The sequence below is a fragment of the Isoptericola sp. Y541 genome (genome assembly GCF_059445465.1).
On record NZ_JCAIUJ010000006.1, the window covers coordinates 113143 to 168610 of the forward strand.

The 55468-nt window shown below is 73.8% G+C and carries 54 protein-coding genes and 1 pseudogene (1 of these 55 cut by a window edge); 45 read left to right on the plus strand and 10 right to left on the minus strand.

Going from position 1 to position 55468, the window contains the following annotated elements:
• Positions 1–42 precede the first annotated feature (42 nt).
• The 14 genes from ffh (at position 43) to AC1C2V_RS14210 (ending at position 12315) form a co-directional block, all read left to right on the plus strand.
• The gene (gene ffh / locus AC1C2V_RS14145; protein ID WP_495390262.1) at positions 43–1665 is read left to right on the plus strand and encodes a signal recognition particle protein; all 1623 of its coding nucleotides are present in this window, start codon (positions 43–45) and stop codon (positions 1663–1665) included.
• A 28-nt stretch (positions 1666–1693) separates the two neighbouring features.
• A complete protein-coding gene (locus AC1C2V_RS14150; protein WP_495390263.1) occupies positions 1694–2806 on the plus strand; it encodes an amidohydrolase family protein in 1113 nt (370 codons plus the stop codon).
• 251 nt (positions 2807–3057) lie between these two features.
• Positions 3058–3465: a 30S ribosomal protein S16 gene (gene rpsP / locus AC1C2V_RS14155; RefSeq protein WP_495390264.1), complete on the plus strand. Its 408-nt coding sequence runs from the start codon at positions 3058–3060 to the stop codon at positions 3463–3465.
• Positions 3465–3704: an RNA-binding protein gene (locus AC1C2V_RS14160; RefSeq protein ID WP_495390265.1), complete on the plus strand. Its 240-nt coding sequence runs from the start codon at positions 3465–3467 to the stop codon at positions 3702–3704. The genes rpsP and AC1C2V_RS14160 overlap by 1 nt, the downstream gene beginning before the upstream one ends.
• A gap of 163 nt (positions 3705–3867) precedes the next feature.
• A complete protein-coding gene (rimM, locus tag AC1C2V_RS14165; RefSeq protein WP_495390266.1) occupies positions 3868–4413 on the plus strand; it encodes a ribosome maturation factor RimM in 546 nt (181 codons plus the stop codon).
• 1 nt (position 4414) lies between these two features.
• The gene (gene trmD / locus AC1C2V_RS14170; protein ID WP_495390267.1) at positions 4415–5239 is read left to right on the plus strand and encodes a tRNA (guanosine(37)-N1)-methyltransferase TrmD; all 825 of its coding nucleotides are present in this window, start codon (positions 4415–4417) and stop codon (positions 5237–5239) included.
• 167 nt (positions 5240–5406) lie between these two features.
• Complete coding sequence (gene rplS / locus AC1C2V_RS14175; protein WP_495390268.1) at positions 5407–5766, plus strand: 50S ribosomal protein L19; 360 nt, start codon at positions 5407–5409, stop codon at positions 5764–5766.
• Positions 5767–5931: 165 nt separating this feature from the next.
• Complete coding sequence (lepB, locus tag AC1C2V_RS14180) at positions 5932–6777, plus strand: signal peptidase I (RefSeq protein ID WP_495390269.1); 846 nt, start codon at positions 5932–5934, stop codon at positions 6775–6777.
• Positions 6778–6890: 113 nt separating this feature from the next.
• Positions 6891–7637 (plus strand): ribonuclease HII, encoded by a 747-nt coding sequence (gene rnhB / locus AC1C2V_RS14185; protein WP_495390436.1) that lies wholly within the window; start codon positions 6891–6893, stop codon positions 7635–7637.
• On the plus strand, positions 7634–7933 hold the full coding sequence (locus AC1C2V_RS14190; protein WP_380324050.1) for a DUF2469 domain-containing protein: 300 nt from the start codon (positions 7634–7636) through the stop codon (positions 7931–7933). The genes rnhB and AC1C2V_RS14190 overlap by 4 nt, the downstream gene beginning before the upstream one ends.
• 132 nt (positions 7934–8065) lie before the next feature.
• Entirely contained in the window at positions 8066–8425 is a 360-nt protein-coding gene (locus AC1C2V_RS14195) for a YraN family protein (RefSeq protein ID WP_495390270.1), read from the plus strand.
• Positions 8425–9963, plus strand: coding sequence for a YifB family Mg chelatase-like AAA ATPase (locus tag AC1C2V_RS14200; protein ID WP_495390271.1), 1539 nt, complete (start codon positions 8425–8427; stop codon positions 9961–9963). The genes AC1C2V_RS14195 and AC1C2V_RS14200 overlap by 1 nt, the downstream gene beginning before the upstream one ends.
• Positions 9956–11260, plus strand: a complete 1305-nt coding sequence (gene dprA, locus AC1C2V_RS14205) for a DNA-processing protein DprA (protein WP_495390272.1) — start codon at positions 9956–9958, stop codon at positions 11258–11260. Before AC1C2V_RS14200 ends, dprA begins: the two co-directional genes overlap by 8 nt.
• A gap of 107 nt (positions 11261–11367) precedes the next feature.
• Positions 11368–12315 carry a tyrosine-type recombinase/integrase gene (locus tag AC1C2V_RS14210; RefSeq protein ID WP_495390273.1) on the plus strand — a complete coding sequence of 316 codons (948 nt, stop codon included), beginning with the start codon at positions 11368–11370 and terminating at the stop codon, positions 12313–12315.
• Between the two features lie 29 nt (positions 12316–12344).
• Here the strand turns inward: AC1C2V_RS14210 and AC1C2V_RS14215 are convergent, their stop codons facing one another.
• The gene (locus AC1C2V_RS14215) at positions 12345–12938 is read right to left on the minus strand and encodes a murein hydrolase activator EnvC family protein (protein ID WP_495390274.1); all 594 of its coding nucleotides are present in this window, start codon (positions 12936–12938) and stop codon (positions 12345–12347) included.
• Between the two features lie 552 nt (positions 12939–13490).
• Between AC1C2V_RS14215 and rpsB the strand changes: the two genes are divergently transcribed.
• The 7 genes from rpsB to AC1C2V_RS14250 all read left to right on the plus strand — a co-directional run bounded on the left by rpsB (position 13491) and on the right by AC1C2V_RS14250 (position 19720).
• A complete protein-coding gene (gene rpsB / locus AC1C2V_RS14220) occupies positions 13491–14528 on the plus strand; it encodes a 30S ribosomal protein S2 (protein WP_495390275.1) in 1038 nt (345 codons plus the stop codon).
• A 111-nt stretch (positions 14529–14639) separates the two neighbouring features.
• Positions 14640–15479: a translation elongation factor Ts gene (gene tsf / locus AC1C2V_RS14225; RefSeq protein ID WP_495390276.1), complete on the plus strand. Its 840-nt coding sequence runs from the start codon at positions 14640–14642 to the stop codon at positions 15477–15479.
• A gap of 234 nt (positions 15480–15713) precedes the next feature.
• A complete protein-coding gene (gene pyrH / locus AC1C2V_RS14230; RefSeq protein WP_495390277.1) occupies positions 15714–16472 on the plus strand; it encodes a UMP kinase in 759 nt (252 codons plus the stop codon).
• Between the two features lie 46 nt (positions 16473–16518).
• Positions 16519–17076: a ribosome recycling factor gene (gene frr, locus AC1C2V_RS14235; RefSeq protein ID WP_495390278.1), complete on the plus strand. Its 558-nt coding sequence runs from the start codon at positions 16519–16521 to the stop codon at positions 17074–17076.
• Positions 17076–17972, plus strand: a complete 897-nt coding sequence (locus tag AC1C2V_RS14240) for a phosphatidate cytidylyltransferase (RefSeq protein WP_495390279.1) — start codon at positions 17076–17078, stop codon at positions 17970–17972. The genes frr and AC1C2V_RS14240 overlap by 1 nt, the downstream gene beginning before the upstream one ends.
• Before the next feature lie 9 nt (positions 17973–17981).
• On the plus strand, positions 17982–19172 hold the full coding sequence (gene rlmN / locus AC1C2V_RS14245) for a 23S rRNA (adenine(2503)-C(2))-methyltransferase RlmN (RefSeq protein ID WP_495390280.1): 1191 nt from the start codon (positions 17982–17984) through the stop codon (positions 19170–19172).
• Positions 19169–19720: a DivIVA domain-containing protein gene (locus AC1C2V_RS14250; protein WP_495390281.1), complete on the plus strand. Its 552-nt coding sequence runs from the start codon at positions 19169–19171 to the stop codon at positions 19718–19720. The genes rlmN and AC1C2V_RS14250 overlap by 4 nt, the downstream gene beginning before the upstream one ends.
• A 6-nt stretch (positions 19721–19726) precedes the next feature.
• Here AC1C2V_RS14250 and AC1C2V_RS14255 read toward each other — a convergent pair whose 3' ends face one another.
• Complete coding sequence (locus AC1C2V_RS14255; RefSeq protein ID WP_495390282.1) at positions 19727–20161, minus strand: MerR family transcriptional regulator; 435 nt, start codon at positions 20159–20161, stop codon at positions 19727–19729.
• A gap of 32 nt (positions 20162–20193) precedes the next feature.
• Between AC1C2V_RS14255 and AC1C2V_RS14260 the strand changes: the two genes are divergently transcribed.
• Entirely contained in the window at positions 20194–21516 is a 1323-nt protein-coding gene (locus tag AC1C2V_RS14260; protein WP_495390283.1) for an MFS transporter, read from the plus strand.
• On the opposite strand, the pseudogene AC1C2V_RS14265 reads toward AC1C2V_RS14260, so the two are convergent.
• Both AC1C2V_RS14265 and AC1C2V_RS14270 read right to left on the minus strand, forming a co-directional pair.
• Positions 21450–22370 (minus strand): annotated as a pseudogene (locus AC1C2V_RS14265) (formylglycine-generating enzyme family protein); the annotation flags it as partial. The gene AC1C2V_RS14260 and the pseudogene AC1C2V_RS14265 sit on opposite strands and share 67 nt — an antisense overlap.
• Before the next feature lie 40 nt (positions 22371–22410).
• Entirely contained in the window at positions 22411–22611 is a 201-nt protein-coding gene (locus AC1C2V_RS14270) for a hypothetical protein (RefSeq protein WP_495390284.1), read from the minus strand.
• Here AC1C2V_RS14270 and dxr point away from each other — a divergent pair.
• From dxr to AC1C2V_RS14300, 6 genes are all read left to right on the plus strand, one after another.
• Positions 22610–23785, plus strand: a complete 1176-nt coding sequence (dxr, locus tag AC1C2V_RS14275) for a 1-deoxy-D-xylulose-5-phosphate reductoisomerase (RefSeq protein WP_495390285.1) — start codon at positions 22610–22612, stop codon at positions 23783–23785. The genes AC1C2V_RS14270 and dxr overlap by 2 nt on opposite strands.
• Before the next feature lie 67 nt (positions 23786–23852).
• Positions 23853–25172: a M50 family metallopeptidase gene (locus tag AC1C2V_RS14280; protein ID WP_495390286.1), complete on the plus strand. Its 1320-nt coding sequence runs from the start codon at positions 23853–23855 to the stop codon at positions 25170–25172.
• Positions 25173–25307: 135 nt separating this feature from the next.
• Positions 25308–26450 (plus strand): flavodoxin-dependent (E)-4-hydroxy-3-methylbut-2-enyl-diphosphate synthase, encoded by a 1143-nt coding sequence (ispG, locus tag AC1C2V_RS14285; protein WP_495390437.1) that lies wholly within the window; start codon positions 25308–25310, stop codon positions 26448–26450.
• Positions 26451–26518: 68 nt separating this feature from the next.
• Positions 26519–27475 (plus strand): GNAT family N-acetyltransferase, encoded by a 957-nt coding sequence (locus AC1C2V_RS14290; RefSeq protein ID WP_495390287.1) that lies wholly within the window; start codon positions 26519–26521, stop codon positions 27473–27475.
• Between the two features lie 123 nt (positions 27476–27598).
• Entirely contained in the window at positions 27599–28681 is a 1083-nt protein-coding gene (gene tdh / locus AC1C2V_RS14295) for an L-threonine 3-dehydrogenase (RefSeq protein ID WP_495390288.1), read from the plus strand.
• Positions 28681–29871 carry a glycine C-acetyltransferase gene (locus AC1C2V_RS14300; RefSeq protein WP_495390289.1) on the plus strand — a complete coding sequence of 397 codons (1191 nt, stop codon included), beginning with the start codon at positions 28681–28683 and terminating at the stop codon, positions 29869–29871. Before tdh ends, AC1C2V_RS14300 begins: the two co-directional genes overlap by 1 nt.
• Positions 29872–29881: 10 nt before the next feature.
• Here the strand turns inward: AC1C2V_RS14300 and AC1C2V_RS14305 are convergent, their stop codons facing one another.
• Complete coding sequence (locus tag AC1C2V_RS14305) at positions 29882–30793, minus strand: DNA-formamidopyrimidine glycosylase family protein (RefSeq protein WP_495390290.1); 912 nt, start codon at positions 30791–30793, stop codon at positions 29882–29884.
• Between the two features lie 68 nt (positions 30794–30861).
• Here AC1C2V_RS14305 and AC1C2V_RS14310 point away from each other — a divergent pair, with 68 nt between their 5' ends.
• Positions 30862–32667 carry a proline--tRNA ligase gene (locus AC1C2V_RS14310; RefSeq protein ID WP_495390291.1) on the plus strand — a complete coding sequence of 602 codons (1806 nt, stop codon included), beginning with the start codon at positions 30862–30864 and terminating at the stop codon, positions 32665–32667.
• On the opposite strand, the gene AC1C2V_RS14315 is transcribed toward AC1C2V_RS14310, so the two are convergent.
• The gene (locus AC1C2V_RS14315; RefSeq protein WP_495390292.1) at positions 32664–33815 is read right to left on the minus strand and encodes a DUF4439 domain-containing protein; all 1152 of its coding nucleotides are present in this window, start codon (positions 33813–33815) and stop codon (positions 32664–32666) included. The two genes, AC1C2V_RS14310 and AC1C2V_RS14315, sit on opposite strands and share 4 nt — an antisense overlap.
• Positions 33816–34004: 189 nt before the next feature.
• Between AC1C2V_RS14315 and rimP the strand changes: the two genes are divergently transcribed.
• The 14 genes from rimP to AC1C2V_RS14385 all read left to right on the plus strand — a co-directional run bounded on the left by rimP (position 34005) and on the right by AC1C2V_RS14385 (position 49659).
• Positions 34005–34625: a ribosome maturation factor RimP gene (gene rimP, locus AC1C2V_RS14320; protein WP_495390293.1), complete on the plus strand. Its 621-nt coding sequence runs from the start codon at positions 34005–34007 to the stop codon at positions 34623–34625.
• Positions 34626–34627: 2 nt separating this feature from the next.
• Positions 34628–35704: a transcription termination factor NusA gene (gene nusA / locus AC1C2V_RS14325; RefSeq protein ID WP_495390294.1), complete on the plus strand. Its 1077-nt coding sequence runs from the start codon at positions 34628–34630 to the stop codon at positions 35702–35704.
• 150 nt (positions 35705–35854) lie between these two features.
• Positions 35855–36055, plus strand: a complete 201-nt coding sequence (locus tag AC1C2V_RS14330; RefSeq protein WP_495390295.1) for a YlxR family protein — start codon at positions 35855–35857, stop codon at positions 36053–36055.
• A 185-nt stretch (positions 36056–36240) separates the two neighbouring features.
• On the plus strand, positions 36241–39063 hold the full coding sequence (gene infB / locus AC1C2V_RS14335) for a translation initiation factor IF-2 (protein ID WP_495390296.1): 2823 nt from the start codon (positions 36241–36243) through the stop codon (positions 39061–39063).
• Positions 39064–39141: 78 nt separating this feature from the next.
• On the plus strand, positions 39142–39603 hold the full coding sequence (gene rbfA, locus AC1C2V_RS14340) for a 30S ribosome-binding factor RbfA (protein WP_495390297.1): 462 nt from the start codon (positions 39142–39144) through the stop codon (positions 39601–39603).
• A 13-nt stretch (positions 39604–39616) separates the two neighbouring features.
• The gene (gene truB, locus AC1C2V_RS14345; protein ID WP_495390298.1) at positions 39617–40588 is read left to right on the plus strand and encodes a tRNA pseudouridine(55) synthase TruB; all 972 of its coding nucleotides are present in this window, start codon (positions 39617–39619) and stop codon (positions 40586–40588) included.
• Positions 40589–40720: 132 nt separating this feature from the next.
• Entirely contained in the window at positions 40721–41701 is a 981-nt protein-coding gene (locus tag AC1C2V_RS14350; RefSeq protein ID WP_495390299.1) for a bifunctional riboflavin kinase/FAD synthetase, read from the plus strand.
• A 272-nt stretch (positions 41702–41973) separates the two neighbouring features.
• Positions 41974–43848, plus strand: a complete 1875-nt coding sequence (locus tag AC1C2V_RS14355; protein WP_495390300.1) for a peroxidase family protein — start codon at positions 41974–41976, stop codon at positions 43846–43848.
• 160 nt (positions 43849–44008) lie between these two features.
• Positions 44009–44278: a 30S ribosomal protein S15 gene (gene rpsO, locus AC1C2V_RS14360; RefSeq protein ID WP_495390301.1), complete on the plus strand. Its 270-nt coding sequence runs from the start codon at positions 44009–44011 to the stop codon at positions 44276–44278.
• Positions 44279–44532: 254 nt separating this feature from the next.
• Entirely contained in the window at positions 44533–46794 is a 2262-nt protein-coding gene (locus AC1C2V_RS14365; protein ID WP_495390302.1) for a polyribonucleotide nucleotidyltransferase, read from the plus strand.
• 7 nt (positions 46795–46801) lie between these two features.
• A complete protein-coding gene (locus AC1C2V_RS14370; RefSeq protein WP_495390303.1) occupies positions 46802–48130 on the plus strand; it encodes a M16 family metallopeptidase in 1329 nt (442 codons plus the stop codon).
• Positions 48131–48167: 37 nt separating this feature from the next.
• The gene (gene dapB, locus AC1C2V_RS14375) at positions 48168–48959 is read left to right on the plus strand and encodes a 4-hydroxy-tetrahydrodipicolinate reductase (RefSeq protein WP_495390304.1); all 792 of its coding nucleotides are present in this window, start codon (positions 48168–48170) and stop codon (positions 48957–48959) included.
• Positions 48956–49450: a hypothetical protein gene (locus tag AC1C2V_RS14380; RefSeq protein WP_495390305.1), complete on the plus strand. Its 495-nt coding sequence runs from the start codon at positions 48956–48958 to the stop codon at positions 49448–49450. Before dapB ends, AC1C2V_RS14380 begins: the two co-directional genes overlap by 4 nt.
• 5 nt (positions 49451–49455) lie before the next feature.
• Positions 49456–49659 carry a hypothetical protein gene (locus tag AC1C2V_RS14385; protein WP_495390306.1) on the plus strand — a complete coding sequence of 68 codons (204 nt, stop codon included), beginning with the start codon at positions 49456–49458 and terminating at the stop codon, positions 49657–49659.
• 144 nt (positions 49660–49803) lie between these two features.
• Here AC1C2V_RS14385 and AC1C2V_RS14390 read toward each other — a convergent pair whose 3' ends face one another.
• Complete coding sequence (locus tag AC1C2V_RS14390; RefSeq protein ID WP_495390307.1) at positions 49804–50973, minus strand: MFS transporter; 1170 nt, start codon at positions 50971–50973, stop codon at positions 49804–49806.
• Positions 50974–51088: 115 nt separating this feature from the next.
• On the opposite strand from AC1C2V_RS14390, the gene AC1C2V_RS14395 reads away from it, so the two are divergent.
• A complete protein-coding gene (locus AC1C2V_RS14395; protein WP_495390308.1) occupies positions 51089–51736 on the plus strand; it encodes a TetR/AcrR family transcriptional regulator in 648 nt (215 codons plus the stop codon).
• A 126-nt stretch (positions 51737–51862) separates the two neighbouring features.
• On the opposite strand, the gene AC1C2V_RS14400 is transcribed toward AC1C2V_RS14395, so the two are convergent.
• Both AC1C2V_RS14400 and AC1C2V_RS14405 read right to left on the minus strand, forming a co-directional pair.
• Positions 51863–54208: a glycoside hydrolase family 3 C-terminal domain-containing protein gene (locus tag AC1C2V_RS14400; protein WP_495390309.1), complete on the minus strand. Its 2346-nt coding sequence runs from the start codon at positions 54206–54208 to the stop codon at positions 51863–51865.
• Positions 54209–54307: 99 nt separating this feature from the next.
• Positions 54308–54817 carry a GNAT family N-acetyltransferase gene (locus AC1C2V_RS14405; RefSeq protein ID WP_495390310.1) on the minus strand — a complete coding sequence of 170 codons (510 nt, stop codon included), beginning with the start codon at positions 54815–54817 and terminating at the stop codon, positions 54308–54310.
• Between the two features lie 41 nt (positions 54818–54858).
• Between AC1C2V_RS14405 and AC1C2V_RS14410 the strand changes: the two genes are divergently transcribed.
• A complete protein-coding gene (locus AC1C2V_RS14410) occupies positions 54859–55275 on the plus strand; it encodes a nuclear transport factor 2 family protein (RefSeq protein ID WP_495390311.1) in 417 nt (138 codons plus the stop codon).
• Here AC1C2V_RS14410 and AC1C2V_RS14415 read toward each other — a convergent pair.
• A protein-coding gene (locus AC1C2V_RS14415; RefSeq protein ID WP_495390312.1) for an AzlD domain-containing protein crosses the window boundary here: on the minus strand, positions 55272–55468 show its 3' portion. 124 nt of this gene lie beyond the right edge of the window; 197 of the gene's 321 nt are visible here — the last part of the coding sequence; its start codon lies beyond the right edge, outside the window; it ends in the stop codon at positions 55272–55274. The two genes, AC1C2V_RS14410 and AC1C2V_RS14415, sit on opposite strands and share 4 nt — an antisense overlap.

Genomic DNA, 55468 nt, shown 5'->3' on the forward strand with positions numbered 1-55468 from the left:
GGTGGCTGCACCCATCGAAGAAACTCTGTGAGGACCTGCCTGGTGTTCAACTCCCTGTCGGACCGGCTCACCTCGACGTTCAAGAACCTGCGCGGCCGGGGCCGGCTCTCCGAGGCGGACATCGACGCGACCGTGCGCGAGATCCGCCGGGCCCTCCTCGACGCCGACGTGGCCGTGCCCGTGGTGCGCGAGTTCACCGCCGCGGTGCGCGAGCGTGCCATGTCGGCCGAGGTCTCCGGCGCGCTCAACCCGGCGCAGCAGGTCGTCCAGATCGTCAACGACGAGCTCGTGGCGATCCTCGGCGGCCAGACGCGCGCGATGCAGCTCGCCAAGACCCCGCCGACCGTCATCATGCTCGCGGGCCTGCAGGGCGCCGGCAAGACGACGCTCGCGGGCAAGCTGGGCCTGGCCCTCAAGGAGCAGGGGCACACGCCGCTGCTCGTCGCGGCCGACCTGCAGCGCCCCAACGCGGTCACCCAGCTGTCCGTGGTGGCCGAGCGCGCGGGCGTGCCCGTCTTCGCGCCGCACCCCGGCAACCAGGGCGCCGAGACGGACACCGTCGTCGGCGACCCCGTGGGCGTGGCCCGCGACGGCGTGGCCGAGGCGAAGGCCAAGCAGCACGACGTCGTCATCGTCGACACCGCGGGCCGCCTCGGCGTCGACCAGCTCCTCATGCAGCAGGCCGCGGACATCCGCGACGCCGTCCAGCCGGACGAGGTCCTGTTCGTCATCGACGCGATGATCGGTCAGGACGCCGTCGCCACGGCGCAGGCGTTCCTCGATGGCGTCGACTTCACGGGCGTCGTGCTGTCCAAGCTCGACGGTGACGCGCGCGGTGGCGCCGCGCTGTCGGTGGCCACGGTCACGGGCCGGCCGATCATGTTCGCCTCCACCGGCGAGAAGCTCACCGACTTCGAGGTCTTCCACCCCGACCGGATGGCGTCGCGCATCCTCGACATGGGTGACGTGCTCACCCTCATCGAGCAGGCGGAGAAGGCGTTCGACGCCGACGAGGCCGCCAAGATGGCGGCCAAGGTGGAGAAGGGCGAGGACTTCACCCTCTCCGACTTCCTGGTGCAGATGCAGCAGATGAAGAAGCTCGGCTCGATGAAGAAGATGCTCGGGATGATGCCGGGCATGGGGCAGATGCGCGAGCAGCTCGAGAACTTCGACGAGCGCGAGGTCGACCGCGTGCAGGCCCTCATCCAGTCGATGACGCCGGCCGAGCGCGACAACCCCAAGCTCATCAACGGGTCTCGCAGGGCGCGCATCGCCCGCGGCTCGGGCCAGACGACGACGGCGGTCAACCAGCTCCTCGAGCGGTTCGCGCAGGCGCAGAAGATGATGCGCCAGATGAGCAAGGGGGGCGGCATGCCGGGGATCCCCGGCGGCGCGCCGGGCATGCCGGGCCTGCCCGGGGGCGGCGGCAAGAAGTCGCGCGGCAAGCAGGCGCCGGTCCAGAAGAAGAAGGGCAAGTCGGGCAACCCCGCCAAGCGTGCCCAGCAGGAGCGCGAGGCGATGCAGCGCGCCCTGGGGGGCCCCGCGGACGAGCCGGCGGCCCCCGGCTCGGCGTTCGGCATCGGCGGTGGCGCCCAGCCGGCCGAGCAGGACCCGTCGAAGCTGCAGCTCCCCGACGGCCTCGACAAGCTGCTCGGCGGCCGCTGAGCGACCGCTCGGTCTGTAGCCTCTGACCATGTCAGCACCGCACGTCCCGCTGCACGTCACCGGCCATGTCCTCCTCGGTGGCGACCGTGACGTGGGGGAGATGTGGGTGCGCGACGGCCGCGTCAGCCTGACCCGGCCGTCCCCCCAGGGCAGCGCCACCCGCGAGCTCGAGGGGTGGGCGCTGCCCGGCCTCGTCGACGTGCACTGTCACGTGGGGCTGGGGGCGGACGGCCCCGTCGACCCGGAGACGGCCGTCGCGCAGGCGCTCGCCGACCGGGACTCCGGCGTCCTGCTGGTCCGCGACGCGGGCACGCCGCTGGACACGTCGTGGGTGCACGAGCGACCCGACCTGCCCCGGCTGGTGCGCTCGGGACGGCACCTGGCTCGGCCCCGGAGGTACCTGCGGAACTTCGGCCTGGAGCTCGACGACGTCGCCGACCTGCCGGGGGCCGTCCGGACGCAGGCCCGGGCCTCGGACGGCTGGGTCAAGCTGGTGGGCGACTGGATCGACCGCGGCCTGGGGGCGGACGCGGACCTGCGGCCCCTGTGGCCGCGGGACGTGCTCACGGACGCCGTCGCCGCGGCGCACGCCGAGGCGGCGCGGGTCACGGTGCACGCCTTCTCCGAGGAGGTCCTCGGCGACCTGCTCGCGGCGGGCGTGGACGGCATCGAGCACGGCACCGGCCTCACCGCCCAGCTCATGGACGAGGTCGCCGTGCGGGGGATCCCGGTCACGCCCACGCTGCTCCAGGTGGGCCGGTTCGAAGAGATCGCCCGTCAGGCGGAGGCGAAGTATCCGGTCTACGCGGCACGGATGCGGGGCATGCACGCACGCCGGTACGAGCACGTCCGGGCCATGCACGAGGCCGGCGTCCGGCTGCTCGTCGGCACCGACGCGGGCGGCGCCATCGGGCACGGGCGCGTCGCGGACGAGTGCGCCGAGATGGTCGCGGCCGGGATCCCGCCGGCCGACGTGGTGGCGATGGCGACCTGGCGCGCGCGGGAGCTGCTCGGGTTCGGCTCGCTCGTCGACGGATCCAGCGCCGACCTGGTGGTGTACCCCGCGGACCCGCGCAAGGACATCGGGGTGTTGCGGCACCCCAGCGCTGTCGTGCTGCGCGGCCAGGTCGTCCGCGGCTGAGGCGGAGGTGCAGCGGAGGGCGCGGGTCGAGGGACGAGACACTCGTCCGTAGCGGAACCGCGGACTCGGCCGAGAACAGGCGCGGCTGAGGGCGGTTGGAGACCACCCGTGGGGTCTGGCACAATGGCCGGGTACTCGGCGTGCCCAGGCCCCTCTCTCCTGCGCAGGCCGTGTCCTGACCAGAGCAGCCGCTAGGACCCCACCCGGCAGCGCGACAGGTCGACCCACCAGAACCAGGAGACACCACCACAGTGGCCGTCAAGATTCGTCTGAAGCGCCTCGGCAAGATCCGGGCCCCGTACTACCGCGTCGTCGTGGCGGACTCGCGTTCCAAGCGCGATGGTCGCGTCATCGAGGAGATCGGGAAGTACCACCCGACCGAGGAGCCGTCGTTCATCGAGATCAAGTCCGAGCGGGCGCAGTACTGGCTCGGCGTCGGCGCGCAGCCGACCGAGCAGGTCGCCGCACTGCTGAAGATCACCGGTGACTGGCAGAAGTTCAAGGGCCTGCCGGGCGCCGAGGGCACCCTGCGGACCAAGACCGCCAAGGCCGACAGCGCCTCCGCGGTCGAGGCCGTCGCCGCCGAGGCCGAGAAGGCCAAGGCGAAGGCTGCCGCGAAGAAGACCGCGGAGCCGGCGGCCGAGACCGCCGAGGCCTGATGCTCGCCGACGCCCTCGAGCACCTGGTGCGCGGCATCGTGGACCACCCGGACGACGTCCGGGTGGCCGCGCGGGCGCAGCGCCGGGGAGACCTGCTCGAGGTGCGGGTGCACCCGGAGGACCTCGGCCGAGTCATCGGCCGGGGCGGACGGACGGCGAAGGCCCTGCGCACCGTGGTCGGCGCGCTCGCGACGGACGGCCCCGTGCGGGTCGACGTCGTGGACGTCGACCGGCGCTGACGCCCGCCGCACCCGCTGTCGCAGCTCTGACGAGGCCCGGCCCCACGGATCAGCACTGATCAGCACTGACCAGCATTGATCAGCACGTGGGGCCGGGCCTCGTCGTCTGCGGCCGGCCGACCATAGACCAGACGACGCACGAATCGACGAGGTGGGAGACGAGATGCAGCTGACGGTGGCGCGCATCGGGCGGGCGCACGGGCTGCGCGGCGAGGTCGGGCTCGACCTGCGCACGGACAACCCCGAGGACCGGCTGGCGGTCGGCTTCGTGCTGACCACGGAGCCGGCGTCCGCCGGCCCGCTGACCGTGACGGCGGCGCGGGAGCACCAGGGCCGTTGGCTCGTCTCGTTCGCGGGGGTGGCCGACCGGACGGCGGCCGAGGCGCTGCGCGGCGTCGAGATCGTCGTCGACGCGGACGACTCCGACGAGGAGGACGCCTGGTACCCGCACGAGCTGGCAGGCCTGCGCGTGGAGCTCGAGGACGGCACGGCCGTGGGCGAGGTCGTCGGCCTGGAGCACCTGCCCGCGCACGACGCGCTCGTCGTGCGCGAGACCGGCGGCGAGCGCACGCTCGTGCCGTTCGTGCGCGCCATCGTGCCCGTGGTGGACGTACCCGGCGGTCGGGTCGTGCTCACCCCGCCGGGCGGCCTGCTCGCCCGTGACGCCGAGGCCGTCGAGGTCGACGACCCGTCGGGGGAGGACCGCTGACGTGCGCGTCGACGTCGTGACGATCTTCCCCGACTACCTCGCCGCGCTCGAACTGTCGCTGGTCGGGAAGGCGCGCCGGGCGGGGCTCCTCGACCTGCGCGTGCACGACCTGCGGGACTGGACCGTCGACCGGCACCGCACGGTGGACGACACCCCGTTCGGCGGGGGAGCGGGCATGGTCATGCGTCCCGACGTCTGGGGCCGGGCCCTCGACGACGTGCTGCCCGAGGGCGGCGGCGGCCACCTGGTGGTCCCGACGCCGTCGGGCGAGGTCTTCACCCAGCGGCACGCCGAGTCGCTCGCGGCCGAGGAGCACGTGGTCGTCGCGTGCGGCCGTTACGAGGGCATCGACGCGCGCGTGGTCGAGCGCCACCGGGCCGCGGGCCACCGGGTGAGCGAGCTCTCCATCGGCGACTACGTGCTCAACGGCGGCGAGGTCGCGGCGCTCGTGATGATCGAGGCGTTCGGCCGCCTGCTGCCCGGGGTGGTGGGCAACCCGCACTCCCTGGTCGAGGAGTCGCACGGGGAGGCGGGCCTGCTGGAGTACCCCGTGTACACGAAGCCGCCGTCGTGGGAGGGCCTCGAGGTGCCCGAGGTGCTCCTGTCGGGGCATCACGCGCGGATCGAGCGGTGGCGCCGGGACCGCGCGCTCGAGCGGACCGTCGCCCGGCGGCCCGACATGATCGCCGCGCTCGACGTCGCGACGCTCGACCGGGCCGACCTCACGCTGCTCGCCGAGCTCGGCTGGGTCGTCGAGGGCGGCCGCCTGCAACGGGCGGCGGATTCGGTGGCGGCGGAGCCCGAGCCGGAACCTGTGGCAGAATAGGTCGCTGGTGTGCTCGCCGACCGGCCTCTGCCACAGGGGAGGTCACGGCGGGCTGCGCAGCAGCTCGCCCGGTCGACCAGTCGTCGCACCGCCCGAACCATCAGACACCGCGCGCCGTGAGCGCGCCACGATCTTGTTCCTGACCTGTGGCAGGGCGGGGAGAAACCATGCACACGCTCGACTCTGTCGACGCAGCCTCGCTGCGCTCCGACGCGCCGGAGTTCCGCGCCGGCGACACCGTGAAGGTCAACGTCAAGGTCGTCGAGGGCAACCGCTCGCGCGTCCAGGCCTTCCAGGGTGTCGTCATCGCCCGCCAGGGCGGCGGCGTCCGCGAGACGTTCACCGTCCGCAAGATCAGCTTCGGCGTCGGCGTGGAGCGGACGTTCCCGCTGCACGCGCCGACCATCGACTCGATCGAGCTCGTGTCGCGTGGTCTCGTCCGTCGCGCCAAGCTCTACTACCTGCGCAACCTGCGCGGCAAGAAGGCGAAGATCCGCGAGAAGCGCGAGACCCCGTCCTCGAAGTGACGCTGTACTGACCAAGCGCTGAGGCGCTTGTCACGCTGCTCCGCGAACGGGCGGACCTGCTTGCGCAGGTCCGCCCGTTCGTCGTCTCCGGCGAGGGGTGACGCCGGGCCGCCGGCGGGATGCCGGCGTTTCGCCCTGGACGGTGGCGAGTGAAAGAGTGAGCACGTGGCAGACTCCGATCCCGTGACCGACCGGCCGAGCGCGCGCGAGCCCCGCCCCCACGACCCCGGCGATGCCGGCTGGGACGCCTCGCCCGACGCTCCGGTCGGCGTGGGCACCGGCAACGAGCCGGGCGGCTTCGACGCTGTGGTGGGCACCGGTCACAACGCCCCCGCGCCGAGCCGCGGGCTCGGTGTGCTGCGTGAGACCGCGATCATCGTGATCAGCGCGCTCGTGCTGTCGTGGCTGATCAAGACGTTCCTCGTGCAGGCCTTCTACATCCCGAGCGGGTCGATGGAGGACACGCTCGAGATCGGCGACCGGGTCATGGTCTCGCGCCTCGTGCCCGACGTCTTCGACGTCCACCGTGGCGACATCGTGGTGTTCAAGGACCCGGGCGGCTGGCTGCCGCCGTACGAGCCGCCGGAGCGCACCCCCGTCGGGGAGGCCGTGACGAACGTCCTGACCTTCGTGGGGCTGCTCCCGCAGGAGACCGGCGACCACCTGATCAAGCGGGTGGTCGGCGTGCCGGGTGACCACGTCACGTGCTGCGACGACCAGGGGCGCGTGAGCGTCAACGGCGAGCCGATCGACGAGGAGTCGTACATCAAGCCGGGCTCGGTGCCGAGCCAGGACCCGTTCGACACCGTGGTGCCCGACGGCATGCTGTTTGTCATGGGCGACAACCGGCAGAACTCCCAGGACTCGCGCTACAACACCGGCAAGCCGGGCGGCGGGTTCGTGCCGATGGACAACGTGGTCGGGTCCACCTTCGCCACCGTCTGGCCGCTGGGCGACGCCAAGCTGCTGCGCAATCCCGGCGACGTCTTCGGAGGAGTCCCGGAGCCGTGACCTGGCTGTCTGAGCGGCCCCTGCGCGTCGCGCCGGTTCCCGACACGGTCCGGCGCCCGACGCCGCCGCGCCGGCGTGCCTCGAACGGTGCCTCGAAACGGCGGAGCACGACGCTGCGCCAGGAGCGGTCGCTGCTCACGGGCGGGGCCCGTCTGGTCGCCGGCATGGATGAGGTCGGTCGCGGCGCGCTCGCCGGGCCGGTGAGCGTAGGCGTCGTCGTCGTGGACGCCGCGACCCGCACCGCGCCCCAGGGGCTTACCGACTCCAAGCTGCTCACACCTGCGGCTCGCGTCGCGATGGTGCCCCAGCTGGAGCGGTGGGGGGTCGCCTGGGCGGTCGGGCACGCCGGGCCCGCGGAGATCGACGCGCACGGCATCGTGGCCGCCCTGCGGCTCGCCGGGCACCGCGCGCTGGCGCAGGTGCGTCGCGCCTGCGGGGACGTGGACGTGGTGCTGCTCGACGGCTCGCACAACTGGTTGAGCCGCGCGGACGTCGACCTCTTCGAGGCCGCCGACCTCGACCCCGCGCTCGGGCCGGACGTCCCCGAGCCCGCCGTCCGTACGCTCGTCAAGGCCGACCTGCAGTGCTCGTCGGTCGCGGCCGCGAGCGTGCTCGCCAAGGTGGAGCGCGACGGCCTCCTGGTGCGGCTCGCCCGCCAGTACCCGGTCTTCGCCTGGGACCAGAACAAGGGGTACTCGGCGCCCGCCCACCTGGACGCACTGCGCCGCCACGGCCCGACGCCGCAGCACCGGCGCTCCTGGAACCTGCGCGCGCTCGCCGACGAACCTGCGTGCGTGCCCGGCGCCGCGCCAGCGGCCACGCTCGACGCGGGCCTGCCCGATGGGATGATGGGCTCGTGAGCGCCGAAGACCTCGAGAACTACGAGACCGACATGGAGCTCGCGCTCTATCGCGAGTACCGAGACGTGGTGGGCCTCTTCTCGTACGTCGTGGAGACGGAGCGACGGTTCTACCTGGCGAACCAGGTGGACCTGCAGGTGCGGTCCGCGGCCGGGGAGGTCTACTTCGAGCTCCGGCTGGCCGACGCGTGGGTGTGGGACGTCTACCGCTCCGCGCGGTTCGTGAAGTCGGTGCGCGTGGTGACGTTCAAGGACGTCAACGTCGAGGAGCTGGCGAAGGCCGAGCTGGCCCTGTAGCAGGGCTTTCTGTCGCCGCGGCGGGATCGCGCCGCACCGAGGCTGCCCCCAGGTCCGGCCGTCGTGCACAGGCACCCCTCCTGCGGCGGGCGGTGCTCTGGCGCGGGTCAGGCTTCCCGCGGAGGTGGTTCGATGCGGGCGAAGGACGCCGTCGGGCAGTACGGGGAACGGGTGGCGGCACGCCACGTGGAGGCGAACGGCCTCGTGGTGTTGGAACGGAACTGGCGCGGCACGGCGGGCGAGCTGGACATCGTCGCCATGGACGGTGACGTGCTGGTCGTGATCGAGGTCAAGACCCGCCGGGGCACGGCGTTCGGGCATCCCGCCGAGGCGGTGACGGCGTCGAAGCTGGCGCGGATCCGCCGGCTCACCGGGCAGTGGCTCGTCGAGCACGCCGACGTCCGGTGCCGCGAGGTGCGGGTGGACGTCGTGGCGGTGGTGCTCCCGCGTGCGGGCGCGGCCGAGGTCGAGCACCTGGTCGGGGTCCTCTGATGGGCCTCGGCACGACGGCGGCGGTCGCGCTGTCCGGCCTCTCGGGACACGTCGTGGAGGTGCAGGCGCAGCTCGCGGCCTCCGTCCCCGGGTTCACGCTGGTGGGGCTCCCCGACGCGGCGCTGCACGAGTCGCGCGAACGCGTCCGTGCCGCGGTGCTGTCGACAGGTGTCCGGTGGCCGCACCGCAAGATCACCGTCAACCTCTCACCCGCGTCGTTGCGCAAGTCGGGCTCGTCGTTCGATGTCGCGATAGCGGTCGCGATCCTCGCCGGGGACGGCAGCGTCCCCGGCGCCGGTCTGGAGCGCGTGGTCCACCTGGCGGAGCTCGGGCTGGACGGGCGCCTGCAGCCGGTGCGGGGCGTGCTCCCGGCGGTCGCGGCCGCGGTCGAGGCGGGCTGCCCCGACGTCGTGGTCGCGGCCGCCGACGCGGACGAGGCGCGGCTCGTGCCCGGGGCACGGGTCCACGCCGCGGCCAGCCTCGCCGAGGTCGTGCTGCTGCACGGCGGTGAGCTCGCGGAGGTGCCGGTGCTCGATCCCGTGCGCCCGTTCCGGCAGGTGGTGGCGCGCCGGCGACCCGGCGACCTGGCGGAGGTCGTAGGGCAGGCGCAGGCGCGGGTCGCGCTGGAGATCGCGGCCGCCGGCGGGCACCACCTGCTGCTGGTGGGACCACCGGGGGCCGGCAAGACGATGCTCGCGGCCCGGCTGCCGGGCGTCCTGCCCGACCTGACCCCGGCCGAGGCCGTCGAGGTCACGGCCGTGCACTCGGTCGCGGGCACCTTCGACCCCGGGGACGGGCTGATGACCCGGCCGCCCTTCGAGGACCCGCACCACACGGCGACCCCCGCGGCGATCGTCGGCGGCGGCAGCGGGATGGCGCGCCCCGGCGCGGTCTCGCGAGCGCACCGCGGCGTCCTGCTGCTCGACGAGGCGCCTGAGTTCCCGTCCCGCGTGCTCGAGACCCTGCGGCAGCCGCTCGAGCAGGGCGAGCTCGTGCTGCACCGCTCGGGGGGTGCGGCGCGCTACCCCGCGCGTTTCCAGCTGGTGCTCGCGGCGAACCCGTGCCCGTGCGGGATGGCGACGGTCAACAAGGGCCTGGACTGCGCGTGCACGCCCGCGGCGAAGCGCCGGTACTTCGGCCGTCTGTCCGGACCGCTGCTCGATCGGGTGGACCTGCAGGTGGACGTGCTCCCGGTGACGCGCGCGGAGCGCACGGCGGGGCCGACCGGCGAGTCGACGGCCGACGTGGCGTGCCGCGTCGCGCGGGCGCGCGGTGCGGCACGCGAACGGCTGGCCGGCACTCCGTGGTCCACGAACGCCGAGGTACCGGGCGGGTGGCTGCGAGAACGGCTGGGCAGCGACCGGCGCGTGCTGCGGCCCGTCGAGCAGATGATCGACCGCGGTGTGCTGAGCCTGCGCGGCGCCGACCGGGTGCTCCGGATCGCGTGGACCGTCGCCGACCTGGGTGGGCGGGCCGCCCCGGACGCCGATGACGTGTCCACTGCCGTGACGATGCGCACGAGGGGGAACCATGGCTGACCCGCTCTTCGACATACCCCGGACAGAGCGCTCGGGTCGCCTGGCGCCAGGCGCGGGGGCCGTGCCGTTCGACGCCGCGGACCCGGTGCTCGCCCGCGCCGCCTGGAGCAGGCTGGTGGAGCCGGGCGACCCGGTGGCCGGCGCGCTCGTCACCCATCTCGGGGCGCCGGGCGCGCTCGTGTGGCTCCTCGACGCCGTCGGGGACCCTGCGCGCGCCCTGCGCGGTGCGGCGCTGGAGCCGCTGGGTACCGCGGTGGCCGCCGACCGGCTGCTGGAAGCGGTGGCGCGGTGGGTGCCACGCCTGGATCGGCTCGACCCGCGTCGGGAGCTCCGCGTGCTCGCGCGGCTCGGCGGCACGCTGCTGATCCCGGGCGACGCGCGATGGCCCACCCGCCTCGGCGAGCTCGGCGCGGCGGAGCCCTTCGCCCTCTGGGTGCGGGGCGACCCGGACCTGGCCGCCCTCGCGGACCGGTCGGTCGCGGTGGTCGGGGCACGCGCGTCCACCGCGTACGGCGAGCACGTCGCCGCGGACCTCGCGGCCGGGCTGGCCGACCGCGGGTTCACGGTGATCTCCGGTGGGGCGTACGGGATCGACGCCGCCGCGCACCGCGGGGCGCTTGCGGGCGGCGCGTCCACCGTCGCCGTGCTCGCCGGGGGAGTTGATCGGTACTACCCGCCGGGCAACCACGAGCTGTTGCGCCGGATCGCCGCCGGGGCGGGCGCGGTGGTGAGCGAGGTCCCGCCCGGCTCGGCCCCGTTCAGGCAGCGGTTCCTCGCGCGCAACCGGCTCATCGCTGCGGCGTCCTGCGCGACGGTCGTGGTGGAGGCGGCCTGGCGGTCAGGCGCGCTGTCGACGGCGCGGCACGCCGCCCAGCTGCTGCGCCCGCTGGGTGCGGTGCCGGGCCCGGTGACGTCCGGCACGTCGACGGGGTGTCACGCGCTGCTGCGGGACGGCGTCGCTGTCTGCGTGACCGACGCCGCCGAGGTCGCGGAGCTGGCCGGGCCGATGGACGCGGGGGAGGCGGGCGCGGCCGGCGAGCGTGGTGGTGGGGCGTCGGGCGCCGCCGCCGTCGGGAGTCGCCGGGGCTCGGGCGGGCGCCGCCCCGAGTCGGTGGAGGCGCTCGGTGGCCGCGCGCAGCGGGCGTGGGACGCGCTACCGGCTCGTGCGGCGGCGGCCCTGGACGCGCTCGCCCGCACCGCCGGCCTGTCCGTCGCCGAGACGCTCTCCGGGCTGGGCACGCTGGAGCAGCACGGCCTCGCCGCGCAGGAGGGCGGAAGGTGGCGCCGCGCGCCCTGAGGCCCGGCGCGCACGCGCGGGCTCCTGCCGGCCGAGTGGGTCTGGGGTCGGTCGACACGCGTGCCCGATCACCGTGGCGGTGGCGGGCCGGGGGCACACTGACCTGGATGGACACCGATCCGGACCTCCCGCCGCTGCCGGCGTCGCTCGCGGACGCTGTGGAGCGATTCGACGAGCATCTGGCCGTGCAGCGGGGGCACTCGGTGCACACCCGCCGCGCCTACCGCGCGGACATCAGCTCGCTGCTGCGGTACTCGGTGCGCCACGGCGCGGGGGGCCTGCCCGACGTGGACGTCGGGGTCCTGCGCGGGTGGCTCGCCGCCCAGGCGGACCGGGGCCTGGCACGCGCCACCATCGCGCGCAGGGGGGCCGCTGCGCGGGCGTTCCTCCGCTGGGCCTACCGGGGCGGCCTGGTCCCGACCGACGCCACGGCACGCCTCGCCAGCCCCAAGGTGCCGCGCACCCTGCCGACGGTGCTGAGCGCCGACGCGGCGGCGGCGATGCTCGACGCCGCGCGCGACGAGGCACACACCGCCGGACCCGACGAGCGGCCGGCCGCGCTGCGCGCCTGGGCGGCGGCCGAGCTGCTCTACGGCAGCGGCATCCGCGTCGGCGAGCTCGTCCAGGTGGACGTGTCGGCCGTCGACCTCACGGAACGGCTCGTGCGGGTGCTCGGCAAGGGCGGGAAGGAACGGGTGGTGCCGTTCGGCGTTCCCGCGGCCCGTGCGGTCGCGGAGTGGCTCGCCCGGGGCCGGCCCGCGCTGGCGCAGCCGACGTCGGGGGCGGCCCTCCTGCTCGGCGCGCGGGGCGGCCGGTGGGGTCAGCGCCAGGTGCGCGAGGCCGTGCACCGGCTCGCGGCGATGGCGGGTGTGGAGGACGTCGCACCCCACGCCCTGCGGCACTCCGCCGCGACGCACCTGCTCCAGGGCGGATCCGACCTGCGCTCCGTCCAGGAGGTGCTGGGGCACTCTGACCTCGGCACCACGCAGCGGTACACGCACGTGGACGGGGAGCGGCTGCGCAAGGTGTTCGTGCAGGCGTTCCCCCGCGCCTGACGCGCCGGAGGCCCGCCCGACGAGCCGGTTCAGGGGCTGCCCGGGAGCAGCACGATCGGTGCGGCCTCGCCGAGCAGGGCGAGCGGGTCGAGGTACGTCTCACCGCGCAGCACGCCCCAGTGCAGACAGCGCGCGGGGTCGCAGTGCCCCGGCCCCTCGGCCAGCCGCCCCACGACGTCGCCGCGGCCGACCGTCGTACCGCGCTCCAATGCGGCGGCCACCGGCTCGAAGGTGGAGCGCAGCCCGTCGGGATGTGTCACGACGACCACCGGCTTCCCCGCGACCGGCCCGGCGAAGGTCACGACCCCCGGGGCGGGCGAGCGCACCTCCGCCCCGTCGGACGCGGCGAGGTCGACGCCGCGGTGGCCCGGCAGCCAGTCCTCGGCCGGCGGGTCGAACGGATGCACCACCGCTCCGGGGACCGGGCGCTCCCAGCCTTCGGTGGGTGCGGTGGCGGTGGGTGCGAAGGTCGGTGCGGTGGGGGCGGTGGGGGCGGTGGGGGCGGTGGGGGCGGTGGGGGCGGAGGGGGCGGAGGAGGCGGCCGGGGCGATCGCGGCCGGCGGCGACGCGGCGACGGTGAGCACTATCGTGAGCAGGGCCGCGAGCGCGGGGGCGGTGGTCATGCGGACGACCGTGCCAGTATCGGGTCGGGGCGCCGCCTGGGCCGCCCGGAGCTGTGGACGCAGAGGTCTTGGGGGCAGTGTCGTGGCGGCCCGCGTCGGGGCGCGCGACGTACCGCGGAGCGGGTTCGTCGCCGTCGAACCCGGAGGCCCACGGGTGCGCTCCGCGGCCCTGCGGCGTCGGGTAGACTCGGCGGCGCGATCGGCTCGCGCCTTCGCTCCCGACCACTCCCGGTGGAACTCCCGCGGATCGTCCCTGACGTCCGCGGTGCCGCCCGGCCGGGGGCGGGCTCCGCGAGCAGGTCGACATCGCGCGTCACGTACGCGCCCCGAGCGCCGGTCGGCCGGCGGGAGGGGCGTGGCCGCGTCGGCAGCGGTCCGCACCCGGGTTCCCCGGGGGTGGTGCCGGCCCGGCGTGACGCCAGGGGTGCCGGGCCAGATGCCTGTCACCGACCAACCGAGTACCGCGACCGGTCACCTGCTCCAGGGCAGGACCGCTCGCCTGATGAGTGTGCATCCCGGAGGATCCGGGGGCACACTGCGAAAGGACGTGTCATGGCCGTCGTGACCATGCGCCAGCTCCTCGAGAGCGGTGTCCACTTCGGACACCAGACCCGCCGTTGGAACCCGAAGATGAAGCGGTTCATCTTCACGGAGCGCAACGGCATCTACATCGTCGACCTCCAGCAGTCGCTGTCGTACATCGACCGCGCCTACGAGTTCGTCAAGGAGACCGTCGCCCACGGCGGTTCCGTCCTGTTCGTCGGCACCAAGAAGCAGGCGCAGGAGCCCGTGGCCGATCAGGCCGGTCGCGTCGGCATGCCGTACGTGAACCACCGCTGGCTCGGTGGCATGCTCACCAACTTCAGCACCGTGCACAAGCGTCTCCAGCGCCTCAAGGAGCTCGAGGAGATCGACTTCGACGACGTCGCCGGCTCGTCGCTGACGAAGAAGGAGCTCCTCGTCCTGCGTCGCGAGAAGGACAAGCTCGCGCGCACCCTCGGCGGCATCCGTGACATGGCCAAGACGCCGTCCGCGGTCTGGATCGTGGACACCAACAAGGAGCACCTCGCCGTCAACGAGGCGCGCAAGCTGGGCATCCCGGTCGTCGCGATCCTCGACACCAACTGCGACCCGGACGTCGTCGACTACGCCATCCCCGGCAACGACGACGCGATCCGCTCCGTCACCCTGCTGACCCGCGTGATCGCGGACGCGGCGGCCGAGGGCCTGCTGCAGCGCCACTCGGGCAAGAAGGGCGATGCCGCGGAGACCACCGAGGCCGAGCCGCTGGCCGAGTGGGAGCGCGAGCTCCTGGCCGGCGCGGAGGCCACACAGGCCGACGCCCCCGCCGCTGAGGAGGCCCCGGCTGCTGAGGCCCCCGTCGCCGAGGAGACCCCGGCTGCTGAGGAGACCCCGGCTGCTGAGGCCCCCGTCGCCGAGGAGACCCCGGCTGCCGAGGAGGCCCCGGCTGCTGAGGCCCCCGTCGCCGAGGAGACCCCGGCTGCTGAGGAGACCCCGGCCGCTGAGGCCCCCGTCGCCGAGGAGACCCCGGCCGCCGAGGGCGAGCAGGCCGCCGAGAAGTCCGAGTGAGGCCCCGCGGGCCGGTCGCGATCGCGACCGGCCCGCGGACTCCCCGGTACCCCTTCCGCCCGTCGCCCCGACCGGGACCGGGCGGAACTCGAACCAGCACGGAGGACATCCATGGCGAACTACACCGCCGCTGACATCAAGGCGCTGCGCGAGCGCACCGGTGCCGGCATGCTCGACGTCAAGAAGGCGCTCGACGAGGCCGACGGCAACGCCGAGCAGGCCATCGAGATCATCCGCAAGAAGGGCCTTGCCCGCGCCGCGAAGCGCGAGGGCAACGCCACCACCGAGGGCCTCGTGGCCGTCAAGGTCGAGGACTCGGCCGCCGGCCAGGCCGCGACGCTGATCGAGCTCGACGCCGAGACGGACTTCGTCGTCAAGAACGAGAAGTTCATCACGCTGGCCGACAGCGTCCTCGACGCCGCTGCAGCGGCGGGCGCCACCGACGCCGAGTCGGCCCTCGCAGCCCCGGCTGCCGAGGGCACCGTGGCCGACCTCATCGCCGCGCAGGGCGCGACGCTGGGCGAGAAGATCGTCCTGCGCCGCGTCGCCCGCGTCGAGGCCCCGAAGGTCACGACCTACCTGCACAAGACGGCGAAGGACCTGCCGCCGTCCATCGGCGTGGTCGTCGCCACGGACGAGGCAGCCGAGCCGGTGGCCAAGGACATCGCGCAGCACATCGCGGCCCTGTCGCCGACGTACCTCTCCCGTGACGACGTCCCCGCGGACGTCGTCGCCAAGGAGCGGGAGATCGCGCGCGAGGTCTCGATCGCCGAGGGCAAGCCCGAGGCTGCGCTCCCGAAGATCGTCGAGGGCCGCCTGAACGGCTTCTTCAAGGACGCCGTTCTCGTGGACCAGCCGCTGGCCAAGGACACGAAGACGACCGTCGCCAAGCACGTCGCCACCACGGGCGGCAACCTGCTGGGCTTCGTCCGCTTCCGCGTCGGCAGCTGACGCACGCAGCGCTCAGGCCCGGCCGCACCGTCCGCGGTGCGGCCGGGCCTGTCGCATACCCGCCCGCGCGACGGAGCGGGATCGGGCGTCCGGTGCCAGGATTCGGCAAGGACACCCCATAGGACGGCTGGGCGAGGGCGCGCAAACACGTCGAGGAGTGCCCGGCAGGTGCCGGCAGACGCGGAACAATGCGGAACACTTGTGAAAAAGACCGAGAGAGCGACGGTGGCGCACGTGACCGAGACGAACCAGACCGACCCGACCCCCGCGACGGGCGAGCCCGCGCCCGCGCGCCGGGTGCTCCTCAAGCTCTCCGGCGAGACCTTCGGCGGCGGCAACGTGGGTCTCGCGACCGACGTGGTGCGCCGCATCGCGCAGGAGATCGGCGACGCGGTGCGCCAGGGCGTGCAGGTCGCGATCGTCTCCGGCGGGGGCAACTTCTTCCGCGGCGCGGAGCTCTCGCGCGCCGGCCTGGACCGCGCGCGGGCCGACTACATGGGCATGCTCGGCACGGTGATGAACTGCCTGGCGCTGCAGGACTTCCTGGAGCAGGACGGCGTGAAGACCCGCGTGCAGACCGCCATCACGATGGGCCAGGTCGCGGAGCCCTACATCCCGCTGCGCGCGATCCGCCACCTCGAGAAGGGGCGCGTCGTGATCTTCGGCGCGGGTGCCGGTATGCCGTACTTCTCCACCGACACGGTCTCCGTACAGCGGGCCCTGGAGACGGACTGCGACGAGGTCCTCATGGGCAAGAACGGTGTCGACGCCGTCTACTCGGCCGACCCGCGCACGGACCCCGACGCCCAGCGGCTCGAGCACCTGACGTACACGGACGCGCTGGTGCGCGGGCTGAACGTGATGGATGCGACGGCGCTGTCCCTCTGCCGGGACAATGACGTGCGCATGCGGGTCTTCGGGCTCGAGGCGCCGGGTAACGTGACCCGCGCCCTGCTGGGCGAGAAGATTGGCACGCTGGTCACCACCCACTGACCGCGACAGCACACGACGGCATCATGACGACGACAAAGGAGCACCGGTGATCGACGACACCCTCCTCGAGGCCGAGGACAAGATGGACAGGGCGATCGAGGTCGCCAAGGAGGACTTCTCGGGCATCCGCACCGGCCGGGCGAACGCCGGCATGTTCTCGAAGATCACCGTGGACTACTACGGCGCGCCCACGCCGTTGCAGCAGCTCGCGTCGTTCAACATCCCCGACGCGCGCACGGTACTGATCACGCCGTTCGACAAGACCTCGATGACGGCGATCGAGAAGGTGCTGCGCGAGTCCGACCTGGGCATCAACCCGTCCAACGACGGCAACGCGATCCGCGTGATCATGCCCGCCCTCACCGAGGAGCGGCGCCGCGACTACGTGAAGATGGCCAAGGGCAAGGCGGAGGACGCGCGCGTCTCCCTGCGCAACGTGCGCCGCAAGGCCAAGGAGGAGCTCGACCGCATCGTCAAGGACGGCGAGGCCGGCGAGGACGAGGTGGGCCGCGCCGAGAAGGAGCTGGAGTCGCTGACGAAGAAGCACGTCGAGGCGGTCGACCAGCTGCTCGCAGGCAAGGAGAGCGAGCTGCTCGAGGTCTGATGGTGACCCATCCCCTCGAACCGGGCGAGGACGCGTCCCCGCTCGACCCGTCCACCGGCGGGGCGGTCGGCCCGCAAGCCTCGCGTGCCGGCCGCAACCTGCCCGTGGCGATCGCCGTCGGCGTGCTCCTGCTCGTCGCCGTGGCGGCGTCCCTCTGGTTCCGACCCGAGCCCTTCGTCCTCGTCGCGGCCGTCGCCGTCGGCGCGGCCCTCTGGGAGCTGCGCCAGGCCTTCGCGCGTCGCGACATCCACATCCCGATGCTCCCGCTCCTGGTGGGCGGGGTGGGGATGGTCGTCTCCGCGTACACGTCGGGGCCGGAGGCCCTGCTCGTCGCGTACGTGCTGACGGTGGGTGCGGTGGTCGTCTGGCGGGTGTTGGACGGCCCGGGCCCCCAGGCGCTGCGGGACTCGGCGGCGGCGGTCTTCGCCGCCACCTACGTGCCGTTCCTCGCGGGTTTCGTCCTCCTGCTGCTCGCACAGCCGGAGGGTGAGCTCCGCGTAGCGCTGTTCATCCTCCTGGCCGTCGCGAACGACGTCGGCGGGTACGTGGCCGGGGTGACGCTCGGGCGACACCCGCTGGCACCCACGGTGAGCCCCAAGAAGACCTGGGAGGGCCTGGCGGGCTCGTTCGCGCTCGCGACCGCCGTGGGCGTCGCGGGCGCGGTCCTGGTGCTCGACGCCAGCCCGCTGCTCGGCGTCGTGCTGGGCATCCTGACCGCGATCACGGCCACGGTGGGCGACCTTGCCGAGTCGCTCATCAAGCGGGACCTAGAATTGAAGGACATGGGTTCGCTGCTCCCCGGCCACGGGGGCGTGCTGGACCGACTCGACTCGCTGGTCGTCACCGCTCCGTTCGTGTACCTCGTGCTCACGATGGCGCCGTCGACGGCCCTGTAAGGAACCCCCATGCCTGCCACCCCCGCACGTCCCGCGACGCCCGGCACCGACCTCGGGATGCCCGTCATCCGGCCGGGCGACGAGACCGCGCCGATGCCGCTGCAGATGGCGCCGCGCCGGCGGGGCAAGCCGCCGAAGCACTTCGCCGACCTCACGCCGGCCGAACGGGTCGCGTCCGTGGAGGCGATGGGGGAGAAGTCGTTCCGGGCCAAGCAGCTCGCAACGCACTACTTCCAGCACTACACGTCCGACCCGGAGCTGATGACCGACCTGCCCGCGGCGACCCGCGAGGCGATGGCGACCACGATGTTCCCGCCGCTCATCCGGCCCACGCGCACGCTCGAGGCCGACGGTGGCACGACGGTGAAGACGCTGTGGCACCTGTTCGACGACGCGAAGGTCGAGTCGGTGCTGATGCGCTACCCGCAGCGCACCACGCTGTGCGTGTCGTCGCAGGCGGGCTGCGGCATGGCGTGCCCGTTCTGCGCCACCGGCCAGCTCGGGCTCACGCGCAACCTGTCGACGGCAGAGATCCTCGAGCAGGTGCGGGCCGCGTTCCGGTCGCTGGCCGCCGGGGAGATCCCGGGCGGCCCGACGCGGCTGAACAACCTCGTCTTCATGGGTATGGGCGAGCCGCTGGCGAACCCGCGGGCGGTGATCGAGACGGTCAAGGCCCTGGTGGCGCCGCAGCCCGAGGGCTTCGGCATGTCCGCGCGCAACATCACGGTCTCCACGGTGGGGCTCGTGCCGGCGATGCTGAAGCTCGCCGACCTGGGCATCCCGGTGACGCTCGCGCTCAGCCTGCACGCCCCGGACGACGACCTGCGCAGCGAGCTGGTGCCGATCAACACCCGGTGGAGCGTGGACGAGGCGATCGACGCGGCCCGGCACTACTACGAGGTCACCGGCCGGCGCGTGTCCATCGAGTACGCGCTCATCAAGGACATGAACGACCACGGCTGGCGCGCCGACCTCCTGGGGGAGAAGCTCAACGCCCGCGGGCGCGGCTGGGTGCACGTGAACCCCATCCCGCTGAACCCGACGCCCGGGTCCATCTGGACCGCGAGCGAGCGTGCCGTCGAGGACGAGTTTGTGGCACGCTTGCGCGGGCACGGCATCCCCACCACGATCCGTGACACCCGCGGGAGCGACATCGACGGCGCCTGCGGGCAGCTGGCCGCCGAGGAGGACGACGAGTGAGCTCTCTGTTCAGCACGGTCTCCGCGATGCGCTCCGGGTACGAGCGGGACGAGGTCGAGGAGTTCTTCGACCACGCTCGTCAGGCCTACGAGGGGCGCACCGCCGAACCGCTGTCGCACGCAGACATCCAGGTCTCGACGTTCGACCTGGTGCGCGGCGGGTACGACACGCACGAGGTCGACGCCGCGCTGGACCGGCTGGAGGCCGCGTTCATCGCGCGCCAGCGGGCCGAGTACGTGGCCGCGCACGGGCAGGAGGCGTGGATGGCGGCGCTGGCCGACCGGGCGCGCACGATGTACGGGCGCCTGGGCCGGCCGGACGGGAAGAAGTTCGCGCCCGCCGAGCGTGGCGCGCGGGCGTACGACTGCGACGACGTCGACGCCCTCTGCGACCAGCTCGTGGCCTACTTCGATCGGCAGGAGCCGCTGGCCGCGTTGGAGGTCCGTTCGGCGACCTTCGGCCGTGCGAAGGGTTCCGACGGGTACGCCGAGGCCTCGGTGGACAGCTTCTTCGCCCGCGCCATCGAGGTGCTGCTCGGCGTCGAGTGACGTCGGTCAGGGCGCGCCGGCCTCCGACAGCAGGGCGGTGTGCTCGGTGCGCGCGAGGACGTCGCGGATGGTGTCGCGGCTGCGGGTGAGGCAGGCGAGCCGGTCCTCGATCTCCACGAGCTCGCTCGCGAGCATCTCGGCCACCGCGCGGGGGCAGGTGGGGAAGTCCGCCGCCCACGTCTCCTCCATGTCGAGGAGGACCTTGATGAGCCGGGTGGGGATACCGGCCCGGACCATGCTCGCGACCCGCGACACGCGCGCGACGTCGTCCTCGGCGTACGTGCGGTACCCGTTCGAGGCCCGGGCCGCCGTGAGCAGGCCCTGCTGCTCGTAGTACCGCACCAGCCGGGGCGCCACACCGGTGCGCCGGGCGACCTCGCCGATCTTCATCTCGCGCCTCCTGTCCTGGGCCGACTGCGTGACCTGAGTCACGCTTGACATTGACATCAGTGTCAAACTCTAGCGTCGGCCACATGACGACGACAGAGACCGTATCCCGCCGGCGCAGCGCCTTGTGGCCGTCGCTGATCGTGCTGGGCGGCGCGACGTTCACCATGGTCACGGCCGAGATGCTCCCCACCGCGGTGCTGCCGCAGATGAGCGCCGGCCTCGGGGTCACGGAGGCGCGGACCGGCCTCCTCGTCTCGATCTGGGCGGCCGCCGTCGTGGTGGCGAGCTTCCCCCTCGTGCGCCTCTCCCGCGGGCGGGACCGCCGATCGGTGATCGCCGTGGCGCTGGTCGTGCTCGCCGCCTCGTCCGCCGCAACCGCCCTCGCGTCGTCGTACGGCGTCGCGGCGGGTGCCCGGCTCGTCGGCGCCGCGGCCGTCGGCCTGCTGTGGGCCACCGCCAACGCGCACGTCGCCGACCTCGTGCCCGACCGGCTGCTCGCCCGTTCCGTGGCGGTCGTGCTCGGCGGCGCCACGCTCGGCATGGTCCTCGGCACCCCGCTCGCCAGCCTCGTCACGCGCGGCGTCGGGTGGCGGGCGGCGTTCGCAGGGCTCGCCGTGGCGACGCTGGTCGTCGCGGTGCTGGTCAGGGTCGTCGTCGCCCGGTCCGGGGCGCCGGCCACGCAGTCGGGCGCGGGTGCCGCGCACGAGGAGGCGGGCGCCGCGCGACCGGTGTCGGGGCCGGGGCCGATGATCGCGGTCACGGGGATCGTCGGCGTGCTGCTGGTGGGCCACTACGGCGTGTACACGTACGTCACGCGGATCGTCGAGGCGCCCGCCGCCTCCGTGCCGGGCGGGGTCAGCAGCCTGCTCCTGGTGTTCGGGCTCGCCTCGGCGCTCGGCGTGCTGCTGGCCGGCAGGTTCGGCACCCGCACGGCGCCCGCGCTCGTCGTGAGCGTGGCCGCGACGGCCGTCGCGCTGCTCGGCCTCGCCGTGGTCGACGTGCACCCCGCGCTCGGGGTGGCGGTCGTCGTCGCCTGGGGCGTGGCGTCCGGCGCGCTCCCGCCGCTGGCCCAGACGCTGATTCTGCGGCTGGGCGGCCCCGGGCGGCGCGAGACGGCGGGGGCGCTCATCCCCGTGGTCTTCAACGGGGGGATCGCCGTGGGCGCCGCGCTCGCGTCGCTGCTCGTGGCGCGCGCCGGCGTCGAGGTGCTGCCCGTGCCCGCCGCCGTCCTGGTCGCGGCGACGGCGCTGGCCCTGGTCGCGGGCTCGCGCGCCTGGCGCGAACCGGCGAGGAGGTTCCGGGCCCCGGCGGGCAGCGACGGGGAGGCCGGCCGCACGACGCAGCGGAAGCCGATGTGCGTGGTCGCGGAGTCGACCGACTGGGCCGACCGGGCGGCGGGGCGGTAGCGCAGGCAGTACTCCGGGGCGCACAGGTGCGAGCCGCCCTTGAGCGCCTTGCGCGGGTGCCGCTCGCCCGGGCCGACGGAAGCGCGGGCGGCGGGGCCCAGGTCGTCGGCGGACGGCGCGCAGCACGCGCCGTCGTGCGCGTGCCGGGAGGCGCCGGTGAGGTAGAACGTCGTCGTCCATTCCCACACGTTGCCGATCATGTCCGCGAGGCCGTAGCCGTTGGCGCGGAAGGTCCCGACGGGGGACGTGCCCACCCAGCCGTCCGCCCCCGTGTTGTCGTACGGGAACCGGCCCTGCCAGGTGTTCGCCATCAGCCGTCCGTCCGCTCGCGGCTCGTCGCCCCACGCGTACCGGGTGCCGTCGGTGCCGCCGCGCGCCGCGTACTCGAACTCGGCCTCCGTGGGCAGGTCGCGGCCCGCCCAGCGCGCATAGGCGAGCGCGTCGTCGAACGCGAGGAGCACCACCGGGTGGTCCTCGCGGCCGGTGGTGTCGGTGCCCGGGCCGCCGGGGGTGCGCCAGGACGCGCCGGGCTGCCAGCGCCACCACTGCGTCCAGTCGGCGAGGTTCACGGGCCCGGTGGTGGGTGTGAACACCAGGCCGCCGGGCACGAGGTCGGCCGGGTCGGCGCCGGGGAAGTCGGCCGGGTCGAGCTCGCGCTCGGCCACCGTGACGTAGCCCGTCTCGGCCACGAACCGCGCATACTGCGCGTTCGTCACCGGGTGCTGCTCGACGGCGAACGCGTCCACCGGCACCTCGCGCACGGGTCCCTCGTCCGGATAGAACTCGGTGGAGCCCATCCGGAACGTCCCCGCAGGGACGTCGACGAGCGGGGAGAGCGCGGCAGCGTCGGACATACGGCCATCCTGCCCGCTCGGGCCCCAGCCGTCAGCACCGTCAGCCGTCAGCAGACGGCGGCGACCGGGTCGCGGTGCCCGTGCGCAGGTACACGCCGGAGCTGTACTGGCCCGGCCCGATGCGGTTCCACAGGTCGGCCGACCCGCGGTGCCCGTCCTGGTACGCCGCCTGCGCCAGGGCGGGGCCGCCGTGGCGAGGGCGCCCGCTGGGATTCCGGCCGGCTGCGATGATGTGCCGCATGACCCGCTCCGTCACCCTCCTCGGCTCCACCGGCTCCATCGGCACGCAGGCGATCGACGTCCTCCGGGCGCATCCCGGTCGCTTCCGGGTGGAAGCCCTGAGCGCGGGGGGTGCGGACGTCGGCCTGCTCGCCGAGCAGGCCGCGACGCTCGGGGTGCGCGCCGTCGCCGTGGCGGACGCCGGTCGCGCCGCGGAGCTGCGGGAAGCCCTGGCCGCGCGGCTCGGCGCGGGGGCCGAGGACGTCGAGGTGCTGGCCGGCCCCGACGCCGCCACCGAGCTGGCCGGGCGCGGCTCCGACGTCGTGCTCAACGGCATCACCGGGTCCGTCGGGCTGCGACCGACGCTCGCGGCGCTCGCGGGCTCCTCGTCGCTGGCGCTCGCCAACAAGGAGTCGCTCGTGGTGGGCGGCTCGCTGGTCAAGGCCGCCGCGGCGCCCGGGCAGATCGTGCCCGTGGACTCCGAGCACTCGGCGATCGCGCAGGCGCTGCGCGGGGGAGCCCGCGACGAGGTGCGGCGCCTTGTGCTCACCGCGTCGGGCGGCCCGTTCCGCGGCCGCAGCCGCGATGACATCAAGAAGGCCACGGCCGACGAGGCGCTCGCCCACCCGACATGGTCGATGGGGCCGGTCGTGACGGTCAATTCGGCGTCGCTCATGAACAAGGGTCTGGAGCTGATCGAGGCGCACCTGCTGTTCGACGTGCCGGTGGACGACATCACCGTGGTGGTGCATCCCCAGTCGGTGGTGCACTCCATGGTCGAGTTCCACGATGGCTCGACGATCGCCCAGGCGTCCCCGCCGGACATGCGCCTGCCGATCGCGCTGGGCCTGTCGTGGCCCGAGCGTCTCGACGTCGTGTCCCCGCCGTGCGACTGGACGCGCGCGGCGTCCTGGACGTTCGAGCCGCTCGACGAGGCGACGTTCCCCGCCGTCGGGCTGGCGCGGGCCGCCGCGGCGGCGTCCGCCACCCACCCCGCGGTGTACAACGCGGCGAACGAGCAGGGCGTCGCCGCGTTCCTGGCCGGGCGGATCGGCTTCCTCGACATCGTGGAGACCGTCGAGCGGGTGCTGGGCGAGCACGACGGCGTCGCCCCGGACGCCGTGACGCTGGAGGCCGTCGAGTCCGCGGAGTCCTGGGCACGGGCGCGCGCCGACGAGATCCTCGCGCGCTCCTGACGATTCCTGCACGAGCGGCCCTCCCGGCCGCGCGGCGGGCGCTCCGGGTTGACCTAGGCTCGGGGCCGTGGACGTTCTCTCCTGGGTGGTCGGCATCGCCGTGATGATCGTGGGCCTCGCGATCTCGATCGGGCTGCACGAGGTGGGCCACATGGTGCCCGCGAAGAAGTTCGGCGTGCGGGTGAGCGAGTACATGGTCGGCTTCGGGCCCACGCTCTGGTCGCGCACGAAGGGCGAGACCGAGTACGGCGTCAAGGCGATCCCGCTGGGCGGGTACGTGCGGATGGTGGGCATGATGCCGCCGGCCCCGGCGGGCACGCGGCGGCGCGGCGGCTTCTTCGGCCAGGTGATCGCGGACGCGCGCGACGCGTCGGTGAGCGAGATCCGCCCGGGGGAGGAGCACCGGGCCTTCTACGAGCTGTCCACGCCCAAGAAGCTCGTGGTCATGCTCGGCGGGCCGGTGATGAACCTGGTCATCGCCGTCGTGCTGACGTTCATCGTGCTGGTCGGGATCGGCATGCCCTCCGTCACGACGACCGTCGGTGCCGTGACCGGGTGCACCCCCACCGCCACGACGGCGCAGGGCGAGCCCGTGTGCGGCGCCGACGCCGCGCCGTCCCCCGCGGCGGCGGCCGGGCTGCAGGCCGGCGACGAGGTCGTCGAGTGGGACGGCACGGAGGTCACGTCGTGGGAGCAGCTGGCCGGCATGATCGCGGACTCGCCCGACCAGGAGGTGCAGGTCGTCGTCCGGCGCGACGGTGCCGAGGTGCCGCTGACGGTCACGACCGCCGCGCGGCAGGTGCCTGTCGTCGACGCCGAGGGGAACCCCGAGGTCGGCGCGGACGGCGAGGCGGCCACCGAGACGGCGGGCTTCCTGGGCATGACCCCCACGCAGGAGCACAAGCCGATGCCGGTCTCCACGGTGCCGGAGGCGGTGTGGGAGCAGGTCTCGGGCACGGCGGCGATGATCGTCACCCTCCCGGTGCGGATCGGCGACGCTGCCGTGCAGGCATTCACCGACGAGCCGCGCTCGCAGGACTCCGTGATGTCGGTGGTCGGGGTGGGCCGGATGGCCGTGGACGCCGTCGCGGCGGATGCGCCGGTCGTCTCGACCCTGCAGTTCCTGCTGAGCCTGCTGGCGGCGCTGAACGTGGCCCTGTTCGTCTTCAACCTCATCCCGCTGCTGCCGCTGGACGGCGGCCACGTGGTCAACGCCCTGTACGAGGGCGCCAAGCGCACGCTCGCCCGGCTGCGCGGGCTCCCGCTCCCGGGCCCGGCGGACGTCGCCCGGATGATGCCGGTGGCCTACGTGATGTTCGTCGTCCTGCTGGGGACGGGGGCGATCCTCATCGTCGCGGACGTGGTCGACCCCGTGCGGCTGATGTAGCGCAGCGCGGATCGTCCGGCGCCGGGTGAAGGTCGTGCGCACGATACGGCGGGGATTCGGTGCCGGTGCCCGCCCGCGTGCGTGACACCCGCTCGTTCGCGCGATACTGGCACTGTGACTGCAGTGAACCTCGGCATGCCGACCCCGCCCGTGCCCACGCTGGCCCCGCGCCGCAAGACCCGCCAGATCCAGGTGGGCAAGGTGGCCGTCGGCGGAGACGCGCCGATCAGCATCCAGTCGATGACGACGACACCCACCACCGACATCAACGCGACGCTGCAGCAGATCGCCGAGCTGACGGCCGCGGGCTGCGACATCGTGCGCGTCGCCGTGCCGACCATCGACGACGCAGAGGCGCTGCCCGCGATCGCGACGAAGTCGCAGATCCCGGTGATCGCCGACATCCACTTCCAGCCCAAGTACGTGTTCGCCGCGATCGACGCCGGCTGCGCCGCCGTCCGCGTGAACCCGGGCAACATCCGCAAGTTCGACGACCAGGTCAAGGAGATCGCGAAGGCGGCCTCCGGAGCCGGGGTCTCGCTGCGGATCGGCGTCAACGCCGGGTCGCTCGACAAGCGCTTGCTGGAGAAGTACGGCAAGCCGACGGCGGAGGCGCTCGTGGAGTCGGCGGTGTGGGAGGCGAGCCTCTTCGAGGAGCACGGCTTCCACGACTTCAAGATCTCGGTCAAGCACAACGACCCCGTCGTCATGGTGCGGGCCTACGAGCTGCTGTCCCAGCGCGGCGACTGGCCGCTGCACCTCGGCGTCACCGAGGCCGGGCCCGCCTTCCAGGGCACCATCAAGTCCGCGACGGCGTTCGGCGCGCTGCTCAGCCAGGGCATCGGCGACACCATCCGGGTCTCCCTGTCGGCGCCCCCGGTGGAGGAGGTCAAGGTCGGCACGCAGATCCTGCAGGCGCTCAACCTGCGCCCGCGCAAGCTCGAGATCGTCTCCTGCCCGTCGTGCGGCCGCGCCCAGGTGGACGTCTACACGCTCGCGGAGAAGGTCACTGCCGGCCTGGAGGGCATGACCGTGCCGCTGCGCGTCGCCGTGATGGGCTGCGTCGTCAACGGCCCGGGCGAGGCGCGCGAGGCGGACCTCGGCGTCGCGTCGGGCAACGGCAAGGGCCAGATCTTCGTCAAGGGCGAGGTCATCAAGACCGTGCCGGAGGCGATGATCGTCGAGACGCTCATCGAGGAGGCCATGCGGATCGCCGAGTCGATGCCGGCGCCCGAGAACGACACGCAGGCCGGCGCTCCCGTCGTCTCGGTGAGCTGAGACCGACGGACGTCGGCAGGATCGAGATCCACGAGACCTGAGGGGCCCACGACGGCGAAGGGGGCGTGATGGGCGGCTGGCGACCGGCGGTGCGGGCGCGGGGCTCGTCCGCGGGCAGGCTCGACGCCCGTCGCCCGCGCGCCCGGGTGCTCGGCACCGAGGATCTCGACGCCGCGCGGGCCGTCTGCGCGCTCGACCCGGTCGCCTCCGTCCTGACGGCGTCGCGCCTGGACGTGGCCGCCCTGGCGGGGTTCGCGGCCGCCGGCGGGCAGGCGTGGGGCTTCCCGTCGACCGGCCCGCTGGTCGCGGTCTGCTGGTCGGGCGCGAACCTGGTACCCGTGCTGGCGCCGGACCTGGCGGGTGAGGAGGCCGAGGACGCCGTCGAAGCCTTCGCGAGGCTCGCCCACCTCCAGGGGCGACGGTCGTCGTCGATCGTGGGGGACCGGACCGCGGCTCTGGCGCTGTGGGAGCTCCTCGCCCCCCGCTGGCCGCCGGCGCGCGAGGTGCGGGCCGACCAACCGTCCCTGGCGATCTCCCGCGACCCGGACATCGACCCCGACCCCGCGGTGCGCCGCTCGACCCTCGCCGAGGCGGACCTGGTGCTGCCCGCGTGCGTGCGCATGTTCGCCGAGGAGGTCGGGTACGCCCCGGCGGCGTCCCATGGCAGCGCCTACGCGCTGCGGGTCCGCTCGCTCATCGCCGAGGGGCGCTCGTTCGTGCGGGTCGAGCCGGGCGCCCGGCCCGCCCCCCGGGCGACCGGCGCGCCCGGGCCGCTCGTGGCGTTCAAGGCGGAGCTCGGCGCCGTCGCGGGTGGCGTCGCTCAGGTACAGGGCGTGTGGGTCGACCCCGTGCGGCGCGGCCGGGGGCTGGCGGCCCCCGGCATGGCCGCCGTCGTCGTCGCGACCCGCCGGGAGGTGGCTCCCGTCGTGTCCCTGTACGTCAACGCCTTCAACACCCCGGCGCTGGCCACGTACCGGCGCGTGGGCTTCGAGCAGGTCGGCACGTTCACGACCGTGCTGTTCTGACGGCTGTTCTGACGGCTGTGCTGACCCCGGTTATCGGATCTGTCCGGATCGTGGGATGGTACCGGGCGTGACGACGCATGCGACGGGGGACGCACGGGTGAGCGAGGCACGGGTGGGTGGCGAGTGAAGGCGCTGTACAAGCCGGGGCCGGGGCCGGGGCTGGAGCTCGTGGACCGGCCGGAGCCGGAGGCGGGCCTCGCGGACGTGAAGATCCGGGTGCTGCGCACCGGCATCTGCGGCACGGACCTGCACATCGACCGCTGGGACGCCTGGGCGGCGTCCACCGTCCGGGCGCCCCTGGTGCCGGGCCACGAGTTCGTCGGCGAGGTCGTGGAGGTCGGCGACCTCGTGCACGACGTGGCCGTCGGGGACCTCGTCTCCGGCGAGGGGCACATCGTGTGCGGCATGTGCCGCAACTGCCGGGCCGGCCGCCGCCAGATGTGCATCCGCACCCAGGGCCTCGGACTGCAGCGCGACGGCGCGTTCGCGGAGTACGTGGTGCTGCCGGCCACGAACGTCTGGGTGCACCACGCCAGCCTCGACCTCGACGTCGCTGCGATCTTCGACCCGCTCGGCAACGCGGTGCACACCGCGCTCGCGTTCCCCGTCATCGGCGAGGACGTGCTCGTCTCGGGCTGCGGCCCCATCGGCCTGATGGCGATCGCCGTCGCCCGGCACGCGGGTGCGCACCTGGTGGTCGGCACGGACGTGAGCCCGGCGCGGCTCGAGATGGCGCGGGCCATGGGCGCCGACGCTGCCGTCGACGTGCGGACGGCCCGGGTCGCGCAGGCCCAGCGCGACCTCGGCCTGCGGGAGGGCTTCGACGTCGGCTTCGAGATGAGCGGGGCCCCGAGCGCGCTGCCGGAGATGATCGCGAACATGAACCATGGCGGCCGCATCGCGATGCTGGGGCTGCCGGCGGAGCCGATCGCGGTGGACTGGGGCACGGTCGTGACTCATATGCTCACGCTCAAGGGCATCTACGGCCGCGAGATGTTCGAGACCTGGCAGGCGATGGACGCGATGCTGCGCACCAGCGCGACGCTACGCGCGGCGATCGCGTCGGTCGTCACCGACCGGCTCCCCGCGAGCCGCTGGCGCGAGGGCTTCGAGGCGGCGGCCTCGGCACACGGCGGCAAGGTGGTCCTCGACTGGACGGAATGGGCGGGGTCTGACGACCACGCCCGAGGGAAGAAGGCGCACTGATGTACGGGACGTTCCGGGAGCACGTGGCGGGCGAGCTGCGGGAGATCGAGCACGCCGGCCTGACCAAGCACGAGCGCGGCATCACGGGCCCGCAGGGCGCCCGCATCCGGGCGGACGGCGCCGAGCTGCTCAACTTCTGCGCCAACAACTACCTCGGCCTGGCGGACGACCCGCGCATCCTCGCCTCCGCGCGCGACGCCCTCGACACGTGGGGCTACGGGCTGGCGAGCGTGCGGTTCATCTGCGGCACGCAGGACCAGCACCGCGCGCTGGAGCGGCGGCTGGCCGGCTTCCTCGGCACCGAGGAGTCGATCCTGTTCTCCTCGTGCTTCGACGCGAACGGGGGCGTCTTCGAGACCCTGTTCGGCGCCCAGGACGCCATCATCTCGGACGCGCTGAACCACGCCTCCCTCATCGACGGCATCCGGCTGTCGAAGGCCGCGCGGTTCCGCTACCGCAACCGCGACACGGCCGACCTCGAGGAGCAGCTGCGGGCCGCGCGCGACGGCGGGGCCCGGCACGTCGTGATCGTCACGGACGGCGTCTTCTCGATGGACGGCTACCTGGCCCCGCTGCGCGAGATCTGCGACCTGGCCGACCGCTACGAGGCCCTCGTGCTCGTGGACGACTCGCACGCCGTCGGCTTCATGGGCTCCAGCGGCCGGGGGACGCCCGAGCTGTGCGGCGTCGCCGACCGCGTGGACATCCTCACGGGCACGTTCGGCAAGGCGCTCGGCGGTGCGTCCGGCGGCTACGTCGCGGCACACGCCGAGATCGTCGACCTGCTGCGCCAGCGTGCGCGGCCGTACCTGTTCTCGAACACGCTGGCGCCGACGATCGTGGCGGGTACGCTCACGGCGCTCGACCTCGTGGAGCAGTCGGGCGACCTGCGGGCGCGCCTGGCCGAGAACGCGGCGCTCTTCCGCGGCCTCATGTCCGAGGCCGGCTTCGACCTGCTGCCCGGCGAGCACCCGATCGTGCCGGTGATGTTCGGCGACGCCGTGATCGCGTCGCGCGTCGCCGAAGCGATGGGGGAGCGCGGGGTCTACGTTACCGCCTTCAGCTTCCCCGTGGTGCCGCGGGGCGAGGCCCGCATCCGGGTGCAGCTCTCCGCGGCGCACACCCCGGAGCAGGTCCGTGCCTGCGTGGACGCGTTCGTCGCGTCGCGCGACGCGGTCGCCCCCGACTGAGCCGCGGCCGTTACTTGAGCAACTTCGACATGCGGCGGTCGGCGAGCACCTGACCGCCGGTCTGGCACGTGGCGCAGTACTGCAGCGACCGGTCGGCGAAGCTGACCTCGCGCACGACGTCGCCGCACACGGGGCACGCCTCGCCGGTGCGGCCGTGCACCCGCATGCCCGCCCGCTTGGCGTCCTTCAGCTCTTTCGCGGGCTTGCCCGACGACTTCGCGACGGCGTCGCGCAGCGTGGTCACGGTGGCCTCGTGCAGCGCCTCGACGTCGCCGTCGGCGAACGAGCGCGTGAGCTTGAACGGCGACGTGCGCGCCACGTGCAGGATCTCGTCCGAGTAGGCGTTGCCGATGCCGGCGATCGCGTGCTGGTCGCGCAGCAGGCCCTTGACCTGCTGGTTCTTGGCCGCCATGAGGCCGGCGAGCGCGGCCGTGGTGAAGTCCGGAGACAGCGGGTCGATGCCGAGCGTGCGCACCTGCCCCACCTCCTGCGGGTCGCGCACCACGTACACGGCGAGCCGCTTGCGGGTGCCCGCCTCGGTGAGGTCGAAGCCGGAGCCGTCGTCCAGCCGCACGCGCAGCGCCAGCGCCGCGCCGCGGGACGACCCGCCCATGCGGGGGCGGACCGGGGTCGTCGGTGCCTGCTCCGACCAGCGCACCCAGCCCCCGCGCGACAGGTGGAACACCAGGTGGATCTCGTCGTCGGCACCCCGACCGGCGGCTCCGTCCGGCACCGTGCGCACGTCCAGCCACTTGCCGTGGCGCGTCACGCCCTCGACCGTCCGTCCGACGAGCGCCGACACCGGCGGGTCGAACGTCTTGAGCGCGGCGATCGCCGCGACGTCGGCGGCGGCGACCCGGCGCCCGGACGCTCGCTCGTCGAGGAAGTCGGCCAGCGCCTGGACCTCGGGAAGCTCGGGCATGCGGCCATCGTGCCAGCCGTCCCCGGCGGCGACCAGGGGAGGGCCGGGGCGCCGCTAGGCTGGCCCCCATGTCGATCGCGTCCGCCCGCCAGCCCAGGGGCGACCTGCTCCGCCTGTCCCAGCTCTTCGTCCGCACGCTGCGCGAGGACCCCGTCGACGCCGAGGTCGCGAGCCACAGGCTGCTCGTGCGCGCCGGCTACATCCGCCGCGCCGCGCCGGGCGTCTACACCTGGCTGCCGCTGGGCCTGCGGGTCCTGGCGAAGGTCGAGAACGTCGTGCGCGAGGAGATGCAGGCCATCGGTGCGCAGGAAGTGCACTTCCCGGCGCTCCTGCCCCGCGAGCCGTACGAGGCGTCCGGCCGCTGGACCGAGTACGGGCCCAACCTCTTCCGGCTGCAGGACCGCAAGGGTGCCGACTACCTCCTGGCCCCGACGCACGAGGAGATGTTCACCCTGCTGGTCAAGGACCTGTACTCCTCGTACAAGGACCTGCCGCTGGCGCTGTACCAGATCCAGACCAAGTACCGCGACGAGGCCCGCCCCCGCGCCGGGCTGATCCGCGGGCGCGAGTTCATCATGAAGGACTCCTACTCCTTCGACATCGACGACGCGGGTCTGGACGCGAGCTACGCGAAGCACCGCGCCGCGTACCAGCGGATCTTCGACCGCTTCGGGTTCGAGTACGTCATCGTCTCCGCGCACGCGGGCGCGATGGGCGGCTCCAGGTCGGAGGAGTTCCTCGCCAAGTCGCCGATCGGCGAGGACACCTACGTCGAGTGCAAGGCCTGCGGGTACGCGGCCAACGTCGAGGCGGCCCGGGCGCCCGTGCCGGACCCGATCCCGTTCGAGGGCACGCCCGAGGCGCACGCCGAGGACACCCCGGACACGCCGACCATCCAGTCGCTGGTCGACCATCTCAACGAGCGGTTCCCGCGCGACGACCGGCCCTGGGCAGCGGCGGACACGCTCAAGAACGTCCTCTTCAAGCTCCGGCACCCGGACGGCAGCACAGAGGCCCTCGCGATCGGCCTCCCGGGCGACCGCGAGGTGGACGTCAAGCGCATGGAGGCCGCCTTCTACCCGGCGGAGTTCGCCCCGCTCGGCGACGAGGACTTCGCCGCCAACCCCGCCCTCGTCAAGGGCTACATCGGCCCCGGCGCGCTCGGCGAGGAGGGGACGGCGAAGGTGCGCTACCTGCTCGACCCCCGGGTCGTCGAGGGCACGCGGTGGGTCACGGGCGCGAACCGGCCCGGCCAGCACGTGCTCGACCTGGTCGCGGGTCGCGACTTCACGGCCGACGGGACGATCGAGGTGGCCGAGGTGTGGCCCGGCGACCCGTGCCCGAACGGCGACGGCATCCTCGAGACCGCGCGCGGCATCGAGATGGGGCACGTGTTCCAGCTCGGCCGGAAGTTCGCGGAGGCGCTCGACCTCAAGGTCCTCGACGAGAACGGCAAGGCCGTCACCGTCACCATGGGCTCCTACGGCGTCGGCGTCACGCGCGCCGTCGCCGCCATCGCCGAGGCGAACCACGACGGCAAGGGCCTCGCCTGGCCCGCGCAGGTCGCGCCCGCGCACGTGCACGTCGTGGCCACCGGCAAGGGCGGCGAGATCTTCGAGGCGGCGGAGAAGCTCGCCGAGCAGCTCGTGGAGGCCGGCGTCGAGGTCGTGTACGACGACCGCCCCAAGGTGTCGCCGGGCGTGAAGTTCGCCGACGCCGAGCTGTTCGGCGTGCCGCTGATCGTCGTGGTGGGCCGAGGGCTGGCCGACGGCCTCGTCGAGGTCCGGCCCCGCGCAGGGGAGTCGGAGCAGGTGCCCGTGAGGGACGCCGCGCGGGTCGTGACCCAGCGGGTCGAGGCGCTGCTCGCCGGCTAGGCGACCGCGTCGGCGGCGTCCGTCCCGGAGTCCCCGGCCTGCTCCGGCAGGCCGGGGAACGGCACGGGCTCGGCGCCCCAGTCGTCGAGCGTCACCGCGGAGTCCACGAGCAGGTCCACCAGCACGTCCCGGGTGCCGGCGGTGGTGTTCCCCACCAGGGTCGCGTAGTCGGTGGCCAGGTCGTTCTCGAGCGAGACGACCAGCGCCTCGTCGCTCCGGTCGTCGACCCGCGGGACGGTGTACGCGGCCCGCCGCGGGTCCTGAGCCGTGGCCTGGATCCCCGCGACGAGCGCCCACCCGTCGGCCCGCTCCGCGTGGCGGGCGACGCGCTCGAGGAGACGCTCGCGCTGCTCGCCCTTGCCGATCGCGGCGCGAAGCTGCAGGGCGTAGCGGGTCGCGTCCTCCGACACGACGAGCGTGCTCAGGTCGCCGGCGGTGAGGCCCTCGGGCACCGCCTCCTCGTCCTCGCCGTCGTCCTCGCCGTCGTCTTCGTCGGGGTCCGCGGTCACGTCTTCATCCGTCGATCCGCTCGGGGACGGCGAGGCGCCCTCGGCGGCACGGCCGGAACCGGTGGGCAGGGGAACCTGCGGGTCGACGGGAGCCGGTCCCTCGGCGTCAGTGAGCTCCGCGAGGCGCTCGGCGGACACGGTCTGAGCGGCCCCGACCGACGCGAGGAGCCGCGCCAGCGGGCCTTCGGTGGTCGTGCCGGCCGCGGTCCGGCTGCGCGCGGCGGCGTCGTCGAGCACCTTGACCACGTCGGCCGGCGTGCCCACGTCGGACTCCGAGGACTGCGGGCTGTCCGTCGGCTCCTCGGTGGCGAGCCCCGAGTCGTACTCGCCCCCCAGCGCGTCCGCCTGCGCGCGGGAGTCGGCCGTGATGCGCGTGAGCTCGGTGACGACCCGCTCGCGGTCCGCCGGGACCGCCTCGAGCGCGGCCTGGGCGCCGTCCGCCACGAGCAGCGCGTCGGACACCGCGGTGCGCCGCACCACCTCGAGCGAGTCGGGGACGGGCTCGGCGATCGGCGGCGCCTCGAGGCGTACCCCGCAGCCGGCGAGCAGCCCCGCAGCCAGCAGCGCGCCGACGGCGGCCGTCCGGGCTCGGGCGGCGGACCGGTCGGCGTGCCGGGCGGGTGCGGGGTGCGGTTCCATCGGGGCCGATCTTGCCACGTCGGAGGTGGGCCCGGTGTGACGTTCACCCGCCGCGCGGAGCGGGCCGTGCGGCGCGAGAGGGGCCGGTCGTTCGTTACGCTGGACGCTGCACACAACGACACACCGGCCGCGGGACGTCCCGGCGCGGGAGCACACGGCAGTTCACGACGTGACCCACGGGAGGCAGCGATGGCAGCGCAGCACGGCCGTACGACGGCAACCGGGCCCAAGGTCGAAGCCGTACGGCAGATCGTCACCCCGGCGGTCGACGCGGCGGGCCTGTTCCTCGAGGACGTCGTCGTGACCCGGGCGGGGAAGCGGTCGGTGGTGCGCATCACGGTCGACCTGCCCGAGGACGCGGTGGGAAGCCTCGACTCCGACGCGCTCGGGGACGTCGCGCGGGCGATCTCGGCGGCGCTCGACGCGGACGACGTCGTGCCCGGCGCCTACACGCTGGAGACCTCGACGCCCGGCACCTCCCGGCCGCTGACCGAGCTGCGCCACTTCCGGCGCGCCCGCGGCCGGCTCGTCACGCTGCAGCGGCACGACGGCGGGCAGACGGCGGGCCGTCTGGCGGACGTCACCGTCGGCGCCGACGGCACGGGCGAAGACGGCGGGCCGTGGCTCGTGCTGGAGGACGGCACCCGCGTGGCCGTCGCCGACGTACGCAAGGGGAAGATCGACGTCGAGCTCAAGCGGCTCGACGAGACCCCCGACCAGACCGACGCCACGGGCCCCGCCCGGAACGACGACACCTCGGGCTCCGCCCGACATGACGACACGGGCTCCGCCCGTCACCAGGAGAGCTGACGATGGACATCGACATGAGCACGCTTCGGCTGCTGGAGCGGGAGCGGGACATCAGTCTCGACGTCCTCGTCGCCGCGATCGAGCAGGCCCTGCTGTCTGCCTACCACCGCACCCCCGACGCGTACCAGCACGCCCGCGTCGAGGTCGACCGCAAGTCCGGGCACGTCACCGTGTGGGCCCGCGAGGAGATCCGTACCCCGGACCCGGAGGACCCCGAGGCACGGCCGACGATCGAGCTCGGGCCCGAGTTCGAGCACACGCCGGCCGACTTCGGGCGCATCGCCACCGCTACCGCCCGCCAGGTCATCGTCCAGCGTCTGCGCGACGCGGAGGACGACCAGGTGCTCGGGATGTTCCGCGGCAAGGAGGGCGAGGTCCTGGCCGGCGTCATCCAGCAGGGCCGCGACCCGCGCGTGGTGCTCGTGGACGTAGGCGGCACCGAGGCGGTGCTGCCCCCGCACGAGCAGGTGCCCACGGAGGAGTACGTGCACGGGGAGCGGCTGCGCGCTTACGTGGTCGAGGTCTCGCGCGGTGCCAAGGGTGCGCAGGTCGTGCTGAGCCGCACGCACCCGGGCCTCGTCCGCAAGCTGTTCGAGCTCGAGGTGCCGGAGATCGCGGACGGGTCGGTCGAGATCACGGCCATCGCCCGCGAGGCGGGGCACCGCAGCAAGGTCGCCGTCCGGTCCAAGGTGGCCGGGCTGAACGCCAAGGGCGCCTGCATCGGCCCGATGGGAGCGCGCGTGCGCGCTGTCATGGCCGAGCTGCACGCCGAGAAGATCGACATCGTCGACCACAGCGACGACCCGGCCCGGTTCGTGGCGAACGCGCTGTCCCCGGCACGTGTGAGCTCGGTCACGGTGGTCGACGCCGACGCCAAGGCGGCGCGCGCGATCGTCCCGGACTACCAGCTCTCCCTCGCGATCGGCAAGGAGGGGCAGAACGCCCGTCTCGCCGCGAAGCTGACCGGGTGGCGGATCGACATCCGATCGGACGAGGGGGCGCTCGCCGGCGACGGCGACAAGCCCGGCGACGCAGGCGAGACGGCGGCCGAGCACGACGGCGCCGCCGGGGGCCGGTAACGGCACGTGGGGCGCCGCGCTAGACTGTCGGGGACCGGGCCACGCGCCCAGCCTCCGACCTGCCCACGAACCGCGCCGGATCACACCGGACCGGTACGTACGTGCGTTGGGTGCCGGAAGCGTGACCTACGGTCCGCTCTCCTGCGGTTGGTGCTCGAGCCGTCGGGTCACGAGGCACACCTCGTGGTCGACGCGCGCGGGTCCCTCCCTGGGCGTGGCGCCTGGATCCATCCGACGCCCGCCTGCCTGGCGCTCGCCGAGCGTCGTCGGGCCGTGCCGCGCGCTCTGCGCGTCACGGGCCCGCTCGACCTGATGGGCGTCCGGGACCAGCTGGAGCAGCAGGGCCGTTGAGTCCCTCCGGCCCGCGCCGCCGCCCGGCGGACGGGTCATCGCGACCGAGCGCGCTCGGCCGCACACGCGTTGTCGACAAGGAAGCGGGTCAGAAGCCGATGGACACCCGATGAGTTCCGTGCGATGAGTACTCGGTACTAATGACGGTCCTCCCTGTCTCGCAGGAGGGCCGAGACAGGAGAGATGTGGCGAAGATCCGCGTTCACGAGCTCGCAAAGCAGCTCGGAGTGGAGAGCAAGTCCCTGCTCGCCGACCTGAAGTCGGCCGGCGAGTTCGTCCGATCGGCGTCCTCGACGCTCGAGGCACCGGTCGAGCGCATGATGCGCGACAAGCACAAGGACGCGGCGCCCGCGGCCTCGGAGCAGAAGGCGCCGCAGCGCGCCGAGCAGAAGGCGACGCCGGCGAAGCCCGCGCCCAAGCCCGCTCCGCAGAAGCAGGAGGCGCCCGCCCCCACCCCAGCCCCCGTGGCCGAGGCGCCCGCCCCGCAGGCGGCGCCCGAGGCCGAGGCCCCCGCTCCGGCTCCGGCCAAGGAGTCGGGTGCCCGACCCGGCGCACCCACGCCCGGCCCACGCCCCGCGGCGCCGAAGCCCCCGCCCGCGGCCCGCGAGCAGAAGGGCGGCGGCTCGCGCTCCGCGCGCCCGGGCAACAACCCGTTCGCGTCCAGCCAGGGCATGCCGCGTCAGGGGCAGCGCTCCGGCGGCGCCCCGCGCCCGGGCAACAACCCGTTCGCGTCCAGCCAGGGCATGCCGCGTCCCGGGCAGCGTCCCGAACGTGGTGACGCCGCTGCGCCGGAGCGCTCGGGCGAGCGCCCCGGCGGTCCCCGCCCGGGTGGCCCGCGTCCCGCGGCGCCCCGCCCCGGCGGCGGCGCACGTCCCAACCCGGGCATGATGCCCGGCCGTACGTCCATGCCGCGTCCGGGCGAGCGTCCTGCGCCCGCTGCCGGCGGTCGTGGCGGCGGTCGTGGCGGCGGCCCCGGTGGCGGTCCCGGCGGCGGCCCCGGCGGTTTCCGCCCCGGTGGTGGCGGCGGCTTCGCCGGTCGTCCCGGCGGCCGCGGTGGCGCCGGGCGCGGTTCGACGCAGGGTGCGTTCGGTCGCGCCGGCGGTCGCCCCGTTCGCGGGCGGAAGTCGAAGCGCGCGAAGCGCCAGGAGTTCGAGCAGATGCAGGCGCCGTCACTCGGCGGCGTGCAGGTCCCGCGCGGCAACGGCACGACCGTCGTGCGCCTGCGGCACGGCTCGTCGCTGAACGACTTCGCGGACAAGATCGACGCGAACCCCGCCAGCCTGGTCACGGTGCTCTTCCACCTCGGTGAGATGGCCACCGCGACGCAGTCGCTCGACGAGGACACGTTCGGCACGCTCGCGACCGAGCTCGGCTACGTCATCGAGATGGTCTCCGCCGAGGAGGAGGACCGCGAGCTGCTCGGGGCCTTCGACATCGACCTGGACGCCGAGCTCGAGGGCGAGGGCGACGACGAGCTGCAGGCCCGTCCGCCGGTCGTCACCGTCATGGGTCACGTCGACCACGGCAAGACGCGTCTTCTCGACGCGATCCGCCAGACCGACGTCGTCTCCGGCGAGGCCGGCGGCATCACCCAGCACATCGGTGCCTACCAGGTGCGTCACGTGCACGAGGACATCGACCGCGCCATCACCTTCATCGACACCCCGGGTCACGAGGCGTTCACCGCCATGCGTGCGCGTGGTGCGCAGGTGACGGACATCGCGATCCTCGTGGTGGCCGCCGACGACGGCGTCATGCCGCAGACGGTCGAGGCGCTCAACCACGCCCAGGCCGCGAACGTGCCGATCGTCGTCGCGGTGAACAAGGTGGACAAGGAGGGGGCCAACCCCGACAAGATCCGCCAGCAGCTCACCGAGTACAACCTGGTGGCCGAGGAGTACGGCGGCGACACCATGTTCGTCGACGTGTCCGCCAAGCAGAACCAGGGGATCGACCAGCTCCTCGAGGCTGTGCTCCTCACGGCTGACGCCTCCCTGGACCTGCGGGCCAACCCCGACAAGAACGCGCGCGGCGTGGCCATCGAGGCCAACCTCGACAAGGGTCGCGGCGCTGTCGCGACCGTCCTGGTCCAGTCGGGCACGCTGCACGTCGGCGACGCGATCGTCGCGGGCACGGCCCACGGCCGCGTGCGTGCCATGTTCGACGAGCACGGCGAGTCCGTGAAGGAGGCGGGCCCGGCCCGCCCGGTCCTCGTGCTCGGTCTCGCGTCCGTGCCGTCGGCTGGTGACACCTTCCTGGTGGCGCCGGACGAGCGCACGGCCCGGCAGATCGCCGAGAAGCGCGAGGCCGCCGAGCGTGCCGCCCTCCTGGCGAAGCGTCGCAAGCGCATCAGCCTCGAGGACTTCACGCAGGCGCTCCAGCAGGGCAAGGTCGAGACCCTCAACCTGGTCCTCAAGGGCGACGTGTCCGGTGCCGTCGAGGCACTGGAGGACGCGCTGCTCAAGATCGACGTCGGCGAGGAGGTCGAGCTGCGCGTCATCCACCGCGGTGTGGGTGCCATCACGCAGAACGACGTCAACCTGGCCACCGTCGACAACGCGGTGATCATCGGCTTCAACGTCAAGTACGGCGAGCGGGTCGAGGAGCTGGCGGACCGCGAGGGCGTCGAGGTCAAGTTCTACTCGGTCATCTACCAGGCGATCGAGGACGTCGAGGCGGCCCTCAAGGGCATGCTCAAGCCGGAGTACGAGGAGGCCCAGCTGGGCACCGCGGAGATCCGCCAGGTCTTCCGGTCCTCGAAGTTCGGCAACATCGCGGGCTCGATCGTGCGGTCCGGCACGATCCGCCGCAACACCAAGGCCCGCGTGCTGCGCAATGGCAAGGTGGTCGGGAACGACCTGACGATCGAGTCGCTGCGTCGCGAGAAGGACGACGTCACCGAGGTCCGCGAGGGCTTCGAGTGCGGTATCGGTCTCGGGTCGTTCAACGACCTCACCGAGGGCGACATCATCGAGACCTTCGAGATGCGCGAGAAGCCGCGCGCCTGACGGTCACCGTTCGACGGCGCCCCGCCCCGCACTCCGCGGGGCGGGGCGCCGTCGGCGTCGAGAAAGGGAGACACCCCAATGCCTGGTCAGAAGGCCGACAGGCCCGAGAACCCGCGTGCCCGCAAGCTGGCGGACCGCATCAAGGAGATCGTCGCGCAGCTGCTCGACACCCGGATCAAGGACCCGCGCCTGGGCTTCGTGACCGTGACCGACGTGCGCGTCACCGGTGACCTGCAGAACGCGTCCGTCTTCTACACGGTGTACGGCACCGACGAAGAGCGCACGGGCACGGCCGCGGCGCTGGAGAGCGCCAAGGGCGTCATCCGCTCCGAGGTGGGCAAGCAGACCGGCATCCGGCTCACGCCCACGATCGAGTTCCACCTCGACTCGATGCCCGAGTCGGCGGCGAACCTCGACGCGGCGCTCCTCGAGGCGCGCCGTCGCGATGCCGAGCTGGCCGCGCTGCGCGAGGGCAAGGGGTTCGCCGGCGAGGCCGACCCGTACAAGAAGCCCGACGAGGAAGAGAACGAGGACGACTGAGCGTGGCGGAGAGATGAGCGGCACCAGGGAGCCGCCCGTCCGGCGCCCGACGGCGCCGGACGGGTTCCTGGTCGTCGACAAGCCTGCCGGCTGGACCAGCCACGACGTGGTGGGTCGCTGCCGCCGGCTCGCGGGGACCCGCAAGGTGGGCCACGCGGGCACGCTCGACCCCATGGCGACGGGCGTGCTCGTCGTCGGCGTCGGCCGCGCCACGAAGCTGCTCACCTACGTGGTGGGAGCCGACAAGGCGTACGAGGCCACGATCCGGCTCGGCGTGAGCACCACGACCGACGACGCCGAGGGCGAGGTCCTCTCGACCGCCGGCGTCGGCGGGGGAGCGGACGGGGGAATCGACCCTGCGGACCTGGCGCGCGAGGTCGCCGCGCTGACCGGCGACATCATGCAGGTGCCCACCACCGTGAGCGCGATCAAGGTGGGCGGCAAGCGCGCCTATGCGCGCGCCCGGGCGGGCGAGGAGGTCACCCTCGACGCGCGGCCGGTCACGGTAAGCCGGTTCGACGTCGTGGGTACGCGGCCAGGGGTCACCGCCGAGGGTCTCGGCGTGCTCGACGTCGAGGTCCACGTCGTCGTGTCGTCCGGGACCTACGTGCGGGCCCTCGCACGCGACCTCGGGTCCGCGCTCGGGGTGGGCGGTCACCTCACGGCGCTGCGGCGCACGCGCGTCGACGGGTACGACCTCGCGGCCGCCCGCACGCTCGAGGAGCTCGAGGCGCAGGCGGACGCCGACGGAGTGCTCGCCACCCTGCCGCCCGCCGACGCCGCCCGCGCGACGTTCCCGGTGCGCGACCTCACCGACGACGAGGCCCGGGCACTGGGGTACGGGCAGTGGGTCGCCGCCAGTGGTGAGAAGGGCACCGTCGCCGCGATCGGCCCGGACGGTGTGCTCGTCGCGTTGCTGGAGGACACCCGCCGGCGTGGCGAGGCGCTGGCGAAGCCCGTGCTCGTGCTCGCCCCCGCCGGCTGACCTGGCGAGCGGGCACCTCAAGGCCGGGCGGGCGGCCTGTGCCGCGGGCGGTGCCGTCGGCGGACTATCCTTGACCGCTGGCGCCCGCCACGAGCGCCGACCCCGGACGATCGACGAGACGGAGCACGACGCGTGCAGGTGTTCACGGACCTGGAGCAGGTCCCGGACGGCTTCGGACCATCGGTCGTCACGATCGGCAACTTCGACGGTGTGCACCGCGGGCACCAGGCGGTGCTCGGTCGTCTCGTGCGGCTCGCCCAGGCTGACGGGCACCTGGCCGTCGCGGTGACGTTCGACCCGCACCCCGCCGCCGTGCACCGCCCCGAGACCGCGCCCGAGCTGCTCACCGGCCTGCCCGACCGGCTCGACCTGCTGGAGCGCACCGGCCTGGATGCCGTCCTGGTCGTGCCGTACACGCTCGAGCTGGCCGCCCAGACGCCCGAGGAGTTCGTGACCCGGTACCTCGTGGACGGCCTCGGCGCGCGCTCCGTCGTCGTGGGTCACGACGTGCGGTTCGGCAAGGGCAACGCCGGCACGCTCGCCACCATGGTGGAGCTGGGCGGCGCGCACGGGTTCGAGGTCGTCGCGGTCGACGACGTCGGCGAGCACGTCCCCGGCGACGGCGGCGCGCGCGTGCGGTGGTCGTCGTCCGCGGCCCGCGCGCTGCTGGCCGAGGGCGACGTTGCGCAGGCGACCGAGGTGCTCGGTCGTCCCCACCGCGTGCGCGGCACCGTCGTGCACGGCGACGCCCGCGGGCGCGAGCTCGGCTTCCCCACGGCCAACCTCGGGGACGTTCAGGGCATGGTGCCCGCCGACGGCGTCTACGCCGGCCGGCTGCTGCGTCCTACGCTCGCCGCGGCGAGCCCCGGCGCCCGGGACGCGGACCTGCCCGCCGCGATCTCGGTGGGGACCAACCCGACGTTCGGCGGCGTGGAGCGCCGCGTCGAGGCATACGTGCTCGACCGCGACGATCTCGACCTGTACGGCGAGACGGTCGTGCTGGAGCTGCTCCAACGCCTGCGGCCCACGCTCCGCTTCGACGGCATCGAGCCGCTGGTCGAGCAGATGCACGCCGACGTCGACCGGGCACGCGAGATCCTGCGTCGCCGATGAGCCTCGTGGGGCAGCTGCCGGGAGGATGAAAACCGCCCGGCGTCGTCACAGGCGGCGCGCGGGTCGTTCCCTCGGGGTGACGGGTCGGCGTGACCGGCCCGCCGGGCCGCGGATCGATCGCGGCCCCGTCGCGGCACGGCCCCCGCTCTCCCTGTTACGGCGGGACGCCTGACGTCGCAACGCGCGGTCCCGGGCCGCCGCCTGCCGGCGGCCCGGGACGTGCCCCGCACGCCGGACCGTGCGTGCCCGCTTCTCCCGAGAGAGGCAGAGCCATGGAGGCTCAGCAGAGCAACCTCAGCGCCGACCCCGCCGGCCGGACCGTGCGCAGCGTCGGTCACGGCAGCGCCGTCGTGCCCGTGACGTCGGGCGCCGACGGGGTGGATCCCCGGGCGTCGGCCGCACCGCTGCTGCCCGGGACCGCGAGGGCGGTCTACGACGACGTGTACGCCGGGACGTTCGACGCGACGACCCGGTTCGACTACCTGTTCGGCGACCTGCGCGACGACCCGTCCGCGCACCTCCCGTCCGGGGAGGCCGACGTGCCGCGGGTCCTCGCGGCCCTGTCCAAGCTCGGCGACGCCATGGTGGAGCCGGCCGGGCCGGACCCGGCGCGCGACTCGACCGTCCCCGCGGTGTACACCTACTGGGGCCAGTTCATCGACCACGACATCACGCTCAACACGAACGGCCGCGACAGCACCGGCGACGGCGACGGCGACCTGATCCTCGGCGACATCGTCGACGAGCCGTTCCGCGTCGTCCCGCCGGACCTGGTCGTGACGTCCCTGCACAACGGGCGGCACCCGGCGCTCGACCTCGACAGCGTGTACGGCAGCGGCCCGATCCTCCCCGGGGAACCGGACCAGGGGACGACGCGCAGCGAGGCCTCGTACGCGGCGACGGACCCGATCAAGCTCGCGCTCGGCCGGGTCGCGACGGCGCCGATCCCCGGCTTCGCGCTGGTCGAGCCGGGCGCCGACGCGCAGCGCGACCTGCCGCGGTTCTCGGCGGAGGAGGTCGACGGGCTGGTGGGTGCGCCGGAGGAGCTCCCGAAGGCCGGGGACCCGAAGGTCCCCGACGGCCGCAACGACGAGAACCTCGTCGTCGGGCAGTTCCAGGTGGGCATGATCCGCTTCCACAACGCGGTGGTGGACTGGGTCCGCGAGAACGAGCCCGGGCTGGTCGACGACCGGGCGGTGTTCGACCGGGCGCAGCAGCTGGTGCGGTACCACTACCAGTGGCTCGTGGTGAACGACTACCTGCGCACGCTGACCAAGCCGGGCGTGCTCGACCAGGTGCTGCTCTCGGACACGCTGCTGTTCACCACACCCCACCCGATCGCGATGCCGCTGGAGTTCGCGACGGCCGCGTTCCGGTTCGGCCACTCGATGGTGCGCGGCGCGTACGACTTCAACGTCAACTTCACCGGGGGAGGCACCGGCGGCATCGCCACGCTCGTGCAGCTCTTCCAGTTCACGGGCGGGGGCGGGCTCGGCGCGCCGGCACCGGCACGGGGTGATGTCCTGCCGTCCAACTGGCCGATCGAGTGGGCGCGGTTCGTGCGCAAGGGCGACCCTGCCGGCGCCCGCGCGGCCCGCAAGATCGACACGTTCCTCGCCGCGAGCCTGGCCGACCTGCGCAACGAGGGCAACGACCCGGGCCTCCCGGCCGAGGTCAGCGCGATGCTCAAGAACCTCTCCCGGCGCAACCTCGTGCGCGGGTACTGGCTGTCCCTGCCCACGGGCGAGAAGGTCGCCGAGTCGCTGGGCGTCGAGCCCCTGACGCGCGACCAGCTGACGGCGAACGCCGCGCCGGAGGTCGGCCAGGCGCTGGACGAGCTCGGTGGCACACCGCTCTGGTACTACGTGCTCAAGGAGGCCGAGGCCGAGGGCAACGGCAACTTCCTCGGCGAGGTCGGCAGCCGCATCCTCGCGGAGACGTTCGTCTACCTCCTGCGCCAGGACGAGAGCTCGTTCCTGCGGGCGCTCCCGGAGGCCTGGACCCCGGCGGGCGGCGTCCGGTTCGACGACGGGCGGATGATCACCACGCTGCCCGACCTCCAGCGGTTCGCCGGGCTGCTCCCGCTACCCGACGGCACCTTCCGCACGACCGACGGGCGCCCGGCCGGGCAGGACGGCGACGCCTGAGCGCACAGGACGTGGCCAGCAGCACGTCGTCCCCGTCCCGCTGCGGGTGGGGGCGACGTCGCGCGCTGATAGCATGGTGGGGCCGTATGAACGGCCGCGGATCCAGAGCGCCCCGGTGAACGAGTCCCGGAGCACCGCGCAACGACACCGAAGGAGAGCCATGCCGCTCGACGCTGCCACCAAGCAGTCCATCATCACCGAGTACGCGACCCACGAGGGCGACACCGGTTCGCCGGAGGTGCAGATTGCGCTGCTGACCCAGCGCATCAACGACCTGAACGAGCACCTCAAGGAGCACAAGCACGACCACCACTCGCGTCGTGGTCTGCTGCTCCTCGTGGGCCAGCGCCGCCGCCTGCAGGGCTACCTGCAGAAGATCGACATCGAGCGCTACCGCGCGCTGATCCAGCGCCTCGGCCTGCGCCGCTGACACCGCATCAGCCCGGTCCCTCGCGGGGCCGGGCTGTGGTGTGATGTCACTGTCGAGAGACACTGACTGACGAGACACTGACTAGACGGTGACGGGCGATCGCCCGTCACGCCACCATCGCGCCGCCGGATCCTCGTCCGGTCCTCGGTAGTGGCCCCCCGAGCCGCTCGGCCCATCGGGCCGGGCCGGCTCCGTGGGCCTCGATCGAAGACCGCCGAGCCGCAGCGGCGCCCTCGAGATCAAGGAGGGCACCCGTGGAGGGTCCCGAGATCCAGTTCGCCGAGGCCGTCATCGACAACGGCCGCTTCGGCACCCGCACCGTCCGTTTCGAGACGGGCCGCCTCGCCCGCCAGGCCGCCGGCTCCGTCGCCGCGTACCTGGACGGCGAGACGATGCTGCTGTCGGCCACGACGGCCGGCAAGCACCCCAAGGAGCAGTTCGACTTCTTCCCCCTGACGGTGGACGTCGAGGAGCGCATGTACGCCGCGGGCCGCATCCCCGGCTCGTTCTTCCGCCGTGAGGGCCGCCCCTCGACGGAGGCGATCCTCGCCTGCCGTCTCATCGACCGCCCGCTGCGCCCCCTGTTCGTCAAGGGCCTGCGCAACGAGGTCCAGGTCGTCATCGACGTCCTGGCCATGCATCCCGACGACGCCTACGACGTGCTGGCGATCAACGCCGCGTCGGCGTCCACGCAGATCTCCGGCCTGCCGTTCTCCGGCCCGGTCGCGGGCGTCCGCGTCGCCCTCATCGACGGCCAGTGGGTCGCGTTCCCGAAGTACTCGGACCTCGAGCGCGCCGTGTTCAACATGGTCGTGGCCGGCCGGATCGTCACCGGCGCCGACGGCGGCTCCGACGTGGCCATCGCGATGATCGAGGCCGAGGCCTCGGACAACGCCTGGAAGCTCATCAAGGAGGACGGCGTCGCGGCGCCGACCGAGGAGGTCGTCGCCCAGGGCATCGAGGCGTCCAAGCCGTTCCTCAAGGCCCTGTGCGAGGCCCAGGCCTCGCTCGCCGCCCAGGCGGCCAAGGAGGTCAAGGAGTACCCGGTCTTCCTCGACTACCAGGACGACGCGTTCGCCGCCGTCGAGGCCGAGGTCTCGCCGGCCCTGCGCGACGCGCTCGCCATCGCGGACAAGCAGGACCGCGAGAACCGCCTGGACGAGCTCAAGACGGGCCTGCTCAGCGCGCTCGCCGACAGCTTCGAGGGTCGCGAGAAGGAGCTGTCGGGTGCGTACCGCGCCCTGCAGAAGAAGCTCATCCGCCAGCGCGTGCTCACCGACGGCGTGCGCATCGACGGCCGCGGGCTCGCGGACATCCGCACCCTCTCGGCCGAGGTCGAGGTGATCCCCCGCGTGCACGGCTCCGCCCTGTTCGAGCGCGGCGAGACCCAGATCCTGGGCGTCACCACGCTGAACATGCTGCGCATGGAGCAGCAGATCGACTCGCTCGGGCCGGTCACGCGCAAGCGCTACATGCACAACTACAACTTCCCGCCGTTCTCCACGGGCGAGACGGGTCGCGTCGGTTCGCCGAAGCGCCGCGAGATCGGCCACGGGGCGCTGGCGGAGCGGGCGCTCATGCCCGTGCTGCCGAGCCGCGAGGACTTCCCCTACGCGATCCGCCAGGTGTCCGAGGCCCTCAGCTCCAACGGCTCGACGTCCATGGGCTCGGTCTGCGCCTCGACGCTGTCGCTGCTCAACGCCGGTGTCCCGCTGAAGGCCCCGGTCGCGGGCATCGCGATGGGCCTCATCTCCGACACCGTCGACGGTGAGACCCGCTACGCCGCGCTCACGGACATCCTGGGCGCCGAGGACGCGTTCGGCGACATGGACTTCAAGGTCGCCGGTACCAGCGAGTTCGTCACGGCCATCCAGCTCGACACCAAGCTCGACGGCATCCCCGCGTCGGTCCTGGCGGGCGCGCTCACCCAGGCCCGCGACGCGCGCCTGACGATCCTGGACGTCCTCGCCGAGGCGATCGACGTGCCGGACGAGATGAGCCCCAACGCCCCGCGCGTCATCTCCGTGAAGGTGCCGGTCGACAAGATCGGCGAGGTCATCGGGCCCAAGGGCAAGATGATCAACCAGATCCAGGAGGAGACGGGCGCGGACATCTCCATCGAGGACGACGGCACCGTGTACATCGGCGCCACCGACGGCCCCTCGGCCGAGGCCGCCCGCGCGGCGATCAACGCGATCGCCAACCCACACATCCCCGAGGTGGGCGAGCGCTTCGTCGGCACGGTCGTCAAGACGACGTCGTTCGGCGCGTTCATCTCCCTCTCCCCGGGCAAGGACGGTCTGCTGCACATCAGCCAGATCCGCAAGCTCGTGGGCGGCAAGCGCGTCGAGAACGTCGACGACGTGCTGTCCGTGGGCCAGAAGGTCCAGGTGGAGATCGGCGAGATCGACCCGCGTGGGAAGCTCTCGCTCGTCGCGGTCACCGAGGACGAGACGGCGGACGAGTCCGCCGACGCCCCGGCCGAGACGGCCGCCACGGACCACGTGGAGGCCTGACGCTCCGATGACCTGGCACCTCCCGCTCGTCCCTGCCGGCGAGCCCGGTGCCGACCTGACCGCCGGGCAGGACGGTGCGACCATCCGTCGCACGGTCCTGCCCGGCGGTGTTCGTGTGCTCACCGAGCAGATGCCGGGCCTGCGCTCGGCCACGGTGGGCGCCTGGGTCGGCGTCGGCTCGCGCGACGAGTCCGACGGGCACTTCGGTTCCACACACTTCCTCGAGCACCTGCTGTTCAAGGGCACGCCACGGCGCTCGGCGATGGACATCGCGGAGTCGTTCGACGCCGTCGGCGGCGAGGCCAACGCGGCGACCGGCAAGGAGCACACCTGCTACTACGCGCGCGTGCTCGACGCCGACCTGCCGATGGCGGTGGACGTCATCGCGGACATGGTCACGTCGGCGCGCCTCGACGAGGGCGAGCTCGAGACCGAGCGCGGCGTCATCCTCGAAGAGCTCGCGATGAACGACGACGACCCCGGCGACGTCGTGCACGAGGAGTTCTCCGCCGCGGTGCTCGGCACCCACCCGCTCGGGCGGCCCATCGGCGGCACCCCGGATACCATCCGTGCCGTGCCGCGGGACGCCGTGTGGGAGCACTACCGCTGGCACTACCGGCCCGAGACGCTCGTGGTGTCCGCCGCGGGCGGGGTTGACCACGACGCGTTGGTGGGCCAGGTCGCACGGGTGCTGACCGACGGCGGCTGGGACCTGGCCGCCTCGGCCGCGCCCCGCGAGCGCCGGCCCCCCGGGGCGCAGACCGCCGGCGTCCCGACCGAGGGCGTCGAGCTGACGGTGCGCCGCCAGGTCGAGCAGGCGAACGTCATCGTCGGGTCCACGGGGCTCGCCGCCACCGACGACCGTCGCTTCACCCTCTCGGTGCTCAACGCCGTGCTGGGCGGCGGGATGTCCTCGCGCATGTTCCAGGAGATCCGCGAGCGCCGGGGGCTCGCCTACGCCACCTACTCGTTCGCCTCCGGCCACGGCGGCCTCGGCACGTTCGGCCTGTACGCCGGGTGCTCGCCCGCGAACGTCGACGAGGTGACCGAGCTCATGGTCGCCGAGCTGGAGCGGCTCGCAAGCGACGGTATGACCGACGCGGAGCTGACCCGCAGCATCGGCCAGCTCTGCGGCGGCCTCGTGCTCGGTATGGAGGACTCCGGGTCGCGCATGAGCCGGCTCGGCAAGGCCGAGCTCGTCTACGGGGAGCTGCTGAGCCTGGAGGAGTCGCTCGAGCGCGTCCGCGCGGTCACGGTGGACGACGTGCGCGACCTGGCAACCGACCTGGCCGCGCGCCCCCGGTCCGTCGTGCGCGTGGGTCCCTTCGGCGACTGACGCCGGTTCGAAGAACGAGATCGGAGACACTCACCCCATGACCGAGACCATCAGCCGGCCCCTCACCGTGGCGGTGCTCGGCGCGGCGGGGCGCATGGGCGTCACCGTGTGCCGGGCCGTCGAGGAAGCGCCCGGCCTCGAGCTCGTCGCGCGCCTCGACGCGGGCGACGCTGTCGACGCGACCACGCTGGCCGGCGCCGGCGTCGTGGTGGACTTCACGGTCCCCGCGGCGACCGAGGCCAACGTGCACGCCGTGCTCGACGCGGGCGTGCACGCCGTGGTCGGCACCACGGGCTGGGACGACGCCTCGCGCGGTCGCGTCGCGGAGCACCTGGAGCGCGTGAACTCCGAGCGCCGACTGTCCGAGCAGCCCGGGCTGGGCGTGCTCATCGCGCCGAACTTCGGCCTCTCCGCAGTGCTGGCGATGACGTTCGCCGCGAAGGCGGCGCGCTACTTCGAGTCCGCCGAGGTGATCGAGCTGCACCACCCGGACAAGGTCGACGCCCCGTCGGGCACCGCGCGGCACACGGCCGCGGCGATCGCCCGGGCCCGGTCGGAGGCCGGGCTGGGTGCGATGCCGGACGCCACCGAGTCGGGCGTCGAGGCGCGCGGCGCGGACGTCGACGGCGTGCGGGTGCACGCGGTGCGCCTGCGCGGGCTGGTGGCGCACGAGGAGGTCCTGTTCGGCAACGTGGGCGAGCAGCTGGTGATCCGGCAGGACTCGTTCGACCGCGTGTCGTTCATGCCGGGCGTGCTGCTCGCCGTGCGCGAGGTCGGCGCCCGGCCGGGCCTGACGGTGGGGCTCGAGAACGTGCTGGACCTGTCGTGAGCGGCGCGGCGCGGCGGCGGATTCCCCGCGGGCTGGTGGGGGCGCTCGCCGTCACCGCGCTGCTGGCGCTGTACGTCTGGCAGATCGCCGGCCGCGGGGTGTCGATGATCCGCACCGGTGAGCCGGTGCTCATCGGCATCGGCGCGGCGGTGCTCGTCATCCCGCTGCTCGTCATCGTGCTGATCGCCCGCGAGTACCGGCTCGCCACGCGGGTGCAGCAGATGGCCGACGCGCTCGCCACGGCCGGCGAGCTGCCGGTGGACGACCTGCCGCGCTCGCCCGGGGGCCGCGTCGACCGCGCCGCGGCGGACGCCGCGTTCGCCGCGCGTCGCGAGGTGGCCGAGGCCCGCCCGGAGGACTGGAAGTCCTGGTACCAGCTGGCGTTCGCCTACGACGCGTCAGGCGACCGCCGTCGTGCCCGGGAGTCGCTGCGCAAGGCGTCGTCGCTGTTCCGGCCCGGCGCGCCGGGGACGCACACCGTCCCGCAGTAGCGGGCGTGCCGCACCTGCCTCGCGCGGCCGGCGAGGTCGCCGAGCGCCACGAGGGCCGGCACGAGGGCCTGCACGAGGCGCTCGGGGCGCTGTCCGGTGGCACCCGGGTCGCGCGTCCAGCGGCGCGCGACCCCGGCGAGGCGTTCAGGCGCCGTCGCGGCGAGCGCCGCGGTCAGTCCTGCGAGACGGTGACGACCGCCGCGAAGTAGTCGGTCACGATCGGCGTCACGGGCGGGTCTGCGCGGTCCATACCACCACGGTGGCAGAGGGGTGCTTCGCGCAGGTCACGGCGTCGTGACGGTCGTGGAACGTCCGAACGACGTCGTGCGTCGCCGTGCGTGGTCGGCGGCCCGCTATGCCGTGTCGCGGGGGAACGAGCGTCTGGCCACGAGGACCGCGACCAGCGCGACCGCGACGATCGCCGCGCCGGTCAGGGCGAGGGCCCGGGGGCCCGGGCCGGCGACCACGGCGGCGCCCACGGCCGCGCCGAGCCCGATGCCGAAGTTCGACGTCGCGTTGACGAACGCGCCGGCCACGTCGGGGGTTGCCCCCTGGGTGCGCAGCGCCGCCGCCTGGAACGTGGCGGGGATCGCGCCGAAGGCGGCGAGCCACACGCCGGCCGCCAGGAGCACGCCGACGGCGCCGGGCAGCGCGAGCGCGACCCCGACGAGCGCCACCGCGATCGTCGCCATCGCGACGATCGTGAGCGCGCGCGGGCTGCGGTCCAGGTAGCGGGCCGCGCCCCAGAGCCCGACCAGCCCGAGGGCGCCGAACACGAGGAGCGTCGGCCCGACGGCCGGCTCCGACAGCCCCGCGGCCAGCAGGAGCACCGAGATGTAGGTGTAGACGGTGTACTGGCCGCCGAAGAGCACGGTGTTGGCGCCGACGACGACGCCGAGTCGTTTGCGGCCCCGGCGCGCGGCGTGGCCGTCCCGCGGCGCGGCCGGCTCGACGGCGACGGCGGGCAGCAGCCGGGCCACCAGCAGCGCCGTCAGTGCGCACACGGCTGCGAGCACCGCGAACGACCAGCGCCAGCCCACGGCGGCGCCGAGCGAGGTCGAGAGGGGCACGCCCAGCACGAACCCGATGGTGCCGCCGGCGGTCACCAGGGTGAGCGCCCGGCCGGTGTACAGGGGGCCGACGAGCCGCGCCCCGTACGCGATCGACACGGAGAAGAACACCGCGTGCCCGATCCCGCCGAGCACCCGTGCCCCGGCCACCACCGCGTAGGACGGCCCCAGGGCCACCAGCAGGTTGCTCGCGGCGTACGTCGCGAGCGTGACGAGCAGCAGCGGCTTGCGGGCCACGGACCGCGTGGCGAGCGTCAGGGGGACGGCGAAGGCCGCGACCACGAACGCGTACACGGTGACGAGCAGGCCGGCGGTCGACTCGGTGACGCCGACGCCGCGCGCGAGCTGCGGCAGCAGCCCCACGGGGAGCACCTCGGTGGTGATGGCGACGAAGTTGGCGACCGCGAGGACGGCGATCCCCGCGGCGGCGTCGCGGACGGTTCGTTGAGGCACTGCCTCATCCTGCCATCGTGTCTTCGCGATCAGACGTCCAGGCCGTGGCCGAACCGCCGGCCCGGGTACAGCGACGCGTCCCCGTACGGGGTCGGGCGCGCGAGGACCGGGCACAATGGCGGGCGTGAGCGAGACGACGATCGAGGAGGGCGCGGCGCCGCGGCGCGGCTACGCCAAGGGGCGCGCCAAGCGCGAGGAGATCCTGCAGGCGGCCATCGTGCTGTTCGGCGAGGTCGGCTATCACGGCGCCTCGCTGCGGGAGGTCGCGGCGCGCGTCGGGATCTCGCACCCGGGCCTCCTGCACCACTTCCCGACGAAGGCGGACCTGCTGGAAGCCGTGCTCGAGCACCGCGACGCCATCGACTTCGCCGACGTCGACACCGACCTCGTGCAGGGGCGCTCGCTGTTCGAGGCGCTGGTGCGGCTGGTGGAGCGCAACGCGCTGCGGCGACCCGTCGTCGAGGTCTTCGCCGGACTCGCCGCGGAGGCGACGACCGCCGAGCACCCGGCGCACGACTACTTCGCCGAGCGGTACCCCACCACGGTGGCGCGGTTGCGCACCGAGCTGGAGCGCCTCGACGCGGCCGGGCGGCTGCGGCCGGGTGTCGACCCGGCCACGGCCGCCCGCACGGTCGTCGCGCTCATGGACGGCCTGCAGGTGCAGTGGCTCTACTCGCTCGACGGCCCGCGCGCCGCGCGCGTCGACATGGCGGCCGACCTGGGGGCGTACCTCGACCTGATCCTGGTCGGCGCCGCGGGTTGAGCTTGTCGAAGCCCGGGTTTCGACACGCTCGACCAGCGGGTTTCGACAGGCTCGACCAGCGGGTTTCGACAGGCTCGACCAGCGGGTTTCGACAGGCTCGACCAGCGCTCAACCAGCAGGGACGGCTCAACCGGCGTTCGCCGCCTCGACGAGCTGCGCGAGGGACTCCCGGTCAACGCCGGCCAGGCCGAAGTCCGCGATCACTGCGAGCGGCATGTCGGTGGCCATGGCGAGCATGCCGGGGTCGATCGGCGTGGCGTCCAGGTACCCGCGCACCACGGGGCCTGCCACGGGGTGCGCCAGCGCCTCGCCCAGCGTGGACAGCTCGTGCAGGGGAACCGTGACGTCCTCGCCGACGACGTCGACCGACACCTCGGCGCGCAGGTCGCGCGAGGACGCGCCGACGCCGATCACGAACTCGCCGCCCTCGAGCACCCAGCGGCGCAGCACGGGGTGCCAGTACGACAGGTCGCGCGCGTCGAGGTCGAGCGTCACGACCTGCGACGCACCGGGCTCCAGGCGCACCTTGGCGAACGCCTTGAGCTCCCGCTCGGGCCGCTGCACCTGCGCCTGCGGGTCGGCCACGTACACCTGCACCACCTCTGCGCCCGAGACCGGGCCGGAGTTGGTCACCCGCACCCGCACCCGCACGCGCACCGAGGCGCCGGCGCCGGACCCGCGGACCTCGGCGGTCGCGTCGTCGTAGGTGAACGTCGTGTACGACAGACCGTGGCCGAACGGGAACGCCACCGGCAGCTGCCGGGCGTCGTACCAGCGGTAGCCCACGAGCTGGCCCTCGCCGTAGCGGACGTGCCCCAGCTCGCCCGGGAAGTTGCCGAACGCCGGGGTGTCCTCGAGCCGCAGCGGGATCGTCTCGGTGAGCTTGCCCGACGGCGCGGCCGCCCCGGTGAGCACGTCGACGACGGCGGAGCCGCCTGCCTGCCCGCCCAGCCAGCCGGTGAGCAGCGCCGGGGCGGCGTCCTGCCAGGCGGTGACGGAGATCGCGGAGCCGCCGGCCAGGACGACGACGACGCGGGGGTTCGCCGCGGCGACCGCCTCGAGGAGCGCGACCTGCTCGGCGGGGAGGTCCAGGTGCTCGCGGTCGTAGCCCTCGGACTCGTAGGCCGCGGGCAGGCCGAGGAAGACGAGCGCCGTGCCGGCGCCGCGGGCCGCGTCGGCGGCCTCGGCGACGAGGTCCGCGGGGGAGCGGTCGTCGGCGGGGCCCTCGGCCAGCGTGTAGCCGGGCGCGAACGGCACGTCCGTGCCCGCGGCGTCGCGAAGCGCTGTGAGGGCGTCGTCGAGGCGGGTGGGGTTCACCTGCGACGAGCCGGCACCCTGGTAGCGCGGCGTGCGGGCCAGCTCGCCGATCACGGCGACGTCCGCGGGGCTCGTCAGGGGGAGCAGGGGCACAGCGTCGGTCGGGTCGTCGGTCGAGCTGCCGACGGGGTCGTTCTTGAGCAGCACCGTGCCCGCCGCGGCGGCCTCGCGGGCCAGCGCGTGGTGCGCGTCGACGTCGAACGACCCGGGGGCGCTCGTCGTCGGCAGGGAGCGGGCGACGAGCTCCAGCACGCGCCGGGCGGCGGCGTCGACGAGGGCCTCGTCGAGCTCGCCCGCCTCGACGGCGGCGACGACCTGTGCGTCCGTGCGGCCGCCGCTCGCGGGCATCTCGAGGTCGAGCCCGGCCGCGACGCCGGCGACGCGGTCGCGGACGGCACCCCAGTCGGAGACGACCAGGCCCTCGAAGCCCCACTCGTCGCGCAGCACGGTGGTGAGCAGCCAGTCGTGCTGCGAGGCGTACACGCCGTTCACCTTGTTATACGAGCACATGACGGTCCACGGCTGCGCGCGCGTGACGACCCGCTCGAAGGCCGGCAGGTAGATCTCGCGGAGCGTCCGCTCGTCGACGTCGGCCGAGACCCGCATGCGGTCGGCCTCCTGGTTGTTGGCCGCGAAGTGCTTGAGCGACGTGCCGACGCCCTGGGACTGGATGCCCTCGACCAGCGCGGCCGCGAGGTCGCCGGCCACCACCGGGTCCTCCGAGAAGTACTCGAAGTTGCGCCCGCACAGCGGCGACCGCTTGATGTTCACGCCCGGGCCGAGCAGCACCGCGACGTCGTTGGCGCGCGTCTCGCGGCCCAGCGCCTCGCCCACGCGGCGCAGCAGGTCGGCGTCCCAGCTCGACCCGAGCGCGGCGGCGGTGGGGAAGCAGGTGGCGGGCACGCTGTTGCCGAGGCCGAGGTGGTCCGCGGCCTCGTCCTGCTTGCGCAGGCCGTGCGGCCCGTCGGTGACCATCACGGACGGCACGAGCGTCGTCCCGTCGCGCTCGACCGGCTGGGTGTGCCAGAAGTCGAGGCCGGAGAGCAGCGAGGCCTTCTCGGCGAGGGTGAGCTCGCCGAGCACGCGCTCGCCGTCGAACGGCAGTCCGGTGCTCTCGGTCTGGACGGCGGGGGTCGGGATCCGGTCGAAGGTCACGGGTGCGCTCCAGGGTCGGCGGCAGTGCAACCCGGGCAGCGTAGCAAGAAACCTACCGTCCGGTAGGGAATTGCTCCAGGATCGCGGTGGCCCTCGGTATCAGATCGCGGCCGACCAGCGCTGCTCCACCACGTCCCGCACGCCCGTGGCGAGCGCACGCTCCGTGCCGTCCGGCCCGAGCCCCGCCACTGAGAAGAACCGCTCGCGCGCGCTGTCGTCGTCGAGAACCCACGTGACGACCTCGGGGGCGCCGTCGGTGCGGAGCCGGTCCACCGCGGCCGCGAGCAGCCGCGACCCGTGTCCGCCGCGCTGGTGGTCGGGCTCGACCTCGAGGGCGAGGAGCTGGCCGGGGCCGACCGCCGCGAAGCCCACGACGTCGGGTCCGGCGAGCGCCACCAGGACGGCGAAGCCGGGCCCCGGGGGAGCGGTGATCGCCCGCGCCCAGCGGTCCCGCATCGCGGCGGTGTCCAGGCTGTCGACGACGCCGTCGCCCAGCGCCGCCTCGTGCGTGCTGCGCCATGCGGTCACCTGCACACGCGTGACCGCGTCCTCGTCGCCGGGGACGGCCGGGCGGACCGAGACGTCAGCCGTCTCGCGGAAGAGAGCCATCCGGTCACCCTAGGGGGTCGGTGAGGTGGGATGATCCGGGCATGTCACTGACGACCCAGGACCGCGTCGCCATCCATGAGCTTCTCGCCCTGCACGGCCATCTCGTCGACTCCGGCAGCCTCGGCGACGAGGATCTCGGCCGGCTGTTCGTTCCGGCCGTCCGCTACGACACCTCCGCTCTCGGCGGACCCGTCCTCGAGGGCATCGCAGCGGTGCGCGAGGCGGCATACGCGCTGGGGGAGGGCAACCCCGTGGCGCACCTCGTGACCAACGTCGTCGTCGCGGCCGGCGACACCGAAGACACGGCGACGGCCGTGTCGAAGGGCCTCGGCGTCACGGCGTCCGGCATGGTCGGGGCGGTCTCGTACGACGACTCCCTCGTCCGCTCGCCGGCGGGGTGGCGCATCAGCGCGCGCCGGATCACGCCGAGCCGCCGGCCGGGAGCGGTGGTCTCCTAGCCCCAGCCGAGTGCGCGGAGCCCCGCGGCGGTCGCGGCGGCCAGCACGACGACCAGGATGAAGGGGGCCCGCAGGGCCAGCGCGACGGCGGCGACGCCGAGCGCCGGCACCCGGGCGTCGACGACGAGCGCCTGCCCGTCGGCGAACGTCTGCACGACGACGAGGGAGACGAGTAGCGCCACGGTGACGAGCG

What these genes read in the sequence shown, in the direction of transcription:
- AC1C2V_RS14150 (WP_495390263.1), top strand. Translation starts at nt 1,694, where the DNA reads ATGTCAGCACCGCACGTCCCGCTGCACGTCACCGGCCATGTCCTCCTC.
- AC1C2V_RS14160 (WP_495390265.1), top strand. Translation starts at nt 3,465, where the DNA reads ATGCTCGCCGACGCCCTCGAGCACCTGGTGCGCGGCATCGTGGACCAC.
- rimM (WP_495390266.1), top strand. Translation starts at nt 3,868, where the DNA reads ATGCAGCTGACGGTGGCGCGCATCGGGCGGGCGCACGGGCTGCGCGGC.
- rplS (WP_495390268.1), top strand. Translation starts at nt 5,407, where the DNA reads ATGCACACGCTCGACTCTGTCGACGCAGCCTCGCTGCGCTCCGACGCG.
- AC1C2V_RS14195 (WP_495390270.1), top strand. Translation starts at nt 8,066, where the DNA reads ATGCGGGCGAAGGACGCCGTCGGGCAGTACGGGGAACGGGTGGCGGCA.
- AC1C2V_RS14200 (WP_495390271.1), top strand. Translation starts at nt 8,425, where the DNA reads ATGGGCCTCGGCACGACGGCGGCGGTCGCGCTGTCCGGCCTCTCGGGA.
- dprA (WP_495390272.1), top strand. Translation starts at nt 9,956, where the DNA reads ATGGCTGACCCGCTCTTCGACATACCCCGGACAGAGCGCTCGGGTCGC.
- AC1C2V_RS14210 (WP_495390273.1), top strand. Translation starts at nt 11,368, where the DNA reads ATGGACACCGATCCGGACCTCCCGCCGCTGCCGGCGTCGCTCGCGGAC.
- AC1C2V_RS14215 (WP_495390274.1), bottom strand. Translation starts at nt 12,938, where the DNA reads ATGACCACCGCCCCCGCGCTCGCGGCCCTGCTCACGATAGTGCTCACC.
- rpsB (WP_495390275.1), top strand. Translation starts at nt 13,491, where the DNA reads ATGGCCGTCGTGACCATGCGCCAGCTCCTCGAGAGCGGTGTCCACTTC.
- tsf (WP_495390276.1), top strand. Translation starts at nt 14,640, where the DNA reads ATGGCGAACTACACCGCCGCTGACATCAAGGCGCTGCGCGAGCGCACC.
- AC1C2V_RS14240 (WP_495390279.1), top strand. Translation starts at nt 17,076, where the DNA reads ATGGTGACCCATCCCCTCGAACCGGGCGAGGACGCGTCCCCGCTCGAC.
- rlmN (WP_495390280.1), top strand. Translation starts at nt 17,982, where the DNA reads ATGCCTGCCACCCCCGCACGTCCCGCGACGCCCGGCACCGACCTCGGG.
- AC1C2V_RS14255 (WP_495390282.1), bottom strand. Translation starts at nt 20,161, where the DNA reads ATGTCAAGCGTGACTCAGGTCACGCAGTCGGCCCAGGACAGGAGGCGC.
- AC1C2V_RS14260 (WP_495390283.1), top strand. Translation starts at nt 20,194, where the DNA reads ATGACGACGACAGAGACCGTATCCCGCCGGCGCAGCGCCTTGTGGCCG.
- dxr (WP_495390285.1), top strand. Translation starts at nt 22,610, where the DNA reads ATGACCCGCTCCGTCACCCTCCTCGGCTCCACCGGCTCCATCGGCACG.
- AC1C2V_RS14270 (WP_495390284.1), bottom strand. Translation starts at nt 22,611, where the DNA reads ATGCGGCACATCATCGCAGCCGGCCGGAATCCCAGCGGGCGCCCTCGC.
- ispG (WP_495390437.1), top strand. Translation starts at nt 25,308, where the DNA reads ATGCCGACCCCGCCCGTGCCCACGCTGGCCCCGCGCCGCAAGACCCGC.
- AC1C2V_RS14290 (WP_495390287.1), top strand. Translation starts at nt 26,519, where the DNA reads ATGGGCGGCTGGCGACCGGCGGTGCGGGCGCGGGGCTCGTCCGCGGGC.
- AC1C2V_RS14300 (WP_495390289.1), top strand. Translation starts at nt 28,681, where the DNA reads ATGTACGGGACGTTCCGGGAGCACGTGGCGGGCGAGCTGCGGGAGATC.
- AC1C2V_RS14305 (WP_495390290.1), bottom strand. Translation starts at nt 30,793, where the DNA reads ATGCCCGAGCTTCCCGAGGTCCAGGCGCTGGCCGACTTCCTCGACGAG.
- AC1C2V_RS14310 (WP_495390291.1), top strand. Translation starts at nt 30,862, where the DNA reads ATGTCGATCGCGTCCGCCCGCCAGCCCAGGGGCGACCTGCTCCGCCTG.
- AC1C2V_RS14315 (WP_495390292.1), bottom strand. Translation starts at nt 33,815, where the DNA reads ATGGAACCGCACCCCGCACCCGCCCGGCACGCCGACCGGTCCGCCGCC.
- rimP (WP_495390293.1), top strand. Translation starts at nt 34,005, where the DNA reads ATGGCAGCGCAGCACGGCCGTACGACGGCAACCGGGCCCAAGGTCGAA.
- nusA (WP_495390294.1), top strand. Translation starts at nt 34,628, where the DNA reads ATGGACATCGACATGAGCACGCTTCGGCTGCTGGAGCGGGAGCGGGAC.
- rbfA (WP_495390297.1), top strand. Translation starts at nt 39,142, where the DNA reads ATGCCTGGTCAGAAGGCCGACAGGCCCGAGAACCCGCGTGCCCGCAAG.
- truB (WP_495390298.1), top strand. Translation starts at nt 39,617, where the DNA reads ATGAGCGGCACCAGGGAGCCGCCCGTCCGGCGCCCGACGGCGCCGGAC.
- AC1C2V_RS14355 (WP_495390300.1), top strand. Translation starts at nt 41,974, where the DNA reads ATGGAGGCTCAGCAGAGCAACCTCAGCGCCGACCCCGCCGGCCGGACC.
- rpsO (WP_495390301.1), top strand. Translation starts at nt 44,009, where the DNA reads ATGCCGCTCGACGCTGCCACCAAGCAGTCCATCATCACCGAGTACGCG.
- AC1C2V_RS14370 (WP_495390303.1), top strand. Translation starts at nt 46,802, where the DNA reads ATGACCTGGCACCTCCCGCTCGTCCCTGCCGGCGAGCCCGGTGCCGAC.
- dapB (WP_495390304.1), top strand. Translation starts at nt 48,168, where the DNA reads ATGACCGAGACCATCAGCCGGCCCCTCACCGTGGCGGTGCTCGGCGCG.
- AC1C2V_RS14395 (WP_495390308.1), top strand. Translation starts at nt 51,089, where the DNA reads ATGGCGGGCGTGAGCGAGACGACGATCGAGGAGGGCGCGGCGCCGCGG.
- AC1C2V_RS14405 (WP_495390310.1), bottom strand. Translation starts at nt 54,817, where the DNA reads ATGGCTCTCTTCCGCGAGACGGCTGACGTCTCGGTCCGCCCGGCCGTC.
- AC1C2V_RS14410 (WP_495390311.1), top strand. Translation starts at nt 54,859, where the DNA reads ATGTCACTGACGACCCAGGACCGCGTCGCCATCCATGAGCTTCTCGCC.